General features: G+C 74.5%; 31 protein-coding genes. 15 read left to right on the top strand and 16 right to left on the bottom strand.

Annotated elements, in window-relative coordinates; genetic code table 11:
• Positions 1-85: 85 nt before the first annotated feature.
• Positions 86-577 (bottom strand): ATP-binding protein, encoded by a 492-nt coding sequence (locus tag ACIF8T_RS33275; RefSeq protein ID WP_400040266.1) that lies wholly within the window; start codon positions 575-577, stop codon positions 86-88.
• A 487-nt stretch (positions 578-1,064) separates the two neighbouring features.
• Positions 1,065-1,682 carry a hypothetical protein gene (locus ACIF8T_RS33270; RefSeq protein ID WP_400040264.1) on the bottom strand — a complete coding sequence of 206 codons (618 nt, stop codon included), beginning with the start codon at positions 1,680-1,682 and terminating at the stop codon, positions 1,065-1,067.
• Positions 1,683-1,923: 241 nt separating this feature from the next.
• On the opposite strand from ACIF8T_RS33270, the gene ACIF8T_RS33265 reads away from it, so the two are divergent.
• A complete protein-coding gene (locus ACIF8T_RS33265) occupies positions 1,924-3,462 on the top strand; it encodes a helix-turn-helix domain-containing protein (RefSeq protein WP_400040263.1) in 1,539 nt (512 codons plus the stop codon).
• 24 nt (positions 3,463-3,486) lie between these two features.
• On the opposite strand, the gene ACIF8T_RS33260 is transcribed toward ACIF8T_RS33265, so the two are convergent.
• Entirely contained in the window at positions 3,487-4,440 is a 954-nt protein-coding gene (locus ACIF8T_RS33260; protein WP_400040261.1) for a protein phosphatase 2C domain-containing protein, read from the bottom strand.
• 1,273 nt (positions 4,441-5,713) lie between these two features.
• Between ACIF8T_RS33260 and ACIF8T_RS33255 the strand changes: the two genes are divergently transcribed.
• Both ACIF8T_RS33255 and ACIF8T_RS33250 read left to right on the top strand, forming a co-directional pair.
• A complete protein-coding gene (locus tag ACIF8T_RS33255) occupies positions 5,714-6,748 on the top strand; it encodes a helix-turn-helix domain-containing protein (RefSeq protein ID WP_400040259.1) in 1,035 nt (344 codons plus the stop codon).
• A gap of 55 nt (positions 6,749-6,803) precedes the next feature.
• Positions 6,804-7,286, top strand: coding sequence for a DUF456 domain-containing protein (locus tag ACIF8T_RS33250; protein WP_400040258.1), 483 nt, complete (start codon positions 6,804-6,806; stop codon positions 7,284-7,286).
• On the opposite strand, the gene ACIF8T_RS33245 is transcribed toward ACIF8T_RS33250, so the two are convergent.
• The 5 genes from ACIF8T_RS33245 to ACIF8T_RS33225 all read right to left on the bottom strand — a co-directional run bounded on the left by ACIF8T_RS33245 (position 7,249) and on the right by ACIF8T_RS33225 (position 14,968).
• On the bottom strand, positions 7,249-8,793 hold the full coding sequence (locus ACIF8T_RS33245; protein WP_400040256.1) for an AlkA N-terminal domain-containing protein: 1,545 nt from the start codon (positions 8,791-8,793) through the stop codon (positions 7,249-7,251). The genes ACIF8T_RS33250 and ACIF8T_RS33245 overlap by 38 nt on opposite strands.
• A 689-nt stretch (positions 8,794-9,482) precedes the next feature.
• Positions 9,483-10,574: a ribosome small subunit-dependent GTPase A gene (gene rsgA, locus ACIF8T_RS33240; protein ID WP_400040254.1), complete on the bottom strand. Its 1,092-nt coding sequence runs from the start codon at positions 10,572-10,574 to the stop codon at positions 9,483-9,485.
• A gap of 256 nt (positions 10,575-10,830) precedes the next feature.
• Complete coding sequence (locus ACIF8T_RS33235; RefSeq protein WP_400040252.1) at positions 10,831-12,357, bottom strand: cellulose binding domain-containing protein; 1,527 nt, start codon at positions 12,355-12,357, stop codon at positions 10,831-10,833.
• A 163-nt stretch (positions 12,358-12,520) separates the two neighbouring features.
• Entirely contained in the window at positions 12,521-13,840 is a 1,320-nt protein-coding gene (locus ACIF8T_RS33230) for a radical SAM protein (protein ID WP_400040250.1), read from the bottom strand.
• A gap of 120 nt (positions 13,841-13,960) precedes the next feature.
• Entirely contained in the window at positions 13,961-14,968 is a 1,008-nt protein-coding gene (locus tag ACIF8T_RS33225; RefSeq protein ID WP_400040248.1) for a hydroxyacid dehydrogenase, read from the bottom strand.
• A gap of 199 nt (positions 14,969-15,167) precedes the next feature.
• On the opposite strand from ACIF8T_RS33225, the gene ACIF8T_RS33220 reads away from it, so the two are divergent.
• Complete coding sequence (locus ACIF8T_RS33220; protein ID WP_400040246.1) at positions 15,168-16,421, top strand: D-arabinono-1,4-lactone oxidase; 1,254 nt, start codon at positions 15,168-15,170, stop codon at positions 16,419-16,421.
• A 35-nt stretch (positions 16,422-16,456) separates the two neighbouring features.
• On the opposite strand, the gene ACIF8T_RS33215 is transcribed toward ACIF8T_RS33220, so the two are convergent.
• Positions 16,457-16,807 carry a helix-turn-helix transcriptional regulator gene (locus tag ACIF8T_RS33215; protein ID WP_400040244.1) on the bottom strand — a complete coding sequence of 117 codons (351 nt, stop codon included), beginning with the start codon at positions 16,805-16,807 and terminating at the stop codon, positions 16,457-16,459.
• 70 nt (positions 16,808-16,877) lie between these two features.
• Between ACIF8T_RS33215 and ACIF8T_RS33210 the strand changes: the two genes are divergently transcribed.
• From ACIF8T_RS33210 to ACIF8T_RS33185, 6 genes are all read left to right on the top strand, one after another.
• Entirely contained in the window at positions 16,878-17,444 is a 567-nt protein-coding gene (locus tag ACIF8T_RS33210; protein ID WP_400040243.1) for an STAS domain-containing protein, read from the top strand.
• A gap of 65 nt (positions 17,445-17,509) precedes the next feature.
• Positions 17,510-18,757, top strand: a complete 1,248-nt coding sequence (locus ACIF8T_RS33205; RefSeq protein WP_400040241.1) for an ROK family transcriptional regulator — start codon at positions 17,510-17,512, stop codon at positions 18,755-18,757.
• Between the two features lie 299 nt (positions 18,758-19,056).
• A complete protein-coding gene (locus ACIF8T_RS33200) occupies positions 19,057-20,322 on the top strand; it encodes an ABC transporter substrate-binding protein (RefSeq protein WP_400040239.1) in 1,266 nt (421 codons plus the stop codon).
• Between the two features lie 23 nt (positions 20,323-20,345).
• Positions 20,346-21,299, top strand: a complete 954-nt coding sequence (locus ACIF8T_RS33195) for a carbohydrate ABC transporter permease (protein ID WP_400040237.1) — start codon at positions 20,346-20,348, stop codon at positions 21,297-21,299.
• Positions 21,296-22,168 (top strand): carbohydrate ABC transporter permease, encoded by an 873-nt coding sequence (locus tag ACIF8T_RS33190; RefSeq protein ID WP_400040235.1) that lies wholly within the window; start codon positions 21,296-21,298, stop codon positions 22,166-22,168. The genes ACIF8T_RS33195 and ACIF8T_RS33190 overlap by 4 nt, the downstream gene beginning before the upstream one ends.
• 12 nt (positions 22,169-22,180) lie before the next feature.
• On the top strand, positions 22,181-25,102 hold the full coding sequence (locus tag ACIF8T_RS33185) for a glycoside hydrolase family 2 TIM barrel-domain containing protein (RefSeq protein ID WP_400040233.1): 2,922 nt from the start codon (positions 22,181-22,183) through the stop codon (positions 25,100-25,102).
• 627 nt (positions 25,103-25,729) lie between these two features.
• On the opposite strand, the gene ACIF8T_RS33180 is transcribed toward ACIF8T_RS33185, so the two are convergent.
• Together ACIF8T_RS33180 and ACIF8T_RS33175 are read right to left on the bottom strand one after the other, a co-directional pair.
• On the bottom strand, positions 25,730-26,242 hold the full coding sequence (locus ACIF8T_RS33180; RefSeq protein ID WP_400040232.1) for a hypothetical protein: 513 nt from the start codon (positions 26,240-26,242) through the stop codon (positions 25,730-25,732).
• Positions 26,239-27,948, bottom strand: a complete 1,710-nt coding sequence (locus ACIF8T_RS33175; RefSeq protein WP_400040231.1) for a PHP domain-containing protein — start codon at positions 27,946-27,948, stop codon at positions 26,239-26,241. The genes ACIF8T_RS33180 and ACIF8T_RS33175 overlap by 4 nt, the downstream gene beginning before the upstream one ends.
• 240 nt (positions 27,949-28,188) lie before the next feature.
• Between ACIF8T_RS33175 and ACIF8T_RS33170 the strand changes: the two genes are divergently transcribed.
• On the top strand, positions 28,189-29,526 hold the full coding sequence (locus tag ACIF8T_RS33170) for a jacalin-like lectin (RefSeq protein WP_400040229.1): 1,338 nt from the start codon (positions 28,189-28,191) through the stop codon (positions 29,524-29,526).
• A gap of 786 nt (positions 29,527-30,312) precedes the next feature.
• Complete coding sequence (locus ACIF8T_RS33165; RefSeq protein WP_400040227.1) at positions 30,313-31,701, top strand: cellulase family glycosylhydrolase; 1,389 nt, start codon at positions 30,313-30,315, stop codon at positions 31,699-31,701.
• 544 nt (positions 31,702-32,245) lie between these two features.
• Here the strand turns inward: ACIF8T_RS33165 and ACIF8T_RS33160 are convergent.
• From ACIF8T_RS33160 to ACIF8T_RS33145, 4 genes are all read right to left on the bottom strand, one after another.
• The gene (locus ACIF8T_RS33160; protein WP_400040225.1) at positions 32,246-32,938 is read right to left on the bottom strand and encodes a response regulator; all 693 of its coding nucleotides are present in this window, start codon (positions 32,936-32,938) and stop codon (positions 32,246-32,248) included.
• 4 nt (positions 32,939-32,942) lie between these two features.
• Positions 32,943-34,172 carry a sensor histidine kinase gene (locus ACIF8T_RS33155; RefSeq protein WP_400040328.1) on the bottom strand — a complete coding sequence of 410 codons (1,230 nt, stop codon included), beginning with the start codon at positions 34,170-34,172 and terminating at the stop codon, positions 32,943-32,945.
• Positions 34,173-34,190: 18 nt separating this feature from the next.
• Positions 34,191-35,090, bottom strand: a complete 900-nt coding sequence (locus ACIF8T_RS33150) for a lysostaphin resistance A-like protein (RefSeq protein ID WP_400040223.1) — start codon at positions 35,088-35,090, stop codon at positions 34,191-34,193.
• A 534-nt stretch (positions 35,091-35,624) separates the two neighbouring features.
• Positions 35,625-36,518: a ScbA/BarX family gamma-butyrolactone biosynthesis protein gene (locus ACIF8T_RS33145; protein ID WP_400040221.1), complete on the bottom strand. Its 894-nt coding sequence runs from the start codon at positions 36,516-36,518 to the stop codon at positions 35,625-35,627.
• A 158-nt stretch (positions 36,519-36,676) separates the two neighbouring features.
• On the opposite strand from ACIF8T_RS33145, the gene ACIF8T_RS33140 reads away from it, so the two are divergent.
• Together ACIF8T_RS33140 and ACIF8T_RS33135 are read left to right on the top strand one after the other, a co-directional pair.
• Positions 36,677-37,303 (top strand): ScbR family autoregulator-binding transcription factor, encoded by a 627-nt coding sequence (locus ACIF8T_RS33140; protein ID WP_400040220.1) that lies wholly within the window; start codon positions 36,677-36,679, stop codon positions 37,301-37,303.
• Entirely contained in the window at positions 37,300-38,337 is a 1,038-nt protein-coding gene (locus ACIF8T_RS33135; protein ID WP_400040218.1) for an NAD-dependent epimerase/dehydratase family protein, read from the top strand. Before ACIF8T_RS33140 ends, ACIF8T_RS33135 begins: the two co-directional genes overlap by 4 nt.
• On the opposite strand, the gene ACIF8T_RS33130 is transcribed toward ACIF8T_RS33135, so the two are convergent.
• Entirely contained in the window at positions 38,271-39,464 is a 1,194-nt protein-coding gene (locus ACIF8T_RS33130) for an IS701 family transposase (RefSeq protein ID WP_400040216.1), read from the bottom strand. The two genes, ACIF8T_RS33135 and ACIF8T_RS33130, sit on opposite strands and share 67 nt — an antisense overlap.
• Positions 39,465-39,783: 319 nt before the next feature.
• Here ACIF8T_RS33130 and ACIF8T_RS33125 point away from each other — a divergent pair, with 319 nt between their 5' ends.
• A complete protein-coding gene (locus ACIF8T_RS33125; RefSeq protein ID WP_400040214.1) occupies positions 39,784-40,455 on the top strand; it encodes a TetR family transcriptional regulator in 672 nt (223 codons plus the stop codon).
• The last annotated feature ends 218 nt before the right edge of the window (positions 40,456-40,673 follow it).

Here is a 40,673-nt window from a genome sequence, read left to right as displayed (position 1 = left end):
GGCGAGCCACCCTCGCGCGGCCCCCAGTCGCGCCAGGCCGGTGCGCCCGGGCGGGCGCGGTTTGCGGGTTCTTCGGCCAATGAGTCTATGCCGCCCCCCCCGCCCCCGCGCCGAGCTCGAACCAGACGGCCTTGCCGACCCCGTGCGCCCGGATGCCCCAGGCGTCCGCGAGGGACTGCACCAGCACCATGCCCCTGCCGTGCGTGCCGTCGTCGGCGCTCTGCGCGCACACCCGGGGCCTGCGGGCCACGAAGTCCCGTACCTCCACCCGCAGTCCGCCGGGTCCGACGGTGGCCGTGAGGACCGCGTCGTCGTCGGTGTGGACGAGCGCGTTGGTGACGAGTTCGCTGGTGAGCAGTTCCGCTATCTCCGACCGTCCCGGCTTCCCCCAGTGCCTGAGCAGTTCGCGCAGCGCCCTGCGGGTCTCGGGGACCGCGCGCAGGTCCGCCCGTCCCAGCCGGCGCCTCAGCTGCGGCGCCGGCACCCGATCCCCGTCGCCGTCGGTCCTGTCCTCCGCCGTCTCCGCCGAGGAGCCCCCGATCGCGATGGGACCGCCTCCTCGTGCCTGCCTCTTCATGACCCCCGCCCGCGCGCCGATGTCGGTTCCCCTCCTGCTCGAACACGTTCACGGGGATCCTTGCCCGGTCGGGCAGGGGGCAGTCATGCCGCATCCCCGACGACCGGGTGTTCGGCCACGCGTACGGCGCCGGGGACCGGGACGCGGGCATGTTCCGGGCCGCCCGGGCGGCCCGGACGGGCCGGTGCGCCCGCTGCCGGGGACGGCGGCGGGCCCGGGCGCGCCGAGCGGGTCCGCCGGTCCCGCACTCCCGTCACCTCCCCGTCCGGCCGGAACCGGACCGCGGCGCATCGGACCGGCCACCGCGTGCCGACCGCCCGCCCGGCGGGATCCGGGGGGAGGCCGGGCCGCCGGTGCCGGTCCGCGGCGGGCCGGCGAAGTTGGCCGAACTCCGACGGTCGCGCCCGGCAGGTCCGGTCCCCCGCGGCCGCCGCGGGGCCGCCCTCCCGGCCCCCGTGGCGGGCGGGCGGCCGCGGCGTCCGGGCGGTCAGTGGAGCTTGTTCACGGCGGTGGTCGTGGTCTTCTTGAAGGCCTTCACCGGGGCGTCGCCGAAGTCGCCCATCTGCCCCCACTCCACGACGGTGACGGTCTTCCCGTCCCGGCCCACGGACAGCAGGTGGATGTCGGTGGCGCCCCAGGAGGAGGCGGTGTGCAGTCCGTGCACCCGGGCGCCCTCCTCGACCGGCAGCGTGCCGTAGTCCTTGCCGGTGGCCTCGACGTCCGGGTCGGACGCCTCCAGGCGCGCGGCGCAGGTGCGGATCTCGTGGTTCAGGCGCGCGGCCAGGGCCCCGGCCTTGGCGGTGGAGCCGGTGACGACGGTGACCTGCACGGCGCCGGTGTCCAGGTCGGTGCGGAACTCCCGGTGCCGGTAGTCGTAGGCGGGCAGCCCCTCGCCCAGGCAGTACGCGAGCCGCTCGGGGAAGCCGTCGGTGACCTTGCCCGCCGTCCAGGCGGAGGACGGGTGCGGCGGGAGGTCGCCGGCCGACAGGAACGCCGGTGCGACGCCCTTCGGCGCGGCCTGGGCCGGTACGGTGAGCGCCGTACCGGCGGTCAGGGCGGTGATGACGAGTGCGGTGGACGCGCCCGCTCGGATGCGCATGGACATGGGTGTCCCCCCGTAGGAAGTACGTGGTTCGGTGGATGCGTCGCGATCACCGCGCCGCGGGGCCGCTCGGTCCGTGCGGTCGTCGGTGCGACACCGAGAGCATCGGCGGTTCCGCCGGGCGGGCGCAACAGCCGGCGCGCGGTCCGCGACGGTGGAACCGTCCCAGCCCCTTTGACGTGCGGATACAGGGGTGCCTGGGATGGCGTCGCGGCTTGGGACAGGGACGGAAACGGGGGCGAGGATGCCGGTGCACGACGAGGTCGGGGAGTTCGCGGCACTGCTGCGGGAGTTCAAGGGGCGCACGGACCGCAGTTACGGCGCGCTGGCCCGCCGCCTGGCCATGAACACCTCCACGCTGCACCGCTACTGCGCCGGGGACACGGTCCCCCTCGACTTCGCCCCCGTGGAGCGCTTCGCCGCGCTGTGCGGGGCGTCTCCGCAGGAGCGCCTGGAACTGCACCGCCGCTGGCTCCGGGCGGTGGCCGCGCGGCAGCGCCCGCGGGGCGCTGCCGCCACGGGGCCGGAGGAGGCGCCGGCCACGGCTGCCGTCCGGCGCGGTGACGCGGACGCCCCCGCGGCACCGGCGTCCGGCCCGACGGGGCCGGACGACACCACCGACCCGACGGAGGAACCGGGCGGCGCGACCCACCCGGGGGCCACCGACCGGTCGAGCGGGCCGGGCGGCGCCGCAGGTCGGGTGGGCGAGGCGGACGCCGTCGCGGAGGGCGCGGGCGCGCCGGACGCGTCGGCGGCCGCGGGGTGCGAACCGGCCGCCGTGCGGATCGCGTCCGGTGCCGTCGCGTCCGGCGGACCGGTGCTCCCCCGCCCCCGGCTCCGCCGCGGGCGCGTCGCGGTCGCCGTGGCCGCCGTCTGCGCGCTGGTCGCCACCCTGGGCAGTCTCGCCGCGCTGCCGGACGGCCGGCCCGCCGCCGGGCACGCCGGTGCCGCCGGCCCGTCGCCGGGGACGACCGCGGCGGCGGGCGGACCGCCGCCCGGCAGCACGGCTTCCGCGTCCCCGGCCGACCCGACCGGCCCGGCCCGTACGGCACCCTCCGGCGGATCCGGGCGGACGTCCCCGGCGGCGTCCGCCGCCCCCACCGGGAACACCGGCGGGCCCGGTGACGCCGACGGCTCCCGTGGCTCCGGGCAGGAGGCGCCCGCCGTCCCCCTCGCCTGGACCGCCGACTCGCACGCCTGGGAGCAGGGCTGCGGGCACGACTACGTCATCGCCGGGCCGCCCGCCCGCGTGCCTCCGCCGCCCGCCCCGCAGGACGCCCGGACCTGGGCGGCTGCCCAGAACGCCGTCCACGGGGGCGAGACGCTCGTGGAGATCTCCGTGCAGGGGCGGGGCGAGACGGCCGTCGTCCTGCGGGCGCTGCGCGTGCGCGTGGTCGGGCGGACCGCCCCGGCCGAAGGCAGCGCCTACGCCATGGACCAGGGCTGCGGCGGCGCCCTCACCCCGCGCCACTTCGCGGTGGACCTGGACAAGGACCGGCCCCTCGCCCGCTCGGTCGCCGGGAACGACGCCGGTACGCCGATCCCGGCCGTGCGCCTGCCCTACCGGGTGTCCGCCCGGGAGCCGGAGGTGCTGCGGGTCACCGCCCGCACCGGGGGCTGCGACTGCCGCTGGTACCTGGAGCTGGACTGGTCCTCCCAGGACCGTTCCGGCACCGTCCGCATCGACGACCGGGGACGCCCGTTCCGCACCAGCGCCGTCGAGGGGCTGCCCGCCTACACGTACGACACCTCCGGGCGCCGCTGGGTGGCCGACGCCGGCTGACCCGCCGTCAGGGCCGACCGGGCGTCAGGCCTCCCACACGGCGGCGGCCGTACGGTCGTCCGCGTAGCCCTTGACCCGCACCTGGGCGTCGGCGAGGAACCCGGCGAGGCCGGGCGGTTCGGGGCCGGACCACCGGTCGGCCAGGTACGCGCGGAGGTCCGCCTCGCCCCGCAGCGGCTCGGCCAGTCCGGCGCTGCACATGAGCAGCGTGTCCCCGGGGCGGGCGACGGAGGTGCGGAAGCGGAAGGGTTCGGAGGGGGACGGTCCGGGGGCCGGCTCGTAGGGGTTCGGGGGTGTGGCGATGCCGAGGTCCATGGTGAGCCGGTCGCCCTCGGGGGTCTCGGCGGGCGGTGAGCCGTAGCCGACGACGGGCTCGCCGGTGACGTCGGTGACCTTCGGCTCGATGTCCTGCCACCGGCCGTCCCGCAGCCGGAACAGCCCGCCCGCGCCGACGCCGAAGAAGACGCGCGTGCGGCACTCGGGGTCGGCGGGCAGCAGGAGGCAGCGCAGGGTGGCCGCGTACTCCTCCGGGCGCGGGCTCCGTTCGGCGGCGCCGGCGCGGAGTCTGCCGAGGCTGCGGCCGGTCAGGCGGTGCAGGCCGGACTTCAGGTCGCCGCGCCGGGCCGCCCTTATGTCCGCCACGAGCCGGGCGTGGCTGCGGCCCACCGCCCGGCCGATCCAGTGGCAGGCCTCGGCCGCCGCGCGGTGCGCCCCCGGTGCGGTCCGGGCGCCGGTGGCCAACGCGACCAGCACCAGCGCCTGTTCGCCCGTGCCGAAGCGGGCGGTGAGCAGCGCGTCGCGGCGGGGTTCCCCGCGGTAGCGCGCGGAGTCGCCCCGCACGGAGGCGGTGCGCAGCGTGCACGTGCCGTACCGGGCGCCGTCGAGGACGGTGTCCGGCACGAGGTCGTCGAGGTCGTCGGGGTCGGCGAGCGGGAGCGCGGTGGGTTCGGCGTCGTAGGTCGGCGGGCGGGAGCCCACGTAGGAGCGGGGCGGGGAACCGGGTCCGGCCCGGCGGCCCCGCGGCGCGTCTCCGGCGTCGTCGCGGTGGGGCGGGGCGGTCGGCGGCGGGCCCGCGGGGCCGTCGCCCGCCGGGCCGGACGGGGCCGCCGTGGCCGGCGGGCCGGGGTGGCCCTCGCCCGTCTCCCGGGGAGGGAACGCGGGCGGCAGCGGGGGCGGCGGGAGGTGAGCCGGGGTCAGGGGGGCGGCCGCCGCGGGCGCGGGAGGCTCCGGGACCGCGGGGCGTCCGGTCGCCGGGGCCGTACGGTCCCGGGGCGGCCGCCCGGCGTGGCCGGCCGGGGGCCACGCCGGCGGCTCGCCCCCCGGCGGGCACTGCCCCGGGGGCGTCGGCGCGGAGGACGGGTGTCCCGGGACGGGGGGCGTCGGTCCCGTGGGCGACGGCCCGCTTCCCGGCGGCACCGGTCCGGACGGCGCGTGCCCGGGACCCGGGGGCGTCGGTCCCGTGGGTGACGGCCCGCTTCCCGGCGGCACCGGTCCCGAAGGCGGCCGACCGGGCCCCGGAGGCTCAGCTCCCGGAACTGCCTGCCCGGGCCCCGAGGGCGACGGCCCCGGGGGAGGCGGCCCGGACCCCGGGAGCGCGGGACCCGAAGGCGCCTCCGCCCGGGTGGGCGGGGGTTCCCCCGGGGCGTGTCGTGGTGGAGGGCCGGCAAGGTCCGGGGCGTCGGCGGCGGAGCGGGGTGGCGGGACCGCCGCCGCGGGGGCGGGTCCGGGGGCGGGCCCGGGGGCGGGTCCGGGGCCGCCGCTGACCCCGGCCGCCGAGGCGAAGCGGTCGTCCAGGGAATCGGCCCCGGGCGCGGGGCCCGTGTCGCCGGTGGCGTCGTACAACTCCCCCCACCAGTCGTCCTCGTGACCGGTGGGCCTTCCCCCCTGCTCGCTCATGGTGCCAATTGTCCACCGCGCGGGCCGGATGAAAACGGTGCATCGGGAAAAACCGGCGCGCCCGCGCACGCCGGACGGCGTGTCGAGTGAGCCGTGGAACGGGCGCACGAGGGGCGTCGCCGGGCGGTCCCACCCCCCACGGGAGAACCGCCCGGCGACGGGTGACCCGGGCCCGCTTCCCCTGCGTGCACGGCACGTCGTGAAGCCCGGGGCACGTCCGGCGCGCGCCGAGATGATCACACCCTGGCAGAGCGCCGGGGGCTCCGGCGATGATGATCCGAGGCGGGTTCGCGCCGTGGCAGGTTTCCGCCACGGCCGGGCCCGCGGGGCCGAATCGTCGTGGAGGGGCGGGGCGTTGCTGGGAGTGCTGGGTCTGGACGAGGCGCACGAGGCGGCCTACCGGGCGCTGGTGACCGGGGGCGCCGCCGACGTGCCCGGTCTCGCGCGCCGGCTGGCGCTCGGCGAGCACGACACGGAACGCGCCCTGCGCCGTCTGGCGGACCGGGGCCTGGCCGCCCGGTCCCCGGCGCGGCCGGACCGCTGGGTCGCCGCGCCGCCGGGCGTGGCGCTGGGCGCGCTGCTCACCCAGCGGCGGCACGAGCTGGAGAAGGCGGAGCTGGCGGCCGCGCTGCTGGCCGAGGAGTACCGGGCGGCGTCCGCCGAGCCGGCCGTGCACGACCTGGTGGAGGTGGTGACCGGGGCGGCCGCGGTGTCGCAGCGGTTCCTGCAGTTGCAGCTCGGGGCGACCGAGGAGGTGTGCGCGCTGGTCACCGGCCGTCCGGTCGCCGTGACCGGCGTGGAGAACCACGCGGAGGAGCAGGCGGCCGGCCGCGGGGTCCGCTACCGGGTGGTGGTCGAACGGGCGGTGCTGGACCTGCCGGGCGGGACCACCGAGCTGACGGCCGCGCTGGGCCGGGACGAGCGGGTGCGGGTGGTGGAGGAGGTCCCGACGAAACTGGTGGTGGCCGACCGGGCCGTCGCCCTGGTGCCGCTGGCCTCCTACACCGCGGAGCCCGCCGCCCTCGTGGTGCACTCCCCCGCCCTGCCGGCTCCGCGGGAGCGGGAGGGACCCGCCCACGGCCTGCTGGAACTGCTGTGCGGCCTGTTCGAGTCGGTGTGGCGGGCGGCGCTGCCGCTGCGGCTCGGGCCGTCCGGCGTCACCGAGCACGGGCAGGGCCCGGACGGCCCCGACGGCACCGATCTGGAGGTGCTGTCCCTGCTGCTGGCCGGGCTGACCGACGCGAGCGTGGCCAAGCAGCTGGACCTCGGGCTGCGGACCGTGCAGCGCCGGGTGAAGCGCCTGATGGAGCTGGCGGGCGTGACGACCCGGTTGCAGCTGGGCTGGGCGGCGTACGAGCGGGGCTGGGTGGCCCGGGACCGGCAGGGCTGACCCGGCGCCGCACGGCTGGTCTGCGGGGCGCGGCGGGCTCCGGCACCCTGGATGGATGGGAGCGTCGGACCTCCTGCTGGTCGGGCTGGTCATGCTGCTCGGACTGTGCGGAGTACTGCTGCCCGGGGTGCCCGGGTCGTGGCTGGTGTGGGCGGCGGTCCTGTGGTGGGCGCTGGAGGACCCGCGGCCGGTCACGTGGTGGGTGCTCGTGGGCGCCACCGTCGTGATGCTGCTCTCCCAGGCGGTGCGCTGGGCGCTGCCGTCCCGGCGGCCGCGGGCGACGGACGCGACCCGCCGCACGATGGCGTACGGGGGCGCGGGCGCGTTCCTCGGGTTCTTCCTGCTGCCGGTGGCCGGTGCGATCCCCGGTTTCCTGGCGGGCGTCTACCTGGCCGAACGGCTCCGCCTGGGCAGCCACGACGCCGCGGCGGGCTCGCTGCGCACGACGATGCGCACGGGCGGCTCCAGTGTGCTGGCGGAGCTGTTCGCCTGCCTGCTGATCATGGGAGCGTGGCTGGGCGCGGTGTTCTGGGGCTGACCGGTTCCCGGTCCCACCGGACCGCGGCGGGACGTCCGGGGTCCGCCGGGCGGAGCCCGGCCACCCGCAGGTGGTGCAGGGCGTACGAGCGCCAGGGGCGCCAGGCGTCGGGCACGCCGTCGCCGGGCGGCGCCGCGTCCGGGTCGCCGAGCGCGCGGGCGCGGATCGCGGCGGCGGTCCGGGCGTCCAGGCCGGGCACGGCGAGCAGCGCGTCCTGCGCCTCGTCGCGGTCGGCGCCCGGGTCCAGGCGTACGGCGCCGTCGGCGAGGGCGGCGGCGAGCGCGCCCAGGGTGCCGCCGGGCTCGGCCTCGGCGAGGACGGCGGGTTCGGGGAACAGGTGGGTGAGGCTGCCGCAGGGGGCGTCGAGGGCCTTGCCGTACCGCTGAACCAGCCGTTCGGCCCGCGCGCGGCCGGTCAGCGCCCGCAGGGCCCACTCCTGCGGGTCGGCGGCGCCCGGCGACCGCAGTCCGGGCCGCGCGGCGACCAGCGGGGCGAGCCGCGGGTCGGCGCCGAGCCGCTCGTCGACGGCGTACGGGTCGGCGTCGAGGTCGAACAGCCGCCGCAGCCGCTGCACGGCGGTGGTCAGGTCGCGCGGGTCGGTGAGGTGGAGGCGGGCGTCGAGCCAGCCGCCCGGGTGGGCGGCGGAGCCGGGTCTCGGGGCGCGGGACCGCTCGTCGACGGCGGCGATGCCGGTGCCGTACGGCAGGCGCAGCGTGCGGCGGTACGTGCGCGCGCCCCGGGGGCCGCTGACGTCCTCGACACCCGGTACGGCCTCGCTCTCCAGCAGGTCGAAGACGTGGCGGGCCTGGTAGGGGCCGCGGTGGGCGAGCCGCAGCGGTATCCCGGCCGTCGGCGCGGGCTCCCGGCGGGCCGCCCGGCCGGCCTGCGGGGCGGCCGCGCGCAGCGCGCTCGGGGTCGCCGCGTACACCGCGCGGATCGTGTCGTTGAACTGCCGCACGCTGGCGAACCCGGACGCGAACGCGATCTCGGTGATAGGCAGCGCGGTGGTCTGCAGCAGGACGCGGGCGGTGTGCGCCCGCTGCGCCCGGGCCAGGGCCACGGGTCCGGCGCCGAGTTCGGCGGTGAGCTGGCGCTGCACCTGGCGGGCGCTGTAGCCGAGCCGGGCGGCGAGGCCGCCGACGCCCTCCCGGTCGACCACCCCGTCGGCGATCAGGCGCATGGCGCGGCCCACGACGTCCGCGCGGACGTTCCACTCGGCGGAGCCGGGGGCGGCGTCCGGGCGGCACCGCCGGCAGGCGCGGAAGCCGCCGGCCTGCGCGGCGGCGGCCGTGGCGTAGAAGCGCACGTGCGCGCGTTTGGGGGTGACCGCGGGGCAGCTGGGACGGCAGTAGATGCCGGTCGTGGTGACGGCGAAGACGAACGCGCCGTCGAAACGGCCGTCCCTGCTGCGCACGGCTTCGTACCTGGCGTCCGCGTCCCGCACTCCTCCACTCACCCGCCCAGTCTCCGCCGTCCCGCGCGGACCGGGCCAGCGGGAATCGGACATGGAGGTGGCTCGGTGCCTCGGTGGTTCGGTGCCTCGGTGGCTCCGGGGCGTCCGGCGTCGGCGGTGCCGCGGCCGAGTCCGGCGGCCCGCATGGCCGGGAGCCGCCGGGCCCCGACGGCCCACGTCAGCGGGAACCGCCGCCAGACCCGGGCAGCCCACGCCAGCGGAAGCCGCCACCAGGTCCCGGCAGCCCACGTCAGCGGGAGCCGCCGCCAGGCCCCGGCAGCCTCCGTGGGCAGGAGTTCCCGCCGGGTTCCGGGGACCGTGTCGGCGGCGCTGCCGGGCCCCGAAGGACCGTGTCAGCAGGGCCGCCGCACCTCGATGGGCCGCCGCCTCCAGCGGCCTCGTCGGCAGGGGTCGCCGGGCCTGGCGCCCCCCCCCCCGCCGACGGGGAGCCGCCGCCCGTGGGGGCAGTCCCGCCGGCAGGGTTCGTCGTCAACTCCGGTGGCCCTCGTCGGGGGAATCCGCCGTCAGCTCCAGCGGCCCCCACCAGCAGGACCCACCGCCGACTTCAGCACTCCTACCGGCAGGAACCGCCGCCGACTTCAGCGACCCCATCAGCAGGCCCCGCCACCGACTCTTCAGCGCCCCACCAGCAAGACCCACCCCGACTCCGGCACCCCGCAGGCGGGGCCCCTCCGTCGCCCGTCGGCGGAGGGGTCCTGCCAACTCCCCTCCGGGAGTCGCCGTCAGCTCCAGCGTCCGCGCTTGGCCTCCAGCGCCGCCCTCCCCTCGGCGCCCTTGCGCTTCCAGTCCTTGCGGATCTCCGCCCGCAGCCGCGCGTCCGTCCTGGCGACGATGCGCTGGTTCTCCCGGAGCAGCTTGCGGTAGCTCTCCAGCCGCCGCGGCGGCAGGTCGCCGGCGTCGATGGCGGCGTGGACCGCGCACCCCGGTTCGGAGTCGTGCGCGCAGTCGTGGAAGCGGCACCGCCGGGCCAGTTCCTCGATCTCGGCGAAGACCTGGCCGACGCCGTCGCCGGCGTCCCACAGTCCGACGCCGCGCAGGCCGGGGGTGTCGATGAGCACGCCCCCGCCGGGCAGGGCGAGGAGGTTGCGGGTGGTCGTGGTGTGGCGGCCCTTGCCGTCGACGTCCCGGGTGGCGCGGACGTCCATGACGCCCTCGCCGAGCAGCGCGTTGGCGAGGGTGGACTTGCCCGCGCCGGACTGCCCGAGCAAGACCGCCGTACCGCCGGAGACGATCGCCGCCAGCACCTCCAGTCCGTCGCCGTCGACGGCGCTGACGGTCAGCACCGGCACGCCCGGCGCGCTGGTCTCGACGTCCTGGACGAGGTGCGCCCGGGTCACCGCGTCCGGCACGAGGTCGGCCTTGGTGAGCACGACGACCGGCTGGGCCCCGGACTCCCAGGCCAGCGCGAGGAACCGTTCGATGCGGCCGAGGTCGAGCTCGACGGCGAGCGACACGGCGACGACGGCGTGGTCGACGTTGGCGGCGAGGACCTGCCCCTCGGACCGCTGGGAGGAGGTGGAGCGCACGAAGGCGGTACGGCGCGGCAGGTACGTCCGTACGTAGCGCGGGTTGCCGCCGGGTTCGACGGCGACCCAGTCGCCGGTGCACACCACGCGCAGGGGGTCGTGCGGGGTGACGAACGCGGTGTCGGCCCGCACGGTTCCCTTGGCGGTGACGACGTCGCACTGGCCGCGGTCGACCCGGACGACGCGGCCGGGCAGCAGCCCCTCGGCGTGGTACGGGGCGAACGCGTCGGCCCAGGCGTCGTCCCAGCCGTAGGGAGCCAGCGCGGGAAAAGCAGGGGTGGAAGTCAAGGGTGACCCTTCACAGGGGCGGCCCCGGCGACCCGCGTACGCACGCGGGAGAGGAAGTGGGTGTCAGCCGGCGGCCACGGAGGTGGACGGGATGGAGTACGGGACGCGGGCAGCGTTCATCACAGGGACAGCCATCGGTCGGCACCTCCTCGAAGCACTCGTGGTCCGGCACGGCGGCGCTTCGCCACCGTGTGATGCGCCGCAACTCTAGCCCGCCGGCGCGCGGGCCCGTCAACGGGTTTTCCGCGCCGCCGGATCAGGCCGGCACGCAGGGCCGGCCGTTGAGCGTGAAGTCGTACGGCGGGGAGTTGGTGCCGCGCCAGGAGGCGAGGAAGCCGAAGGCGACCTTGCCGCCGGCGGGGACGGCCGCGTTGTACGGGGCGGCGTGGGCGGTGACGCGGCCGCCGTGCTGGGCGGCGGTGGCGTCCCACATCTGGCCGACCCGCTGGCCGTCCCGGAACGACCAGGCGACGCGCCAGGTGTCGAGGGGTGCGGCGGTGGTGACGGTGACGGTGGCCTGGAAGCCGTCGGGCCACTGGTTGACGAGGTCGTAGGCGACCCGGCAGGCCGCTCGGCGGGGCGCGGCGGTCGTCCGCCCGGCCGTCGCGGAGGGCGTGCCCTGCGGGGCGGGGTCGGGGCCGGTGCGCTCCGCGGTGGGCCGCGGGGCGCGGTCGGAGGGCCCCGGTGTGCCGGCGCGGGACGGGGCGCCGGGCGCCCCGGAGGCGCCCCGCTCCCGCGAGGACGCCGAGGACGGCGAGGACGCCGCGGGCGAGGCGGCGGGCGGCAGGGACGGGCCGGGGTCGGCCACCGGCTGACGGCCCCCGTCGGCGCGGGCGCCGGGACCGTCGGCGCCGCCGAAGGGCATCATCGAGACGGCCAGCGCGAGCAGGGAGACCAGGACGGCGGCGACGAGCAGGCCGTTGCGGGCGACGCGTGCCTTGTGCTCCCCCGGGTCCGCGGTGTCGGTGTCCGACGGGTCCGGGCGTCCCGGGCCCAGGCGCACCTCGGCGGCGCGGCGGCGGCGCTCCAGGTAGGCCGGGCCGCCCCAGCCGAGCACCCCGCCGGCCAGCGCGCCGGACAGTCCGCCGCCGTGCAGCCCCAGGCAGGCGGCGGCCTCGGCGCAGGGCACGCAGGTGGCGAGGTGCCGGGAGAGGTCGTCGGGGGTGTCGCCGGCGGGCGAGCGGGTGACGGCGTCGAGCAGCCGGGCGTAGCCGCGGCACGGCCCGTCCACCGGGGCGTCGAGGTGGCCGCGGCGGCAGCGGTCCCGGAACAGGCCGCGCACCTGGGTGAGTTCGTCCGCCGCGGTGGCGGGGTCGAGGCCGAGCCGGCGGGCCACCAGCGGCAGCGGCAGGGCCTCCACCTCGGCGAGCCAGAGCAGTTCGGCGTCCGGCCGCTGCAGGTCGCGCAGCGCGCGCAGGGCGAGCGGGCGCCGCAGGGGCGGTCCGCCGTAGCGCGCGGCCTTGTCGGAGTGGAGCCACAGGCGCAGGTCGGGGTCGAGGCGGTGGCCCCGGCCCCGGTCCTCCCAGGCCGCCGCGGTGGTGCGGACGGCGGTGAGCAGCTGCGGGATCCGGGGCAGCCGGGCCGCGCGGCGGGCGGCGCCGCGCACCGTGCCGGACTCGGCCTCGCGGACCTCGCGTATGCCGTGTGCGAACGCCTCCCGGGCCAGCTCGGCGGCGGCGCTGGAGCCGGCCGTGCACAGGTCGGCGTAGGACAGCACCGCGTCCCAGCACTCGGAGAACAGCGCGGCCTCGGTGGCGTCCTGAGGGGTCGGCAGGTCGGGCATGGGTCTCCTGCATCCACGAGCGAGGTCAACTCACCCTAAGGGCATCGGAGTTGCAGGGAACCTCGCGGCAGGAGGGGAGCTTTTCACGTCCTCGGCACGACTGACAAGCGAGGTGTTCACATCCGACCGGGGGGTGTGCGGCGGTCCGCACACCCCCCGGGGTTCACACCTCGGCCGGCTCCTCCGCGGGCAGGCTGTCCATGAACGAGCTGACCGAGAACACCGCCCGGCCGGGACCGGGCGGGCCGTAGCCGGGGGGCGAGGACAGGCCGAAGTCGTCCATGGTGGCGCGGTAGGCCTCCAGCAGGCGGATGTGGTACTCCAGCGGCGCGCCCTGCGGGTTGGCCTTGCCGAGCGGGGTGGTGGGCTCGGGGCACCAGGTGGTGAAGCGGGGCGTGATGCCGTGCGACATGAAGAAGCGCAGGCCCTCGGTGGTGGAGGCGATGGCCTCGTCGACGGTGGTGAAGCCGAAGGGCTCGGCCATCTCGACGCCCGCGACGAAGTTGGGGATGACGTTGCGCGCGCCGAAGACCTCCGCCGAGTCCAGGATCCGCCTGTGCCACTCGTCGCGGCCGACGTAGCGCTCCTTGCCCGGGCAGTACAGCTCGAACAGGCGGCGGTCCCACACCTCGTAGTTGGGGTGGTAGATCTGCACGCCGTAGTCCTTGAAGCGCTGCACGTCGTCCCGGGGCAGGGCCTGGGCGACGACCTTGCCGATCCAGCGGCCGGGGAAGCGCTCCTCGATGGCCTTGGCGTAGTGGCCGTAGAAGTCGGCCTCGTCGCGGCCCGCGACCGTCCTGGTGATGGCGCCGCCGGTGAGGGTGTACGCGGTGGACGCCTTCGCCGTGTCGTACCGGTCGATGATCTCCAGCGCCTCGAGGACCTCCTCGACGTCCTTCACGCCCGTGTACGGGCGGCCGGCGGCCTTGTGCTGGCGCCAGTTGTGGTTGATGTCGCAGTACTGGCACTCCTCCTTGGCGCCGAAGTACTGGCAGACCCGGAAGACGGTCAGGTAGATCAGGTAGCCCCACTGGATGGTCGGGGCGACCTCCATGACCGACTTCCCGTTGGACAGGGTGTGCCGGTAGTACTCGGGCATCGGCGGGACGCCGACGTCGGCGATGCGCCTGCCGTCGAGGTAGAGGCCGAGCACGCCGTCCTCGTTCGCGGCGACGCGGTAGGGCGAGGACGGGTTCACGCGGACGGAGACGACCGTGCGGCGCAGGTCGTACGGGCCGCCGGTGAGGATGATCTCCTCGGGCGGGCGGCGCAGGGCGGCTTCGCCCAGCTCGGGCAGGGTGCCGTGGTCGAACGAGAAGATGAAGTACGACTTCGGCTTGACCTCGCCGCCCTCGTTGTCGCTCAGGGCGGACGGGTCGAAGGCCACGCCTCCGCGGAGGAGGTCCTCCTTGAAGACGGCTTCCCGCGGCACGTGCGGGAACCGCTCCATCAGATCCTCGACCAGCGCGGTTCGGCTGCCCATCCCGTCTCTCCTCCCGGTGCGGACGTACGACTCCTCACGGTATGCCCCCGCGTGTGCGGGGTGTGTACCGGGGCCCCCGTCGGCCGCCGCCGGCCCCGGGCCGGCCCGCCCCCGTCCCCGTCACGCCGTCCGTTCCAGCACCGCCGGATCCACCGCGTGTTCCATCTCCTCCCCCCTCAGCAGCCGCGCGGCCTCCTCCGCCGCGGTGCGGCCGAGGCGGGCGAGTTCGTTGCCCTGGGAGCCGGCCAGGTGCGGGGTGACGAAGGCGTTCGGCAGGTCGTACAGCGGGGAGTCGGCGGGCAGCGGCTCGGGGTCGGTGACGTCGAGGACCGCGCCGAGCCGGCCGGTGCGCAGTTCGCGGACGAGGGCGTCGTGGTCGACGAGCGCGCCGCGCGCGGTGTTGATCAGCACCGCCCCGTCGGGCATCAGGGACAGCTCGCGGCGGCCGATCAGACGGCGGGTCTCGTCGGTCGCGGGGGCGTGGAGGGTGACGATGTCGCAGGTGCGCAGCAGTTCGTCCAGCGGCAGCAGGGGCACTCCGAGGGCGGCGGCCTGCGCCCGGTCGACGTACGGGTCGGTGAGGGCGGGCCGCAGGTCGAAGGGGCGCAGCAGCTCCAGGACGCGGCGGCCGATGCGCGAGGCGCCGACGACGCCGACCCGGCGGCCGTTGTTGCCGATGCCGGGGACGATCCCCCACCCGGCGGAGGGGCGCTCGGCGCGCAGCCGTTCGCGGGCGGCGAGCACGCCCTTGCCGGCGAGCAGGATCATGGCGAGGGTGTACTCGGCGACGGGCAGCGCGTTGGCGGCGGCCGCCGAGGACACCACGATCCCGCGCCGCCACACCTCGGGGGTGGCGAAGCCCTTGACGGAGCCGGCCGCGTGCAGCACCGCGCGCAGCCGGGGCGCCGCGTCGAGGGCCGCCGCGTCCAGGCGCGGGCAGCCCCATCCGGTGACCAGGATCTCGGCGCGGGCCAGCGTCCCGGTGATCCGCGGGTCGCGGAAGTCCTCCGCGACCTGCGCGGGGTCGATCCGCACCGACTCCCGCAGCCGCGCCAGCACCTCGGGCGGGAAGAGCCGGGGCACGTGCGCGGCGGTCATGGCGAAGAGTGCCTGGGGACGCTCGGTCAAGGGAGGGGGCCTTCCGGCTCGGCGACCCGCGGGACGGGCGACGGTGAAAGCGCTGTCTACGGGCTGTCCACGGTAGGGGCCGCCGGGCGGCCGGAGCAACGCGCGACACGGCACGGTAGGTTCCGGCGGGGACTCACCGGTCCCTCGGGGACCGGCCCCTCGGTCCCCGGCGCGACCGACGCCTCGGGAAGGACGACGGATGACCGAGACCGTGACCAATTGGGCCGGCAACATCACCTACACCGCCAAGGAGCTGCACCGCCCCCGCTCCCTGGACGCGCTGCGGACGCTGGTGGCGGACAGCGCGCGGGTGCGGGTGCTGGGCAGCGGCCATTCCTTCAACGAGATCGCCGACCCGGGCAGCGAGGGCGTCCTGCTGTCGCTGGCCGACCTGCCGGCCGTGGTCGACGTCGACCCGGCGGCCCGCACGGTCCGGGTCGGCGGCGGCGTGCGGTACGCGGAGCTGGCCCGCCGGGTGCACGCGCACGGTCTCGCGCTGCCGAACATGGCGTCCCTGCCGCACATCTCGGTGGCCGGGTCGGTCGCGACCGGCACGCACGGCTCGGGCGTCGGCAACGGCCCGCTGGCGTCGGCCGTGCGCGAGGTGGAGCTCGTCACGGCGGACGGCTCGACGGTGACGATAGGCCGGGGCGACGCCCGCTTCGGCGGGGCCGTGACGGCCCTGGGCGCGCTGGGCGTGGTCACCGCGCTGACGCTGGACCTGGAGCCGGCCTTCGAGGTCGAGCAGTACGTGTTCACCGAACTGCCGCTCACGGGCCTGGACCCGGCCGCCTTCGACACGGTGATGTCGGCCGCCTACAGCGTGAGCCTGTTCACCGACTGGCGGGCGCCGGGCTTCCGGCAGGTGTGGGTCAAGCGGCGCACCGACCAGCCGCTGCCGGAGTTCCCGTGGGCCTCCCCCGCCACCGGGAAGATGCACCCGGTGCCGGGCATGCCCGCGGTCAACTGCACCGAGCAGTCCGGCGTGCCGGGTCCGTGGCACGAGCGGCTGCCGCACTTCCGGGCGGAGTTCACCCCGAGCAGCGGGGCGGAGCTGCAGTCGGAGTACCTGCTGCCGCGCGAGGACGCCGTCGACGCCCTGCGCGCGGTCGACGGCGTCCGGGAGACCGTCGCGAGCGTCCTGCAGACCTGCGAGGTGCGGACCGTGGCCGCCGACGAGCAGTGGCTGAGCCCGTCCCACGGGCGCGACAGCGTGGCGCTGCACTTCACGTGGGTCGAGGACACCGAGGCGGTGCTGCCGGTCGTGCGGCGGCTGGAGGAGGCGCTGGAGCCGTTCGGCGGGCGGCCGCACTGGGGGAAGGTGTTCACCGTGCCGGCGGCGCGGGTGCGCGAGCGGTACCCGCGGCTGGACGACTTCCGGCAGCTGGCGAAGGAGCTCGACCCGCGGGGGAAGTTCGTCAACGCGTTCGTGCGGGACCTGCTGGCGGGGTGAGGCGCGGCCGGCGGGTCCCGGGGACCCGCCGGCGGTCAGGCCGTGGCGTGCGGGCGGCCGAGGTCGTCCGGGACCACCACCCGGTGGACCTCGTCCTGGACCAGCAGGGAGAGCAGCGACGCCACGGTCAGTCCGGCCTCGGCCGGGTGGCGCAGCACCTTGCTGGGGTCGATCCGGTAGGTGTTGGTGCGGCCCTCCCGGGTGTGGGAGAGGTAACCGTCGCGCTCCAGGTCGGTGATGATCTTCTGGACGGCGCGTTCGGTGAGCCGGCAGTGGGCCGCGATGTCCCGGATGCGGGCGTTGTGGTTGTCGGCGATGGCCGCCAGCACCCGCGCGTGATTGGTCAGGAAGGTCCATCCGGTGTGTGGCTCGGGCACTCCATCCATGCCCCCAGTCTATCGACCCGGCATTCGCGCAACCAAAAACACGTATTACATTTCATGTATTGGTTGACGTATGTGGGAGGGGAGGGCGACGCTGGTGGCGGAGGCGTGCCATCGCACCGAGGAGAAGAACGTCATGCTGGAGACGGCGCACTCCGCGCGGATCCCCACCGGGCGGCACGTCGAGCGCGCACGGAGCGCGGGGGCGCCGGCACCCGCCCCCGCCTGCCCGGCCGCGGCCGAGGCGGTGCCGCACGGCGACCGCACGCGCGTGTCCGTGCGGGGCGAGCTCGACTGGGGGACGGCCCGGCGGCTGCGGGGGAAGCTGGCCGACGCCGTGGCCCGGTCGGGCAGCGGGGTCGATCTCGACCTGAGCGGGGTCGGGTTCTGCGACTGCTCCGGTCTCAACCTCCTGCTCGACCTGCGCCAGGACGCCCTCCGCCAGGGCAAGACGGTGACGGTCCACGCCGCCGCGCCCGCGGTCGTGCGACTGCTCGACCTGAGCGGCGCCGCGCCGCTGTTCGCCCCGGCCGGCCGGGAGCCGCGGGCGACCGGCCCGGCCGGGGACCCCGAACCTGGTGCCGACCCTTCGTACACCCCCTTTCCGAACCCCTTGGACAAAGATCCGGGGAGCCCGTAGCCTTGCGCCGCGCCGGTGCCGACGTCGACCCCGGCCCGGCTGGGATGGGGATCGGGGGCACTCCGGTGAAGCGCACGTCACGTGACATCCGTACCGCGAACCGCTACGAGGTGCTGCGCCAGATCATCGCCGCGTCGCCCACGTCCCGGCAGGAGCTGGCGGCCGCCACCGGCCTCAGCCTCGCCACCGTCGCCACCCTGGTGGGCGAGCTGCTCGACCTCCGCATGATCACGGAGGTCGGGTTCGAGGACTCGGCCGGCGGCCGCCCCCGGGGCCTGGTGGCGGTGAACGCCCCGGGCGGCGCGCTGATCGGCGTCGACATCGCCGAGACGTACGTCCGGGTCGAGCTGTTCGACCTCGCGCTGAACGTGCTGGCCCGCGCCGGGGAGGACGTGCGCCCCGGGGAGAGCCGGCCCGAGCAGGTGGTCGGCCACGTGGCCGCGGCCGTCGGCGCGGTGGTGGAGCGGGCCGGCGTGGAGGGCGCCCGGGTGCTGGGCGTCGGGGTGAGCGTGCCGGGCCAGGTGGACCGCGCCACGGGCGTCTCCGCGTACGCGCCGAACTGGGACTGGCACGACGTGCCGCTGCTCGACCTGCTGGCCGAGCACCTCGGCCACCCCCTGTACCTCGACAATCCGCTGCGCGCCTGTGCGGTGGCCGAGCTGTGGCGCGGGGCCGCGCGCGGACGCGGGGACGCCGTGGTGGTCAACCTCGGCACCGGCGTGGGCGCCGGGCTGATCCTGGGCGGCGGGCTGCACCGGGGCGTCAGCAACAGCGCCGGCGAGTGGGGCCACACCACGCTGGTGCTGGACGGGCGCCTGTGCCACTGCGGCAACCACGGCTGCGTGGAGACGTACGTCGGGGCGCCCGGGATCATGCTGAACCTGCGGGAGCTGAGCCCGGGCAGCTCGCTGCTGCACCCCGAGGACCAGACGGCCACCATCGACGCCCTCGCCCGCGGGGTCGCCGCGCACGACCCGGTGGCGGTGCAGGTCGTCCGGGACACCGCCCGCTACCTCGGCGCCGGCATCGCCGACCTGGTGAACCTCTTCAACCCCGAAGTGGTCGTGCTCAGCAGCTGGGTCGCGGCGACGCTCGGCGAACCGCTGCTGGAGGAGGTGCGCGAGGCCGTCGCCCGGCACGCGCTGCGCCGGCCGCTGGCCGCGACCGAGATCGTCCTCTCCCCGATCCCCACCGACCCGGTCTGCCTGGGCGCGGCGACGTTCGCGCTGGAAGGCGCGCTCCGGTCCGTCGGGCAGCGGGGCACCGCCCGGCGCGCCACCCCCGCCGGGAGCCGTACCGCACCGTCCTCGTGACGGCGGAAGGGGTGCGCGGACCGGGCGCGCGCCGCTGACGTCCGGGGCTCACGCCCGGCACCCCGGGCACCGGCGACCCGGCGCGGCGCCGGCTGCCGGGGCCCGCGGCGGCGTCCCCCAACTCCCGCTCCCGCACCGCGCGTTCGACATCGCGAACCGCCGACAACACTTCGGACCGACTTCGTCCAACCCCTTGCCGAAGGATTTTCCGAAGGTTAACGTCCGGCACCGCAAGTCCCTTCGAGCCACCTGGCGCCACGCCACGGAACCGCAGCCGCACTCGAGACAAGGACGTCAGCATGCCGGCATGGAGCAACAGCACCTGGGACCGCCGATCCGTACTGCGGGCCGCCACGGGCCTGGCCGCCGCCGGCGGACTCGCCGCGTGCGGCGGCAACAACGGGCGCGGCGGCGGGTCCGGCGCGGGGAAGAACCTGGTGCAGTACTTCCACGCGTACGGCGAGGCGGGGACCGAGCAGGCCGTCAAGCGGTACGCGAAGGCCTACCGGGACGCCCGGGTCAGCACGCAGTGGATCACCGGCGAGAACTTCGAGAGCAAACTGTTCTCCGCGCTGCTGACGGACAACGCCCCCGACCTGTTCGAGTTCCACCCGCAGATCCAGCTCGTCCGCAGCGGCCAGGTGGCGGACCTGACCGACATCGTCGAGCCGGTCGAGGACGACTTCAACCGGGCCGACATCGCCTCGCACACCGTCGACGGGAAGATCTACGGCGTCCGCATGATCGACGACCCGCAGTTCTTCTTCTACCGCAGGTCGATGTTCGACAAGGCCGGGATCGACGTCCCGACCACGCTCGACGAGCTGATCGCGGCCGCGGCCGAACTCACCACCGGCAAGGTCAAGGGCCTCTTCCTCGGCAACGAACTGGACCCGGTCGTGCGCCCGCTGATCTGGGCGGCCGGCGCCGACACCCTCACCGACGACAACGAGATCGCGTACCACACGGACGGCGTCAAGGAGGGCCTGGTCAAGCTGCGCAAGCTGTTCACCAGCGGCGACCTGCTCCTCGGCGCGCCCACCGACTTCTGGGACCCGTCGGCGATCAACCAGGGCCTGACCGCCGTCCAGTGGTGCGGCATGTGGGCCATGCCCGCGATGCAGCAGGCGCTCGGCGACGACCTCGGCGTCTTCCCCTTCCCGAAGGTCACGGACGCCGGCAAGCCGTCCGTCTACAACGGCGGCTGGTCGATGTTCGTCAACGCCAAGGGCAGGAACGTCGAGGCGGCCAAGGAGTACGTGAAGTGGCTGTGGATCGACCAGAAGGAGTACCAGGAGGACTGGGCCCTGTCCTACGGCTTCCACATCCCGCCGCGCACCTCGATCGCCGAGTCCGCCGGCAAGCTGAAGTCGGGCCTGCCCGCCGAGGGCGTCCGGCTCTTCACCGAGTACGGCCACTTCGACCGGATCGGCTTCACCCAGGCCATGCTCGACGCGGTCGAGGACGTCGTCGGCGACTGCGTCCGTGACGACGGCGACCCGGAGGCCGCGCTCGACAAGGCCGACGCCAAGGTCGGCCGCGAACTCGAGAAGCTGTTCGGATAGGCCGCCGGACGGGCAGCCACGCCATGCCGACCCTCACCGAGAGCGGTGTCACGGAACCCGCCCCCGCGCCCCGGGCGCGGCGCGGACTGCGGGGCAACCCCACCGCCAACTTCTGGCTCTTCACCGGCCCGTTCCTCGCCGGACTGGCCCTCTTCGTCTACGTCCCGATCGGCTGGAGCCTCTGGCTCTCCTTCTTCGACGCCCGGTTCACCGTCACGCCGAGCGAGTTCGTCGGCTTCGACAACTACCGGTACATGCTGACGAACGACGACTTCACCGGCTCGCTCGTCACCTTCACCGTCTTCGCCGCGTTCATCGTGCCCACCACCTGGGCGCTCTCCCTGGCCCTCGCCCTGATGGTGAACCGGCTGCGGTTCCTGCGGGCGTTCTTCCGCTCGGTGTTCTTCCTGCCGACCGCGGTGAGCTACGTCGCCGCCTCGCTCATCTGGAAGATGTCCGTCTTCAGCGGGGTGCGCTTCGGCCTGATGAACACCGTCCTCGGCTGGTTCGGCGTCGAGAACATCGCCTGGCTCTCCAGCCCCGATCCGCCCTGGTACTGGCTGGTCGTCGTCACCGTCCGCCTGTGGCTCCAGGCCGGGTTCTTCATGATCCTGTTCCTGGCGGCCCTGCAGAACATCCCGCAGGAGCTGTACGAGGCCGCCGCCCTGGACGGGGCCGGGCCGGGCCGGCAGACCTTCTGGTACGTCACGCTGCCCCAGTTGCGCGCGACGTCCACGGCGGTGGTCCTGCTGCTGCTCGTGCAGGCGTACCAGGCCTTCGACGAGTTCTTCAACCTGCTGTCGAACGCGACCTGGGGCCGCCCGCCGCTGGTGGAGCTGTACTACATCGCCCTGGGCGAGAACCAGGACTACGGCGCCGGCAGCGCGGGCGCCGTGATCCTGACGCTGCTGATCTGCGTGGTGACCCTGCTCCAGGGCAGGTTCCTGGGCTTCGGAAGGGGTGAGTCGTCCACGTGACCACCACGGCACCCGCACCGCACGGGCCGCGGCGCGCGCGACGGCGCGGCGGCACCGGCCCGGCCGGGCTGTACCTCGCCACGGGCGTCGCCGCCCTGCTCTTCCTCGTCCCCTTCTACCTGATCCTGCGCAACGCCCTGATGACGGATGCGGAGATCACGGGCGAGGACTGGAAGTGGTTCCCCGCCGACGTCCGGTGGGGCAACGTCACCGAGCCGTTCGCCGACCCGTCCGTCGACTTCGCCCGCGCGCTCGGGAACTCGGCGGTCGTGGGCGTCCTGCACACGGCCGGCACGCTGCTGGTGTGCTCGCTCGCCGGGTACGGGCTCGCCCGCATCCCCTACCGGCACGCCCAGAAGGTCTTCTACGCCGTGCTGGTGACCCTGATGGTGCCGACCGCCGTCACCTTCGTGCCCAGCTTCGTGCTGGTGTCGTCGCTGGGCTGGGTCGACACCTACCGGGGGCTGATCGTCCCGGGCCTGTTCAGCGGTTTCACCTGCTTCCTGTTCCGGCAGTACTTCCTGGGGTTCCCCAAGGAGCTGGAGGAGGCGGCACGCGTGGACGGGCTCGGCCACTGGGGCGCGTACTGGCGGGTCGTCGTCCCCAACTCGCTGAACTTCTTCGCGGCGATGGCCACGATCACCTTCATCAGCGGCTGGAACTCCTTCCTGTGGCCGCTGGTCATCGGCCAGGACCCGAGCTCCTGGACCGTCCAGGTCGCGCTCTCCTCCTACATGACCAACCAGACCGTCAACTTCCACCTGATCTTCATGGCCACGGCCATGTCCGTCCTGCCCCTGGTGTTCGTGTTCCTCTTCCTGCAGCGCTGGCTGGTCCAGGGGATCGCGCAGACCGGCATCAAGGGCTGAGCTAGGAGACCGATGTCTGTGCCCACCCCCTCCCCCGAGTCCTCGGCGCCGCGCCGGCCGGGGGGACCCCCGACGGCCGGCTACGTCGAGGACGTCTCGCCGGGCCGCGGGGCCCTGCCGCCCCGCGCCTGGTACGCGTCCTCGGACGCCCGGTCCCTCAGCCTGAACGGCCGGTGGCGGCTGCGCGTGTCGGCGACCGCCGACGCCGAGGACGACGCCTTCGCCGAGCCCGGCTTCGACGCCGGCGACTGGGCCGGGGTCACCGTGCCCGGCCACTGGGTCCTCCAGGGCGACGGGGCCTTCGGCTCCCCGGTCTACACCAACCACCTCTACCCCTTCCCGGTCGATCCGCCGCGCGTGCCGACGGAGAACCCGACCGGGGACCACCTGCGCGTCTTCGACCTGCCCGGGGACTGGCCCGGCGACGGCGACGCCGTCCTGCGCTTCGACGGCGTGGAGTCCTGCGCCCGGGTCTGGCTCAACGGCACGGAGCTCGGCACCTTCCAGGGCTCGCGGCTGCCCCACGAGTTCGCGGTCGGGCACCTGCTGGAGCCGTCCGGCAACGTGCTCGCGGTGCGGGTCCACCAGTGGTCGGCCGGGTCCTACCTGGAGGACCAGGACCAGTGGTGGCTGCCGGGCATCTTCCGGGACGTGACGCTGCTGCACCGCCCGGCGGACTGCGCCGGCGACTTCTTCGTGCACACCTCCTACGACCACCGCACCGGCGAGGGCACCCTGCGCGTCGACTCCGCCGCCGGGGGCCGGGTGACCGTCCCGGAGCTGGGCGTCGACGTCGCCGCCGGCGAGCCGGTCACGGTGGCCGTCGAGCCGTGGACGGCGGAGACGCCGCGGCTGTACGACGGGGTCCTCGCGACCGGGGGCGAGCGGGTGCCGCTGCGCATCGGCTTCCGGACGGTCGCCCTGGAGGACGGCCTGATCAAGGTCAACGGCAGGCCGGTCCTCTTCAAGGGCGTCAACCGGCACGAGTGGCACCCCGTCCACGGCCGGGCGCTGGACCCGGAGACCATGCGCGAGGACGTGCTGCTGATGAAGCGGCACCACATCAACGCGGTCCGCACCTCCCACTACCCGCCGCACCCCGCCTTCCTCGACCTGTGCGACGAGTACGGCCTGTGGGTGATCGACGAGTGCGACCTGGAGACCCACGGCTTCACCGAGCAGGGCTGGCGCGACAACCCGGTCGACGACGACCGCTGGACCCCGGCCCTGCTGGACCGCGCGGCCCGCATGGTCGAACGCGACAAGAACCACCCGTCGGTGGTCCTGTGGTCCCTCGGCAACGAGGCCGGCACCGGCCGCGGCCTGACCGCGATGGCCGGCTGGATCCACGGCCGGGACCCCTCCCGGCCGGTGCACTACGAGGGCGACGCCGACTGCCGCGACACCGACGTGTACTCCCGGATGTACGCCTCCCACGCCGAGGTGGAGCGGATCGGCCGGGGCCTGGACGGCGGCACCCGGCGGCGCCGCGCGCTGCCGTTCCTCCTGTGCGAGTACGGGCACGCCATGGGCAACGGGCCCGGCGGACTCGCCGACTACCAGGAGCTGTTCGAGCGGTACGACCGGCTGCAGGGCGGGTTCGTCTGGGAGTGGATCGACCACGGCATCGCGCACCCGGAGCTCGGCTACGCCTACGGCGGCGACTTCGGCGAGGAGCTGCACGACGGCAACTTCGTCTGCGACGGGCTGCTGTTCCCCGACCGGCGGCCGTCGCCCGGGCTCGTCGAGTACGCGAAGGTGATCGAGCCGGTGCGGATCGAGGGCGACCCCGCCGGCGGCACCACCGGCACCGTGCGCGTCACCAACCGGCAGGACTTCGCCGACCTGTCGGCGCTGGCCTTCACCTGGGCGTACCAGGTCGACGGCGAGACCGTCGCGACCGGCCCTCTGGCCGTGCCGCCGCTCGGGCCGGGCGGGTCGGCCGACGTGAAGCTGCCCGGGCCGCCGGCGCACGGGCCGGGCGGCGAGGCGCAGTGGACCGTGCGGGCCCTGCTGGCCGACGGCACCGCCTGGGCGCCGCGGGGGCACGTGGTGGCGTGGGGGCAGGTCACCGTGGCGGAGCGGCGGGCACCGTCGGTGGGCGCCCCGGTCCGGCCGGTGTCCGACGGGGGCCGGATCACGCTCGGCCCGGCCGTCTTCGACGCGCGGACGGGCGCGCTGCGGGCGATCGGTGACGTCCCGGTGGACGGGCTGCGGCTGGACGTGTGGCGGGCGCCGACCGACAACGACCTCGGCGCGGCGTGGCAGACGGACACCCGCTACGGGCTGCTGTGGCGCACGCTGGGCCTGCACCGGATGCGGCACCGGCTGGACGGCGTGGCGGCGGGCGGTGACGCGCTGACCGTGCGGACCCGGGTGGCGCCCGCCGCCGCCGAGCTGGGCCTGGCGGCCGTGTACCGGTGGACCTCCGACGGGGACCGGCTGCGGCTGACGGTGTCGGTGACCCCGGAGGGCGACTGGACCGTGCCGCTGCCCCGGCTCGGCGTGCGCTTCGGGCTGCCGGCCGCCGACGCCGTGCGGTGGTTCGGCGGCGGTCCGGGGGAGGCCTACCCGGACACCAGGGCGGCGGCACGGCTCGGCCGCTGGGAGAGCACCGTCGACGCGCTGCAGACGCCGTACGTGCGTCCCCAGGAGAACGGCGCCCGGGCCGATGTGCGCTGGGTGGAGATCGGCGGGCTGCGGATCGAGGGCGACCCGGTGTTCTGGTTCAGCGCCCGGCGCTGGACGACCGAGCAGCTGGACGCGGCCCGCCACCGCACCGACCTGGTGCCCGGGGACACGGTGTGGGTGCACCTGGACCACGGCCTGCACGGCATCGGGTCGCAGTCGTGCGGCCCGGGCCCCTTGCCGCAGTACGTCCTGCGGGCCGAACCGGCGGAGTTCTCCTTCGTCTTCGCCCCGTCGCCCGGCTGACCCGCCCCGGGCGCGGTACGGCGGGCCCCGGCCGGCCGCACCGCACCCGGCCGTCCGGGGACCCGCGCGGGCGCGGTCCGTCAGGTGCGGCCCCGGCGGTGCGGATAGGGGTGGCCTGCGCGACCAGGGCGATCAGGACGCAGCACGCGCCGGCGGCCAGGGCGACGGGCGCGGTGCCGTGCCGTTCCGCGGCCCAGGTGAGCAGGGCCGGGGCGGCCGCGTACCGGAGGGTCCGGAAGGCGGCGATGACCCGGCCCGGCAGGGGCTCCGGGGTCACTCCCGGCGCGGCGACATCGAGCAGGTGCCGGCGACGGCGGCCGGGAAGGCGGCGCTCAGCACGGCAACGGGCACCTCTCGGCCCGCCGGGTCCGGCGAAGGCGAGCCCGGACACCGCGACCGCGCCGGCCCACGTCGGGCCGAAGCCGATGCGGCGACGGACGGGGGCCGGGCGGCGTGCCGCCGCTGTCCGGCGGGCGCCGCCCGGCCCGTTCCCCGCGCCTCGTGCGCCTCGTGCGTCACCGGCCAGGTGCCGTCCGCCGCCCCGTCGGCTCCGGTACCCGCCGGCCCCGAGGGCCCCTGGCACGGGTCGGAGCCGTGGCCGGGGCGTACCGGCGGGCCGCCACGGCCTCAGTGGTCCGCGCAGCACGGTGTGGGCTCGGGGACCTCGAAGGGCACGAGGGTGCCGCCGGCGGCCGGCATCGCGGCCAGCAGCAGACGGCCGTCGTGCCACTGCGGGCGGACGTGGTCCCGGGTGTGCAGCCGGGTGTCCGGGGCGGGGGGCTCCGGGGCGCCGAGGACCGTGACGCCGTCGATCGCGGACCGGGCGAGCAGGTCCGCGACCGTCAGCGTGCCGGTGAGCGCGGACACTCCCGGGTAGAGCACCGCGCGTCCCGGCCCGTCCGGCACGCCGGGCGCCACCTCGTACCCCTGGGCCTCGAGCCGCTCCCGGGCGGTGCGCAGGAGCGGCTCCGAGGCCAGGGCGAGGGAGACCGCGACCCGCGGGCGCCCGCCGTGCACCAGGTGCGTGCAGCCGAACGCGTCCTCGGGCAGGGCGAGTCCGGCCGCCAGCGCGTGCAGCAGGTGGTCGGCGGCGCGCAGGTCCCGGACCCCCGCGTCCACGGTGAGGGCGTACGGCGTCACGAGGGCAGGATCCACACCGGGTTGGAGTAGAACCACAGGTCGCGCCACGGGTCGGCGTCCCCGACGACGTCCAGCGCCGGGCCGGCCGGGTCGACCGCCGCGCCCATCGCGCCGACGGCGGTGCGGTTGCCGTCGGTGCCGCGCAGCCGGACGTAGACGGGGCGGTCGACGCGGCCGAGGTCGTAGGTGAGACGGACCGTGCCGGTGGACTTGGTCACCTCGTACGACTTCACGACCCTGGCGGTCGGCGCGGTGAAGGTGTCCCTGTCCTCGGCCTCGCCCGTGACGTCGCCCTGGACGACGTCCACGCGGGCCAGCTTCGGGACGAACCCGGCCCAGTTGGGGCCGCCGGCCAGGGCCACGTCGGCGGTCAGCGTGACGTGCGTGCCCTTCTTGACGTGCAGCGCGCCGCCGAGGGTGGCCCAGCGGCCGCCGCCCGCCGCCCGGACGTCGAGGCCGCTGATGAGCTGCCCGTGGTCGACCCAGATGCGGCCGGCGCGGATGCCGTCCATGACGGCGGCGTAGGAGAAGCCGTCGGCGCCGACGTGGGTGCGGCTGTACTGACCGGGCCAGTAGTCGCCCTGGGTGATGTCGATCTTCCCGCCGTAGACGGGGTCCTCGTAACGGCCGTTGGCGTTGAAGTCGCCGCCGGGGCCGCGCACGGCGGTGTCGGCGTAGACCTGGTGGGAGTCGGAGTTGGCGGTGATCCACCAGGGCTTGCCCTCGGCGAGGAGGCTGTCCCACAGGCCGCCGACGGTGGCGGTCATCCAGTCGAAGCCGCCCCAGGTGCGGTAGGACTCCAGCGGGTAGCCCGGGAAGGAGTTGGCGCTCGGGTTGTTGTCGTAGATGCCGCGCGCCCGGCCCATCCCGAGCGGCGCGGGCAGGCCGGCCGCCTGGTGGCCGGGGGCGCCCTCGAAGCCGACGGCGATCTGCCGGCTCGCGGGCGTGGCGTCGCGCCAGGCGCGGATCTCGTGCGGGGAGTCGACGCCGCGCCGCGCCGGGTGGTTGGCGAGCATCAGCGCGTCCTTGACCTTGCGCCGCTTCACCTGGTCGTGCAGGAAGGCCAGGCCGGCGACGGCGAGCGCCTCGTTGGCGGGCGTGGAGTCGGAGGCGCCCTTGACGCTGCCGTCGTAGTCGGTCTCGAACTGCTTGAGGACGGCGACCTCGTTCTTGCCGGGGTGCACGAAGACGGTGCCGTGCTCGGCGGCCGGGATGTTCCACTCCAGGCCCTGGAAGACGAGGGTGTCCTCGTACGCGGCGCGGGCCTCGCGGATGTCCGGGTTGACCTTCTCCACGCCGATCTTCGCGTGGGTGGCGCTGCCGTGGTCGGTGATGACGAGCCAGTCCATGCCGTGCTTGGCGCCCTGGCGGACCTGGTCGACGACGCGGTACTTGCCGTCGCTGCTGTACTGGGTGTGGATGTGGTGGTCGCCGGCGAGCCACAGGAAGCCGCCGCGGCGACCGCCCGCGGCGGCGGGCGCGGCCGCGGCGGGCGCCGCCTGGCCGAGGACGCTGCCGGCGGCCAGGCCCGCGCCGAGCAGGCCGGCACGGCGCAGCAGCGAGCGGCGCGAGCGCTGGTCGGGGGTCAGCGCCTCGTCGGGCACGGAGGTGTCGAAGGCGGCGGGCAGGGCGTGCGCCGGGCCGTGGTCGTGATCGTGGTCGTGTCCGTGGTGGTGGTGCCCGCCGTGCGGGTGGCCGTGTCCCATGTAGCGCCTCCTGGTTGCCGCTGCCTTCGTGCGGCTGCCGTCCGCGGCGCGAACGCGCCGCGTGGGGAGGATCTTGGCGAAACATGAACGTTGAACGACCTTGGGGTGAGCGCGGGATGCCGTGGACACGGCGGCTCGTCCCGCCCCTCGCCGTTTCCCCCGGCGCCCTCGTCCGTCACCGTGGTGGACACGGAACCTGAGCACCGTTCAAGCCCCCGTCCCCCCGGCGTCGGAGACACCATGAGACGACTCACCGGCACCCTCGCGGCCGCCGCGCCGGCCCTCACCGGACTCGCGGGCACGGGCACCCCCCGGGCGGCCGCCGCGACCGCACCGGCTTCCGCGGACTCCGGGTCCTTCACCGTCCTGACGTACAACATCGCGGGCCTCCCGCTCGGCCTCGGCGACAGCGACCCGGAGACCAACACCCCGCTGATCGGACAGCGGCTCGGCCCGTACGACATCGTCGACGTGCAGGAGGACTTCAATCACCACACCGCCCTGTACGCCGCCGACGCCCACCCGTACCGCACGCCGACCAGCGGGGGCGCCGGGCTCGGCGACGGCCTCAACACCCTGTCGGACCTGCCCTTCGAGGACTTCGAACGGCTCGACTGGGCCGACTGCGCGGGCACGGACCGCCTGACCCCGAAGGGCTTCACGCTCGCCCGGGTCCGCCTCGCCGAGGGCGCCTACGTGGACCTGTACAACGTGCACGCCAACGCCGACGTGACCGAGGCCGCGCTCGCCGCCCGCCGCGCCGGCCTCGCGCAGCTCTCCGCGTTCGTCCGGGCCGACTCCGCGGGCAACGCGGTGATCGTCATGGGCGACACCAACACCCGCTGCACCCGCACGGGCGACACCATCCGCGAACTGGCCGCCGGGAACGGGCTGACGGACGCCCGGGTCGAACTGGTCCGGGGCGGGGCACCGCCGGCCCGGGGCGGCGACGCCCTGGTGTGCGACGCGCAGGCCCCGGCGGACGACTGCGAGGTCGTCGACAAGGTCCTGTACCGGGGCAGCGCGCTGGTGGAGCTGCGGGCCACCCGCTACGACAACGCGTGGGAGTCCTTCCTGCGCTCCGACGGCACGCACCTGTCCGACCACTTCCCGCACACGACCGGCTTCTCCTACGCCCTCGCCCCCGCGCTGCGGGCGAGCGACTTCTTCGGCGGCCCGCACGGCACGGCGTTCAACGACGCCGACGACCTGCCGGCCTCCCCCGCCCCCCGGACGCTGGCCCTGCGCGGCGGCGCCCGGCTGGACGGCGTGTCGCTGACCCATGCCGACGGCACGGTCCTGGCGCACGGCGGCACGGGCGGCACGCCGGCCTCGCTGACGCTCGCGGCGGGCGAGCACCTGACCTCGGTGACCCTGACGAAGGGCCGGAAGGACGGCCGCACCCGGCTCTTCTCGGCGGCCTTCACCACCGACCGCGGCCGCACCCTCACCGCCGGCACCCCGACCCGGGACACCAGGACCTTCACCGCCTCCTCCGGCCGGCAGATCGTCGGCTTCACCGGCCGCGCGGGCGCCGGACTCGACAAGCTGGGGGTGCTGTACGCACCGATCGGCTGAGCCCCGGGCCCGGCAGCGGGCGCGCCGGACACGCCGTTCCGCGGATCCGGCGCGAGGGGCGGGCGTGCCGTGGCGCCTCGGGCGCCCTGCGGCGCCTCGCCGGACGGCTTGCCCGAGGGGCGGCGGGCCGTCCGACGCCGGAAGGGATCGACCACGGGAAGAGCCGCGCGACTCGCCCTCCCAGGTGGAGATCTGCGTCGCGTTTTTCGCCGACGTCCTCGAACTGGACGAGCAGGGCGAACCGGTCGACGAGAAGCACGCGGAGCGCCGGACTGCGGCCTGGCTCTACCGGTACCGCACCGGGAAGTTGCCCCCAGGGGAGCCGGACATCGGGCCCTGGGAGTGCCGACTTCATCGACCGCCGCCGTGCGACGCCGGCCGTCCGAGAGGGGAAGACGGTGACCAGATCCGCGCGGGCGAGGGCCTGGAGGTGCCTGGCGGTCCGCGGCTGCCGCAGTCCGGCGCGCTCCGCCGGTTCTCCCACCGAGCGGGGCCGCTCGGCGATGCGCCACCGCGCGGCGTGTCCCGGCGCTGATGCGATCCGTTCCGTGCCGCGGAGCACTCTCCGTCCGGAACATTCACGCCAGGGAACACTCGGCCGCCGACCGATCTTGGGGACCGCGTGCGGTGAACCGGTCCGGCGGCGCGGGCGGCGGTCACGTGCCCCGCCGCGGCGTTTCCCGGTCGCATGCCTGTACGGACGTCCTCGCGTCGGTGTACGGTCTCGGGCCGATGGGTTTTGGGAGCGCTCCCATTCCGATTCCGCTTCGCACGAGGAGGAACCCCGTGAAACGCACTCTCGCATTACTGGCGACCTGCGCGACGGCCCTGGGGCTGACGACGCTGGCCACTCCGCGGGCGGAGGCCGCCACCGGCTGCAAGGTCGAGTACACCGTCACCAGCCAGTGGACGGGCGGCTTCCAGGCCGGGGTGAAGGTCACCAACCTGGGCGACCCCGTCACCGGCTGGACGCTCAAGTTCACCCTGCCCGACGCGGGGCAGAAGGTCGTCCAGGGCTGGAACGCCACCTGGTCGCAGTCGGGTTCGGCCGTCACCGCCGCCAACGTGGACTGGAACCGCACCCTGGCCACCGGCGCGGCCACCGACCTGGGCTTCACGGGCACCTTCACGGGCGCCAACCCCAAGCCCACGGCCTTCACCCTCAACGGCGTCGCCTGCACGGGCTCGGTCGGCGGCGAGGAGCCCCCGCCCGACCCGGATCCCGACCCGAACCCGGGCACCCCCGTCGGCATCAACGGGCAGCTCCACGTCTGCGGTGTGAACCTGTGCAACCAGTACAACCGCCCCATCCAGCTGCGCGGCATGAGCACGCACGGCATCCAGTGGTTCGGCAAGTGCTACAACACCGCGTCCCTGGACGCGCTGGCGAAGGACTGGAAGTCCGACCTGTTCCGCATCGCCATGTACGTGCAGGAGCAGGGCTATGAGACCGACCCGGCCGGCTTCACCAGCCGCGTCAACAGCCTCGTCGACATGGCCGAGGCCCGCGGCATGTACGCGCTGATCGACTTCCACACCCTGACGCCGGGCGACCCGAACTACAACCTCGACCGCGCCAAGACGTTCTTCGCCTCCGTCGCCGCCCGCAACGCCGCCAAGAAGAACGTGATCTACGAGATCGCCAACGAGCCCAACGGCGTGAGCTGGACGGCCATCAAGAACTACGCCGAGCAGGTCATCCCGGTGATCCGGGCCGCCGACCCGGACGCCGTCATCATCGTCGGCACCCGCGGCTGGTCCTCGCTGGGCGTCTCGGACGGCTCCGACGAGACCGAGGTCGTCAACAACCCGGTCAACGCCACCAACATCATGTACGCGTTCCACTTCTACGCCGCGAGCCACAAGGACAACTACCGCGCCACGGTGAGCCGGGCGGCCGCCAAGCTGCCGCTGTTCGTCACCGAGTTCGGCACGGTGAGCGCCACCGGCGGCGGAGCGATGGACCGGACGAGCAGCGTGGCCTGGCTCGACCTGCTCGACCAGCTGAAGATCAGCTACGCGAACTGGACGTACTCCGACGCCAACGAGAGCAGCGCGGCCTTCAAGCCGGGCACCTGCAACGGCACCGACTACAGCAGCAGCGGCGTGCTGACCGAGTCCGGGGCCCTGCTCAAGAGCCGGATCAGCACTCCCGACACCTTCCCGACCAGCTGACCGCCCGCTGACGTCAGCCGGCCGTCCACCGCTCGCACATGGGAGCGCTCCCGAAAGGGGGAGCGCTCCCGAACGGCATGAAGGGAAACCCGCTGACGCCCACCGCGCGGGGTGCGCCGCACTTGGAGCCGCTCCACCGGGAGATACGGTCCGCGCGACGAAGCGGCCCGGTTCCTCCGCGGCGCCGCGCGGCAGGCCGGCGACCGCCCGCCCCACTTCGGGCAGGCGCGCTGTTCGACGTCGCCGACGTCCGACCGGCCGGTCGGGGAAGGGTGCTGAGGGTCTGTCATGGGCCCGGGTTTTCGCACCGTGCAAGTCTCAGAAGGGGGTCATCCCTTCTTTTGCGTGAGAACGGGTTCTGAGAGCACATCCGGGTTCGGCAGGGATCCGGCGGCCAGCGATTGATTTTGCTCGCGCAAAGGGCCGTTCGTGCGAGGACCGCACGGGGCTCCGGTCAGCTCGGCCGCGCGGTCCGGCCACAAGAGCCCGACCCGTCGGCGTGCGTCGTACCCACCCCGTTGTCCGGCTCGACGAGCGCGCGGGTTCAGCCGGTGGAGGACACCAGTCCGACCCGGTAGGCGAGGACGACGGCCTGGACTCGGTCGCGCAGGCCGAGTTTGGCCAGGATCCTCGACACGTAGGTCTTGACCGTCTCGGGGGTGATGAAGAGCTCCGCGGCGATCTCCGCGTTCGACAGCCCCTCAGCGATCTGCCGGAGCACCTCCAGCTCGCGCGGGGTCAGTGCCCGTACCACGTCCTCCCTGGCCGGCCGGGAGGGATCGGCCGGGCGCAGGTGTTCGGCGAAGTGGCCGATGAGGTGGCGGGTGACGGCGGGGGCCAGCAGGGCCTCGCCCCTGGCGACCGTCCGAATGCCGTTGACCAGCTCCGCCGGGGGCGCGTCCTTGAGGAGGAAGCCGCTGGCCCCGGCACGCAGCGCGTCGTAGACGTAGGCGTCGACGTTGAAGGTGGTGACGACCAGCACCTTCGGCGGTGCCTCGGCGTCGGGACCGGCCAGTTGCCGGGTCGCCTGGATGCCGTCGAGCAGGGGCATCCGGATGTCCATCACCACCACGTCGGGACGCAGGCGCCCCGCGGCCCGGACCGCCTCGTGCCCGTTCTCGGCCTCTCCGACGACCTCCATGTCGGGCTGGGCGGAGAAGATGGTGACGTAGCCGGTGCGCACCAGTGCCTGGTCGTCGCAGACGAGCACACGGATCGGTGGCGGCGCATCGCTCACGGGGTCACTCCGGTGCGGGCTTGGACGGAATGGTGGCGTGGACCTCGAACCCGCCTTCGGGCCGGGGTCCGGCCTCCAGTTCACCATTGACCATCCGCGTCCGTGCACGCAGCCCCGCCAGTCCACGCCCGCCCGCGGGGTCCGGCTTCCGCACGGCAGGTGCGGCCGCCGGGGAGGCGGTGGGCCCGTCGGTGGTCACCTTGATCTCGATGCGCTCCTCGCCGTGCCGGACCAGGACCCGTGTCGGCTGCCCGGCGGCGTACTTCATCGCATTGGTGAGCGCCTCCTGCACCACCCGGTACGCGGTCAGCTCGACGTCCACGGACTGCGCTCGCCGCTCGCCCTGCTCGCTGAACTCGACCGGCTGCCCCGACCTGCGGGCCTGTTCGACCAGGTCCCCGAGCCGTCCCAGGGTGGGTGCCCGGCTCGCGCGCGCCGGGTCCGCGGAGGCTGACTCGCCGGTCGCCTCCAGCACGCCGAGCAGGTAGCGCAGCTCTGTCAGCGCCCGGCGGCCGGTGTCGCTGACGGCCGAGAGTCCCTCGCCGGCCCTGTCCGGTGCGGAGGTGAGCAGGAACTGTGCCGCGTCCGCCTGGACCACCATGGCCGTCACATGATGGGTGACCACGTCGTGCAGCTCGCTGGCGATCCGTGTCCGCTCTGCGGCCGCGGCCACTTCGGCGGCCAGCCGCCGCCGCTGCGCCTCTTCCGCCCGCCGCGTGCGCACGGTGCTCCCCACCAGCCAGAACGCGGCCAGAGTCAGGTAGAACGCGAGATAGTCCGCGATGCCCTGCGGTGAGCCGAAGCGGTCCAGGACGAGGGCCAGCACGGCATAGCCCGCACTCATCGCGCCCGCCAGACCACGGCGGAAGCGGACCTGGTGGGCCCCGGCCGAGTACAGGGCCAGATACAGCCCCAGACTCCCGGACGTCGTCGCGAAGCCCAGCGCCTGGTGCGCGGCGAACGCGGCCGCGACGGCAGCCAGACAGCCCGCGGGCCACCGCCGGCGGGCCGCCAGCGGCAGGGTCTGGGCCAGGATCAGCCCGACGCTCAGCGCGCTCGCCGGCCGCTCGGCCAGATCTCCGATCTGCGCTCCGATGTGGGACAGGGTGGGCACGAAGGCCAACAGGGCCAGCACCAGGGCGAGGACGCCGTCCTTGAGGAAGGCGTCCCGCTCCTCCCACCAGCCGAGCGGCGCCCGGAGCAGCGCACGGCTCCAGGGCGCCCGAGGGGACATCACCACGGTTTCCTCCGGTCAGCCGGCCTGAGTGTGTCGCGCGGATCGACGGGGCAGCAGACGGCCGCCGCGGCGGGCGAGGACGACCATCCGGACGGCGAGCAGCACACCGATGACGACGGGCACCAGCGCCGCCTCCAGACCGAAGCCACCGCCGGTCAGCACAGCGGAGCCATGCACGTCGACGGTGAACAGGCCCTCGGAGGCGTGCCCGGAGACCGGGATGCCGAGCAGCTGCTCGGTGGTGTTCCAGGCGAAGTGCAGACCCGCGACGAACCAGATGCTACGCCGCCACAGGAACGCGGCGCCGAGCATCACGCCCGCCTCCACAGCGATCGCCAGCGCACTCCACGCACTGGCTCCCGGAGCGCCCAGATGGGCGATGCCGAAGAACATCCCGGTGATCACGATGGCGGCCCGGCTGCCCCACAGCTGCTCCAGAGCCTGCAGCGCGAGACCGCGGAACAACACCTCCTCGGTGACTGCGGCGCCGATCTGCACCATGACCGCGGACCAGACGACCGCCATGAGGCCATGGCCCGCCCAGGAGAACGAGTAGCCCCCGAACGCCGTGATCAGCAAGGCGGACACCAGAACGAAGCCCAGGCCGATCGCGCCGCCCAGCAGCGCCTCCCGGCCGGCTCCCCGCCGGGTGATCTCCGGCGTCGAGCGTCGCGCGACACGCCGCATGACCAGCCAGTACACGGCCACCGCGGCCACCGCGCCCAGCACCGGAACCGGACCAGGACCCGTGGCGGTCAGGCCCGAGACCAGGCCGACGCCGACCAGGCCCGTCAGCATCCAGCCGAGCGGAGAGCGGACGATCCGGTCGAGACGACCGCCGCGGGCGTCATGACCGTCGGGGCCCGTGTCCGGGCCGGGGCCTCCGGTGTGCCGTGCGGTGGACGTCGTCCTCATCGTGGCCTCCCCTGTAGCGGTCGCACGGGCTGCGACCTGACGACCACGCTAGGAATCCGGCGCCGTCCGCGAATCACCCGCACAGGGACAACTCCTGTAGCTCTCACGGGGGATGCGCCCCGGAAGAGGATCAGGCAACCCGTACGAGAGCCGGACACCATGACCGCCGCGGCGGTGAGGTCGAGGGGGGAGTTCGTGTCGGGTTCGAACCGGCCGTAGGGGTGGACGCGGGTCCAGAACAGCGGGGACAGGGCCCGCCGGTCGGCGTCGGCGAGGCAGTCGCAGGTGAACGCCGTACGTACCGCCCGCCCGAGTCCCTCGATCGCCCGGTGGGCGGGGTGCTTGAAGGGCTCCGATGAACGCCCCGGGGTCCTGCGGCCGGCGGATCGCGTCGCAGTGCACATCGCGGTCGCCCTCGAAGTCCGGCGGCGGATCGTCCTCGGGGTTCCGCCACCGGTTCGCGCCCGGCACCCGCCGCGATCCCCGACCCGGCGCCGGGCAGCGGGGCTCGGACGCTCCGCCCCCCGGGGGGAATCAGTCGCCCGCCACCGAGGCGATGGACACGACCGCGGAGAAGACGTCCTTGTCCTGCTGCCGGCCGGTGACCAGCACCCTGCGGTTGCCGTTCAGGTCGTCCGGGAGGGAGGCCGACTCGATCCAGCAGGTGGTGTCGAACTCGGCGTAGCGTGCGAAGGTGACACTCATGCCCACCACCACGGCGGCCTCCGGGTGGACCATGGCCTGGGCCGCCTGGCGCGCGGCTTCGAGCAGCAGCATGCCGGGCGCGTGGTCCACGGGGTGGTCGAAGAGGATCGGGTGCGCCCGGTCGACGCGCAGCTGCCAGCGGGTGCTGGAGTCGGTGGGCGAGAGGACCACGTCCTCGAAACTGCTCCGCCCGACGCGCTCGGGCGGCGCGGGGGAGGGCAAGGGAACCGCGTGCAGGCCGGGGATGTCGGCGTAACGGCCCCGCAGACGTTCGTAGACGGTCCGGTCCTGGATCGTGAAGCTGGTGCGCGCGACGGCGAGGACCGTGCTGTCCCGCACCACCTCGAAGTGCAGCGCCAGGGCGGAGGCGCGTGCTTTGCGGCGCTTGACGTCCGTGCACGTGATGCGCAGGTCTATGCCGACCGTGCCGCCGTCACTGCGCAGGGCGTCCGCGTCGATCTCCCAGGCGAAGTCCTTCCAGAGCAGTTGGTGTCCGAGCGGTACTTCGTAGGCACCGTGGGACAGCAGCGGCAACGTCTGGCGCACCGTCTCGCACAGCAGCATCGGGTCGTGCATGCCGAGCCGGGTCTCGTAGAAGGCGTGCTGCCCGGGCCAGCCGGCCTCCACCGCGTAGGAGTCCGCCCCGCTGCGGCACCAGTTGCTCAGCAGCACCTCGGACGCGTCACGCTTGTGCGTGTACGACCGGGGAATGACAGTGAGCATTTCCGTCACAGGCGGATGAGCAAGCTGAAGCGACACGGCAGTCTCCCCCTTGGGCTGCTGGCGAATGCCAAAGCGATAACGAACGGACACTCGTGCGTGCCGCTCCGATAACATAGAGGTCGTTCTTTTTGTTTGTCGAGAGGTTGAGGCAGTCAGTGATGGCACAGCACAGGCAGGAACGTGCCGTTCGTACCCGAGAAGTACTGCTCAGGGCGGCGGCCGAGACCTTCGACACGGCCGGGTACTCCGGCGCGAGCGTCAACAAGATCCTGGAACGGGCCGGGCTGACGGCCGGGGCCATGTACTTCCACTTCAAGTCCAAGGAAGCCCTGGCCAGAGCCGTCATCCTGGAGCAGGCCGCCGATCTGGAGTTCCCCCGGAGCGAGCCGGGCCTGCAGCAACTGCTCGACATGACCGGGTACCTGGCGTCCGAGCTGCAGACCAACACGCTGCTGCGGGCCGGCGTCCGGCTGGCGGTGGAGCAGAACGAATCGGGTCTTCAGGAGTACTCGATATACGAGTTCTGGATCGACCGCTTCCGTGAAACCCTGGTCGAGGCGCGTACGAGGGGGCAGTTGCGCCCCTCCGTCGACGAAGCGGACTTCGCGCGCGTGATCGTCGGCGCCTTCACCGGTACGCAGATCATGTCCCAGATCGCCAGCGAGCGGACCAACCTGCCCGGACTGATCGCCGCCATGTGGCGCTGTCTGCTGCCCGCCCTGGCGCCGGACGAGGTCATCGCGCAGCTCGACATCCCCCACGACGAGTCGAAGGCGACCGCGTGAGACCGCCCCGCGTGGCGGTCACCGGAGCCACTGGCTTCGTCGGTTCGGTGGTGCTGCGCGGGCTCCTCGAAGCACGTGCCGACGGCCGTGTCGACGACGTGCGCGCTCTGGTGCGCACGCCTCCCGGGGGGCGGCTCCGGGACGGGGCGGGCCCGTCGTGGCGCCCCGCGGACCTGACCGATCCGTCCTCGCTGTCCGGAGCGCTGGACGACGTGGACGTCCTGGTGCACCTGGCGTCCCGGGTGTCCGGCGAGGCGCGTGCGTGCGAGGCCGTCAACGTCCTGGGGACCGCGACGCTCACCGAGGAGGCCCGCCGCAGCGGTGTCCGACGTGTCGTCCAGCTCTCGACGACCGCGGTGTACGGAGCCGGGCCGCACCGCGGGCTCACCGTGAACGAGATCGCGCCGGCGCCGGTCTCCGCGGCCAGCGCCACCCGGCTCGACAGCGAGCGGCACGTGCTGGCGACGGGCGGCACGGTGCTGCGGGCCGGTCTGATCGTGGGCCGGGGCGATCGCTGGGTCGTCCCGGCGCTGGCCGAACTGCTCGCGCGGGTTCCGGCCCTCTGGGACGGCGGACACGGCCTGCTGTCCCTCGTCGACGTCGAGGACCTCGCACGGCTGATCACCACGACGGCCCTCATGCCGGACGCGCCGCCCACGGGCATCCATCACGCCGTCCACCCCCACCCCGTACGCGTCCGCGACCTCCTGACCACGCTCGCCTCCCTGGGCGTACTGCCGAAAGTGACCGAGCCATGGCCCTGGGACGTCTGCGTACGCCGGTTGCGCGAGGTGCCGGGTCTGATGAGCGAGCGCCAGTTCGCCCTCCTCGCCCTCGACCACTGGTACCGCGGCGAGGAGATCTGGCGCCTGACCGGCTGCCCGGAGGGCCCCGGCCCTCTCGCCCGCCTCGCCTCCGCGTCCGCGTGGTACAGGTCGTTCCTCGCCGAACGCCCCCAGGGGGCCCCTCAGGCGGTGCGGGGCAGCGGGTCGGTGGCCGCGGACGCGGCAGGGGCGGCGGAGGCCGGGGAGTAGAGGCGGCTGTAGGAGTAGGCGGCGGAGACCAGGGTCATGTGGTGGTGCCAGCCGGGGTAGGAGCGGCCCTCGAAGTCGAGGAGGCCGCAGTCCTCCTCGAGGCGGCTCACGGTGGCGGCGGCCCCGGACGTCAGGTGGGCGAGCGCGGTGATGCGCCCGGCGTGCTCGTCGAGGAGGGTGGAGAGCCATGCGCGCGGGGGGCCCTGCCGGGCGGGGTCCCACTCGGCGAGGAGGCGGTAGGTCTGCCTGCTGCCGGGCAGCCGGACCCGGGTGGACAGCATCCTCACGTCACCGCGGCCCGGGGCGTGCACCGTGGCGTATGGCTGCCGGGTGCCGTGCTGGTGCAGGAATTCCTGGACGGACAGGGCGCCTTGGGCGTCCTCGGGGTCAGCAGGGGCGGCGCGAGGGCCGAGCGGGAGTATCCGCAGACCGGGCGGCACCGCCACGACGAAGCTCTGTCCGCGCCGGCTCAGGGCGTTGACCAGGAGGGCCGCGTCGGGGCACTCGCTCATGTCCACCACCGCCGGGACCGCGGTGAGCCCCGCGCGGGACGAGACCACGTCGAGCAGACCGAGGACGTGCTCCCAGTACGGGCGATGGCGGGCCGCGCCGGGAATCCTGGCCCGCTCCCGCAGGTCCGCGTCGTCGCTCCACCGTTCGGGAAGCATCAGGCGCCAGTCCACCGGCAGGTGCGCCTCCCCGGAGGAGAGGAACAGCCCGACTCCCATCTGGCAGTTGATGGTCCGGCCCAGCCGGGGCACGAAACGACGGTGCACCCCGCACGAGTGCGCGCCGCGCTTGGGCAGGAACGCCGTGGCGACCGTCAGGGCCCGGGGCGTGGTGCGTCCCTGTATGACCCGGGTCAGTTCCTCACGGGCCGGTTTCCAGTCCCAGGGGCTGGTGTTGATGAACTGCTGCAGGGACTGCGACGCCGTGGGCGACGCCGAGATCGCGGCGGCCAGGCGGCGTATGGACTTCTTGCCCGGAGTCGTGAGCAGCCCGCGCAGATAGCCCAGGGCCCAGCGTCTTTGGTCGGCTCGCGGCAGATGTCCGAAGAGTGTGTCGCTGAAGATGTCCAGCGAGGCCGTGTTCCACTGCGGCGACAGAACCAGGTGCTGCCCGGCCATGGTGCTCTCCCTCCACGTGCATGCCTGACGGAAAAACAATAGCGAACGTTCTCTTTGTTTTTGCGGAGGTGGGAGACCTCGGTGAGACTTCGGCAAGTCACCGAAGCTGTCGTGGACATTTCCGTAAAAACGGGCACAGACGCCGATGCGGCCTCCATATCCCGTACTTCTATCGGAAGTCGGCGTTGTGACGGAGCTCTCGCCAGCAGAAGCTGGACCACCGCAACCCGGCTCATCGCCTCGAGAGGAGACCAGCAATGACGCGATCGTGGACGTGCGCGGGACGATACGACCGCTCGGCCCGCAGAGGCTGTCCACGGTGAGACAGGGAAGAGCGGTCCGTACCCGGGAGTCCCTCATCCGGGCCGCCGCCGACGCCTTCGACACCGCGGGCTTCGAGGCCACGTCACTGGGACGCATCTGCGCGGAGGCCGGCACCTCCATGGGCGCGCTGACCTTCCACTTCCGCTCCAAGGCCGCACTCGCCGACGCGGTGCAGCAGCACGGCATCGCGCTCACCGGCGAAGTGGTGCAACGGATCTTCAGGACGCGTCAGCCCGCGCTGGAGACCATCATCGTCATCACCCTCGCCGTCGTCGATCTGCTCGAGGACAGTTCCGTGGTCCGGGCCGCCGCGCGGCTCAGCCGCGAGCGCGTCACGACCACCGTCCCCTGGTCCTCCTCGTGGCTTCCGGTGGTCGAGGATCTGGTGACCCGGGTGCCCGTGGAGACCCTGAGCCCCGGCACCCATCCGCGTGCGCTCCTCTCCCTGGTCTCGCATCTCGTGACCGGCGCCGAGGTGCTCGTCCACACCGGCGGCGAGGCCGCGGGGCCGGAACACATCCGCGCGGTCACCCGGGTCGCCGAGATCTGGGAGCTCACGCTGCGCGGTGTCTCCCCGACCGTGCGCCTGCCCCAGCAGCGGCGGGCCGGGGCCCGCACGCGGAGCGCTCCGGGACAGGCACAGGCGGTGGAGGGCGGTGCGGTTTAGGCGACTTGCCAAGATCGAGGGCGGACTTGGCCCGGGGCAGGGACGTGCCCTCCTCTCGCCCCTTAGTTTCGGCTGCGGCTTCCATCCGAGCGCGACGAGAGGAGCATCGTGTACATCAAGGAGGTCCGCCGGCTGGACCGGGTGATCATCAGGTTCGCGGGTGACTCGGGTGACGGGATGCAGCTCACCGGGGATCGTTTCACCGCGGAGACCGCGTC

The sequence above is a fragment of the Streptomyces sp. NPDC085946 genome, from assembly GCF_044540485.1.
GTDB lineage: Bacteria > Actinomycetota > Actinomycetes > Streptomycetales > Streptomycetaceae > Streptomyces.
The sequence above is the reverse complement of the archived record's forward strand: the minus strand, read 5'-3'. Positions and strand labels throughout refer to the sequence as shown.

Excerpts from the sequence above, each read along its gene's own strand:
- ACIF8T_RS33210 (WP_400040243.1), top strand. The coding sequence starts at position 16,878 with ATGTGGGAGGGGAGGGCGACGCTGGTGGCGGAGGCGTGCCATCGCACC.
- ACIF8T_RS33195 (WP_400040237.1), top strand. The coding sequence starts at position 20,346 with ATGCCGACCCTCACCGAGAGCGGTGTCACGGAACCCGCCCCCGCGCCC.
- ACIF8T_RS33170 (WP_400040229.1), top strand. The coding sequence starts at position 28,189 with ATGAGACGACTCACCGGCACCCTCGCGGCCGCCGCGCCGGCCCTCACC.
- ACIF8T_RS33150 (WP_400040223.1), bottom strand. The coding sequence starts at position 35,090 with ATGAGGACGACGTCCACCGCACGGCACACCGGAGGCCCCGGCCCGGAC.
- ACIF8T_RS33130 (WP_400040216.1), bottom strand. The coding sequence starts at position 39,464 with ATGGCCGGGCAGCACCTGGTTCTGTCGCCGCAGTGGAACACGGCCTCG.
- ACIF8T_RS33230 (WP_400040250.1), bottom strand. The coding sequence starts at position 13,840 with ATGGGCAGCCGAACCGCGCTGGTCGAGGATCTGATGGAGCGGTTCCCG.
- ACIF8T_RS33235 (WP_400040252.1), bottom strand. The coding sequence starts at position 12,357 with ATGCCCGACCTGCCGACCCCTCAGGACGCCACCGAGGCCGCGCTGTTC.
- ACIF8T_RS33275 (WP_400040266.1), bottom strand. The coding sequence starts at position 577 with ATGAAGAGGCAGGCACGAGGAGGCGGTCCCATCGCGATCGGGGGCTCC.
- ACIF8T_RS33155 (WP_400040328.1), bottom strand. The coding sequence starts at position 34,172 with ATGTCCCCTCGGGCGCCCTGGAGCCGTGCGCTGCTCCGGGCGCCGCTC.
- ACIF8T_RS33185 (WP_400040233.1), top strand. The coding sequence starts at position 22,181 with ATGTCTGTGCCCACCCCCTCCCCCGAGTCCTCGGCGCCGCGCCGGCCG.
- ACIF8T_RS33215 (WP_400040244.1), bottom strand. The coding sequence starts at position 16,807 with ATGGATGGAGTGCCCGAGCCACACACCGGATGGACCTTCCTGACCAAT.
- ACIF8T_RS33175 (WP_400040231.1), bottom strand. The coding sequence starts at position 27,948 with ATGGGACACGGCCACCCGCACGGCGGGCACCACCACCACGGACACGAC.
- ACIF8T_RS33140 (WP_400040220.1), top strand. The coding sequence starts at position 36,677 with ATGGCACAGCACAGGCAGGAACGTGCCGTTCGTACCCGAGAAGTACTG.
- ACIF8T_RS33250 (WP_400040258.1), top strand. The coding sequence starts at position 6,804 with ATGGGAGCGTCGGACCTCCTGCTGGTCGGGCTGGTCATGCTGCTCGGA.
- ACIF8T_RS33200 (WP_400040239.1), top strand. The coding sequence starts at position 19,057 with ATGCCGGCATGGAGCAACAGCACCTGGGACCGCCGATCCGTACTGCGG.
- ACIF8T_RS33265 (WP_400040263.1), top strand. The coding sequence starts at position 1,924 with ATGCCGGTGCACGACGAGGTCGGGGAGTTCGCGGCACTGCTGCGGGAG.
- ACIF8T_RS33245 (WP_400040256.1), bottom strand. The coding sequence starts at position 8,793 with ATGTCCGATTCCCGCTGGCCCGGTCCGCGCGGGACGGCGGAGACTGGG.
- ACIF8T_RS33220 (WP_400040246.1), top strand. The coding sequence starts at position 15,168 with ATGACCGAGACCGTGACCAATTGGGCCGGCAACATCACCTACACCGCC.
- ACIF8T_RS33145 (WP_400040221.1), bottom strand. The coding sequence starts at position 36,518 with ATGCTCACTGTCATTCCCCGGTCGTACACGCACAAGCGTGACGCGTCC.
- ACIF8T_RS33270 (WP_400040264.1), bottom strand. The coding sequence starts at position 1,682 with ATGTCCATGCGCATCCGAGCGGGCGCGTCCACCGCACTCGTCATCACC.